The 57671-nt window shown below is 70.4% G+C and carries 48 protein-coding genes, 1 tRNA gene and 1 pseudogene (1 of these 50 running past the window's edge); 29 read left to right on the top strand and 21 right to left on the bottom strand.

The window, feature by feature from the left end; all coding sequences use genetic code 11:
* Positions 1-257 carry part of the coding region annotated (locus OM076_RS37155) for a glycoside hydrolase family 3 C-terminal domain-containing protein (protein WP_270045237.1) on the top strand (this coding region is incomplete at its 5' end). 1284 nt of the annotated region lie to the left of the window's left edge, so 257 of the 1541 annotated nt are shown.
* Complete coding sequence (locus tag OM076_RS37150; RefSeq protein ID WP_270045236.1) at positions 248-1108, top strand: LysR family transcriptional regulator; 861 nt, start codon at positions 248-250, stop codon at positions 1106-1108. The genes OM076_RS37155 and OM076_RS37150, both read left to right, overlap by 10 nt.
* Here OM076_RS37150 and trxA read toward each other — a convergent pair.
* The 3 genes from trxA to OM076_RS37135 all read right to left on the bottom strand — a co-directional run bounded on the left by trxA (position 1064) and on the right by OM076_RS37135 (position 3087).
* Entirely contained in the window at positions 1064-1402 is a 339-nt protein-coding gene (trxA, locus tag OM076_RS37145; protein ID WP_270045235.1) for a thioredoxin, read from the bottom strand. The genes OM076_RS37150 and trxA overlap by 45 nt on opposite strands.
* A 62-nt stretch (positions 1403-1464) precedes the next feature.
* Positions 1465-2172: a metal-dependent transcriptional regulator gene (locus tag OM076_RS37140; RefSeq protein WP_270045234.1), complete on the bottom strand. Its 708-nt coding sequence runs from the start codon at positions 2170-2172 to the stop codon at positions 1465-1467.
* 18 nt (positions 2173-2190) lie between these two features.
* Positions 2191-3087, bottom strand: coding sequence for a LysR family transcriptional regulator (locus OM076_RS37135; RefSeq protein ID WP_270045233.1), 897 nt, complete (start codon positions 3085-3087; stop codon positions 2191-2193).
* 186 nt (positions 3088-3273) lie between these two features.
* On the opposite strand from OM076_RS37135, the gene OM076_RS37130 reads away from it, so the two are divergent.
* Positions 3274-4218 carry an ATP-dependent DNA ligase gene (locus OM076_RS37130; protein WP_270045232.1) on the top strand — a complete coding sequence of 315 codons (945 nt, stop codon included), beginning with the start codon at positions 3274-3276 and terminating at the stop codon, positions 4216-4218.
* Here the strand turns inward: OM076_RS37130 and OM076_RS37125 are convergent.
* The 3 genes from OM076_RS37125 to OM076_RS37115 form a co-directional block, all read right to left on the bottom strand.
* On the bottom strand, positions 4215-4706 hold the full coding sequence (locus tag OM076_RS37125; protein WP_270045231.1) for a hypothetical protein: 492 nt from the start codon (positions 4704-4706) through the stop codon (positions 4215-4217). The genes OM076_RS37130 and OM076_RS37125 overlap by 4 nt on opposite strands.
* A gap of 86 nt (positions 4707-4792) precedes the next feature.
* Positions 4793-6007, bottom strand: coding sequence for an alpha/beta hydrolase (locus tag OM076_RS37120; RefSeq protein WP_270045230.1), 1215 nt, complete (start codon positions 6005-6007; stop codon positions 4793-4795).
* Positions 6008-6104: 97 nt separating this feature from the next.
* Entirely contained in the window at positions 6105-6413 is a 309-nt protein-coding gene (locus OM076_RS37115; protein WP_270045229.1) for a winged helix-turn-helix transcriptional regulator, read from the bottom strand.
* Between the two features lie 77 nt (positions 6414-6490).
* Here OM076_RS37115 and OM076_RS37110 point away from each other — a divergent pair, with 77 nt between their 5' ends.
* Positions 6491-7492 carry a glycerate kinase family protein gene (locus OM076_RS37110; protein ID WP_270045228.1) on the top strand — a complete coding sequence of 334 codons (1002 nt, stop codon included), beginning with the start codon at positions 6491-6493 and terminating at the stop codon, positions 7490-7492.
* On the opposite strand, the gene OM076_RS37105 is transcribed toward OM076_RS37110, so the two are convergent.
* Entirely contained in the window at positions 7489-8091 is a 603-nt protein-coding gene (locus tag OM076_RS37105; protein WP_270045227.1) for a TetR family transcriptional regulator, read from the bottom strand. The genes OM076_RS37110 and OM076_RS37105 overlap by 4 nt on opposite strands.
* Before the next feature lie 89 nt (positions 8092-8180).
* On the opposite strand from OM076_RS37105, the gene OM076_RS37100 reads away from it, so the two are divergent.
* The gene (locus OM076_RS37100; RefSeq protein WP_270045226.1) at positions 8181-10229 is read left to right on the top strand and encodes an MMPL family transporter; all 2049 of its coding nucleotides are present in this window, start codon (positions 8181-8183) and stop codon (positions 10227-10229) included.
* 440 nt (positions 10230-10669) lie between these two features.
* Here the strand turns inward: OM076_RS37100 and OM076_RS37095 are convergent, their stop codons facing one another.
* From OM076_RS37095 to OM076_RS37085, 3 genes are read right to left on the bottom strand one after another with little or no spacing between them, the layout of a single operon-like run.
* A complete protein-coding gene (locus OM076_RS37095; protein WP_270045225.1) occupies positions 10670-11440 on the bottom strand; it encodes an ABC transporter permease in 771 nt (256 codons plus the stop codon).
* Positions 11437-12216 carry an ABC transporter permease gene (locus OM076_RS37090; RefSeq protein ID WP_270045224.1) on the bottom strand — a complete coding sequence of 260 codons (780 nt, stop codon included), beginning with the start codon at positions 12214-12216 and terminating at the stop codon, positions 11437-11439. Before OM076_RS37090 ends, OM076_RS37095 begins: the two co-directional genes overlap by 4 nt.
* On the bottom strand, positions 12213-13196 hold the full coding sequence (locus OM076_RS37085; protein WP_270045223.1) for an ATP-binding cassette domain-containing protein: 984 nt from the start codon (positions 13194-13196) through the stop codon (positions 12213-12215). The genes OM076_RS37090 and OM076_RS37085 overlap by 4 nt, the downstream gene beginning before the upstream one ends.
* 62 nt (positions 13197-13258) lie before the next feature.
* Between OM076_RS37085 and OM076_RS37080 the strand changes: the two genes are divergently transcribed.
* On the top strand, positions 13259-13690 hold the full coding sequence (locus OM076_RS37080) for a MarR family winged helix-turn-helix transcriptional regulator (protein ID WP_270045222.1): 432 nt from the start codon (positions 13259-13261) through the stop codon (positions 13688-13690).
* On the opposite strand, the gene OM076_RS37075 is transcribed toward OM076_RS37080, so the two are convergent.
* On the bottom strand, positions 13668-14549 hold the full coding sequence (locus tag OM076_RS37075) for a polysaccharide deacetylase family protein (RefSeq protein ID WP_270045221.1): 882 nt from the start codon (positions 14547-14549) through the stop codon (positions 13668-13670). The two genes, OM076_RS37080 and OM076_RS37075, sit on opposite strands and share 23 nt — an antisense overlap.
* Before the next feature lie 28 nt (positions 14550-14577).
* Here OM076_RS37075 and OM076_RS37070 point away from each other — a divergent pair, with 28 nt between their 5' ends.
* From OM076_RS37070 to OM076_RS37060, 3 genes are all read left to right on the top strand, one after another.
* Positions 14578-15543, top strand: a complete 966-nt coding sequence (locus OM076_RS37070; protein ID WP_270045220.1) for a hypothetical protein — start codon at positions 14578-14580, stop codon at positions 15541-15543.
* Between the two features lie 32 nt (positions 15544-15575).
* Positions 15576-16673, top strand: a complete 1098-nt coding sequence (locus tag OM076_RS37065) for an NAD(P)H-dependent glycerol-3-phosphate dehydrogenase (RefSeq protein ID WP_270045219.1) — start codon at positions 15576-15578, stop codon at positions 16671-16673.
* A 115-nt stretch (positions 16674-16788) separates the two neighbouring features.
* The gene (locus OM076_RS37060; protein ID WP_270045217.1) at positions 16789-19011 is read left to right on the top strand and encodes a polysaccharide deacetylase family protein; all 2223 of its coding nucleotides are present in this window, start codon (positions 16789-16791) and stop codon (positions 19009-19011) included.
* Here the strand turns inward: OM076_RS37060 and OM076_RS37055 are convergent.
* Both OM076_RS37055 and OM076_RS37050 read right to left on the bottom strand, forming a co-directional pair.
* The gene (locus tag OM076_RS37055) at positions 18986-20395 is read right to left on the bottom strand and encodes a sensor histidine kinase (RefSeq protein WP_270045216.1); all 1410 of its coding nucleotides are present in this window, start codon (positions 20393-20395) and stop codon (positions 18986-18988) included. The genes OM076_RS37060 and OM076_RS37055 overlap by 26 nt on opposite strands.
* Positions 20395-21075: a response regulator transcription factor gene (locus OM076_RS37050; RefSeq protein WP_270045215.1), complete on the bottom strand. Its 681-nt coding sequence runs from the start codon at positions 21073-21075 to the stop codon at positions 20395-20397. The genes OM076_RS37055 and OM076_RS37050 overlap by 1 nt, the downstream gene beginning before the upstream one ends.
* A gap of 97 nt (positions 21076-21172) precedes the next feature.
* Here OM076_RS37050 and OM076_RS37045 point away from each other — a divergent pair, with 97 nt between their 5' ends.
* The 10 genes from OM076_RS37045 (at position 21173) to egtD (ending at position 32497) form a co-directional block, all read left to right on the top strand.
* Positions 21173-22237, top strand: a complete 1065-nt coding sequence (locus OM076_RS37045) for a S1C family serine protease (RefSeq protein ID WP_270045214.1) — start codon at positions 21173-21175, stop codon at positions 22235-22237.
* Entirely contained in the window at positions 22234-23298 is a 1065-nt protein-coding gene (locus OM076_RS37040) for an AAA family ATPase (protein WP_372518127.1), read from the top strand. The genes OM076_RS37045 and OM076_RS37040 overlap by 4 nt, the downstream gene beginning before the upstream one ends.
* Positions 23295-24263, top strand: coding sequence for a VWA domain-containing protein (locus OM076_RS37035; protein ID WP_270045212.1), 969 nt, complete (start codon positions 23295-23297; stop codon positions 24261-24263). Before OM076_RS37040 ends, OM076_RS37035 begins: the two co-directional genes overlap by 4 nt.
* Entirely contained in the window at positions 24260-25258 is a 999-nt protein-coding gene (locus OM076_RS37030) for a DUF58 domain-containing protein (RefSeq protein WP_270045211.1), read from the top strand. The genes OM076_RS37035 and OM076_RS37030 overlap by 4 nt, the downstream gene beginning before the upstream one ends.
* Positions 25255-26229: a VWA domain-containing protein gene (locus OM076_RS37025; RefSeq protein ID WP_270045210.1), complete on the top strand. Its 975-nt coding sequence runs from the start codon at positions 25255-25257 to the stop codon at positions 26227-26229. Before OM076_RS37030 ends, OM076_RS37025 begins: the two co-directional genes overlap by 4 nt.
* An 89-nt stretch (positions 26230-26318) precedes the next feature.
* Positions 26319-28235, top strand: a complete 1917-nt coding sequence (locus tag OM076_RS37020; RefSeq protein WP_270045209.1) for a phospholipase C — start codon at positions 26319-26321, stop codon at positions 28233-28235.
* Positions 28236-29180, top strand: a complete 945-nt coding sequence (locus OM076_RS37015) for an EfeM/EfeO family lipoprotein (RefSeq protein ID WP_270045208.1) — start codon at positions 28236-28238, stop codon at positions 29178-29180.
* On the top strand, positions 29177-30379 hold the full coding sequence (locus OM076_RS37010; RefSeq protein ID WP_270045207.1) for a Dyp-type peroxidase: 1203 nt from the start codon (positions 29177-29179) through the stop codon (positions 30377-30379). The genes OM076_RS37015 and OM076_RS37010 overlap by 4 nt, the downstream gene beginning before the upstream one ends.
* A gap of 70 nt (positions 30380-30449) precedes the next feature.
* Entirely contained in the window at positions 30450-31511 is a 1062-nt protein-coding gene (locus OM076_RS37005) for an SUMF1/EgtB/PvdO family nonheme iron enzyme (RefSeq protein WP_270045206.1), read from the top strand.
* The gene (gene egtD / locus OM076_RS37000) at positions 31508-32497 is read left to right on the top strand and encodes an L-histidine N(alpha)-methyltransferase (RefSeq protein WP_270045205.1); all 990 of its coding nucleotides are present in this window, start codon (positions 31508-31510) and stop codon (positions 32495-32497) included. The genes OM076_RS37005 and egtD overlap by 4 nt, the downstream gene beginning before the upstream one ends.
* Here the strand turns inward: egtD and OM076_RS36995 are convergent.
* Positions 32472-32828: a hypothetical protein gene (locus tag OM076_RS36995; RefSeq protein WP_270045204.1), complete on the bottom strand. Its 357-nt coding sequence runs from the start codon at positions 32826-32828 to the stop codon at positions 32472-32474. The two genes, egtD and OM076_RS36995, sit on opposite strands and share 26 nt — an antisense overlap.
* Before the next feature lie 17 nt (positions 32829-32845).
* Here OM076_RS36995 and OM076_RS36990 point away from each other — a divergent pair, with 17 nt between their 5' ends.
* Positions 32846-35119: a DEAD/DEAH box helicase gene (locus OM076_RS36990; RefSeq protein ID WP_270045203.1), complete on the top strand. Its 2274-nt coding sequence runs from the start codon at positions 32846-32848 to the stop codon at positions 35117-35119.
* On the opposite strand, the gene OM076_RS36985 is transcribed toward OM076_RS36990, so the two are convergent.
* The 3 genes from OM076_RS36985 to OM076_RS36975 all read right to left on the bottom strand — a co-directional run bounded on the left by OM076_RS36985 (position 35088) and on the right by OM076_RS36975 (position 38776).
* Positions 35088-35714, bottom strand: coding sequence for a M15 family metallopeptidase (locus tag OM076_RS36985; protein ID WP_270045202.1), 627 nt, complete (start codon positions 35712-35714; stop codon positions 35088-35090). The genes OM076_RS36990 and OM076_RS36985 overlap by 32 nt on opposite strands.
* 107 nt (positions 35715-35821) lie before the next feature.
* Positions 35822-36658: a M23 family metallopeptidase gene (locus tag OM076_RS36980; protein ID WP_270045201.1), complete on the bottom strand. Its 837-nt coding sequence runs from the start codon at positions 36656-36658 to the stop codon at positions 35822-35824.
* 72 nt (positions 36659-36730) lie between these two features.
* Positions 36731-38776 carry a putative bifunctional diguanylate cyclase/phosphodiesterase gene (locus OM076_RS36975; protein WP_270045200.1) on the bottom strand — a complete coding sequence of 682 codons (2046 nt, stop codon included), beginning with the start codon at positions 38774-38776 and terminating at the stop codon, positions 36731-36733.
* 319 nt (positions 38777-39095) lie between these two features.
* Here OM076_RS36975 and OM076_RS36970 point away from each other — a divergent pair, with 319 nt between their 5' ends.
* The 3 genes from OM076_RS36970 to OM076_RS36960 all read left to right on the top strand — a co-directional run bounded on the left by OM076_RS36970 (position 39096) and on the right by OM076_RS36960 (position 40992).
* Positions 39096-39659, top strand: coding sequence for a DUF5317 domain-containing protein (locus OM076_RS36970; RefSeq protein WP_270045199.1), 564 nt, complete (start codon positions 39096-39098; stop codon positions 39657-39659).
* A gap of 1 nt (position 39660) precedes the next feature.
* Positions 39661-40911, top strand: a complete 1251-nt coding sequence (locus tag OM076_RS36965) for an MFS transporter (protein WP_270045198.1) — start codon at positions 39661-39663, stop codon at positions 40909-40911.
* A gap of 8 nt (positions 40912-40919) precedes the next feature.
* Positions 40920-40992 (top strand) — tRNA-Phe (locus OM076_RS36960).
* A 244-nt stretch (positions 40993-41236) separates the two neighbouring features.
* Here the strand turns inward: OM076_RS36960 and OM076_RS36955 are convergent.
* Positions 41237-42400, bottom strand: coding sequence for a hypothetical protein (locus tag OM076_RS36955; RefSeq protein WP_270045197.1), 1164 nt, complete (start codon positions 42398-42400; stop codon positions 41237-41239).
* A 70-nt stretch (positions 42401-42470) separates the two neighbouring features.
* Complete coding sequence (locus OM076_RS36950) at positions 42471-43352, bottom strand: SurA N-terminal domain-containing protein (RefSeq protein WP_270045196.1); 882 nt, start codon at positions 43350-43352, stop codon at positions 42471-42473.
* A 327-nt stretch (positions 43353-43679) separates the two neighbouring features.
* Between OM076_RS36950 and OM076_RS46520 the strand changes: the two genes are divergently transcribed.
* Both OM076_RS46520 and OM076_RS36940 read left to right on the top strand, forming a co-directional pair.
* Positions 43680-44951 (top strand): ATP-binding protein, encoded by a 1272-nt coding sequence (locus OM076_RS46520; protein ID WP_270045238.1) that lies wholly within the window; start codon positions 43680-43682, stop codon positions 44949-44951.
* 254 nt (positions 44952-45205) lie between these two features.
* A complete protein-coding gene (locus tag OM076_RS36940; protein ID WP_270045195.1) occupies positions 45206-46552 on the top strand; it encodes a hypothetical protein in 1347 nt (448 codons plus the stop codon).
* A gap of 977 nt (positions 46553-47529) precedes the next feature.
* On the opposite strand, the gene OM076_RS36935 is transcribed toward OM076_RS36940, so the two are convergent.
* Positions 47530-51888 (bottom strand): 3-keto-alpha-glucoside-1,2-lyase-like domain-containing protein, encoded by a 4359-nt coding sequence (locus OM076_RS36935; RefSeq protein ID WP_270045194.1) that lies wholly within the window; start codon positions 51886-51888, stop codon positions 47530-47532.
* A 160-nt stretch (positions 51889-52048) separates the two neighbouring features.
* Positions 52049-54100, bottom strand: coding sequence for an MMPL family transporter (locus OM076_RS36930; protein WP_270045193.1), 2052 nt, complete (start codon positions 54098-54100; stop codon positions 52049-52051).
* A 261-nt stretch (positions 54101-54361) separates the two neighbouring features.
* Here OM076_RS36930 and OM076_RS36925 point away from each other — a divergent pair, with 261 nt between their 5' ends.
* The 4 genes and pseudogenes from OM076_RS36925 to OM076_RS36910 all read left to right on the top strand — a co-directional run.
* Positions 54362-55144 (top strand): thermonuclease family protein, encoded by a 783-nt coding sequence (locus tag OM076_RS36925; protein ID WP_270045192.1) that lies wholly within the window; start codon positions 54362-54364, stop codon positions 55142-55144.
* A 165-nt stretch (positions 55145-55309) separates the two neighbouring features.
* On the top strand, positions 55310-55735 hold the full coding sequence (locus tag OM076_RS36920; RefSeq protein ID WP_270045191.1) for a DUF7144 family membrane protein: 426 nt from the start codon (positions 55310-55312) through the stop codon (positions 55733-55735).
* Positions 55736-55778: 43 nt separating this feature from the next.
* On the top strand, positions 55779-56324 hold the full coding sequence (locus OM076_RS36915) for a hypothetical protein (protein WP_270045190.1): 546 nt from the start codon (positions 55779-55781) through the stop codon (positions 56322-56324).
* A 216-nt stretch (positions 56325-56540) separates the two neighbouring features.
* Positions 56541-57671: pseudogene (locus OM076_RS36910) on the top strand (hypothetical protein); the annotation flags it as partial.

The raw sequence follows: 57671 nt of genomic DNA, 5'->3' as shown, positions 1-57671 counted from the left end.
CGGGCACGCGCCGCGGCCGCGAGGTGATCCAGGTCTACGCCTCCCGCCCGGACAGCGCGATCGACCGGCCACCCCGCTGGCTGGTGGGCTTCGCCGTGATCGACGCGGATGCGGGCGAGGAGATCGTCATCGACATCCCGCTCAGCCCGCGCGCGTTCCAGCACTGGGACGAGGGCTGGGAGACCGAGCCGGGCGAGTTCGTACTCCAGGCGGGCCGCTCGGTCGCCGATCTGCGCGTGTCCAGCACATGGAGCTGAGACAGCTCGAGTACTTCGCGGCGGTCGCGCGCCATAAGCACTTCACGCGCGCCGCTGAAGCGCTCTACGTCACGCAGCCGGCGCTCTCGCAGCAGATCCGGCGCCTGGAGGCCGAGCTCGGCCTGACGCTGTTGCGGCGGACGTCACGCGGGGTCGAGCTGACCGCGGCGGGGGCGGACCTGCTCGTACATGCCGAGGCGGTCCTCGCCGAAGTGGCCAAGGCCAAGGCGGACATGGATCGCCACACCGGCGTCACACGCGGGGTCGTCAGGGTCGCCGCCACCGCGGCCGACGCACCCCGGCTGCCCGAGGCGCTCGCGGACTTCCACTGCGACCACCCGAACATCCAGATCGGTTTGCGCCAGGGCTCCGCCGCGGAAGTGATCGCCCTCGTTCAGGCGGGAGCGGTGGACGTCGCCGTCCTCGCTCTCACCGAGGAGCCCGCGGGCGTCAGCACCCACGCGCTGCCAGACGAGCCGCTGCGCGTGGCCGTCCCAGTGGACGACGAGCTCAACGGCGCGACGGTCACGCTCGACGCGCTGCGCGGGCGCCCGTTCATCCTCGCCGAGCCGGGCACGGCGCTGCGCGACACGGTCATGGCCGCGGCGCAGGCGGCGGGCTTCAGCCCGCTCCCGTTGTTCGAGGTCGGCGACCCGCTGACCGTGCGCTTCCTGGTGCGGGCGGGGCTGGGGCTCAGCCTCGTGCCCGCCAGCTGGCTCGAGCGGCCGGGGCCGATCGTCGGCGCGGCGGATCTGAGCGACCCGCCACGCCACCGGCTCCAGCTGCTCACGCCGGCTGCTGGGACCTCACCGGCCGGCCGGCTCCTGCACGAGCGCCTGCTCGAGCTCTAGCTCGAGGCGCTTGCGGGGCCGCGAGCCGACGAGCGTCTGGATCGGCTGGCCGTTCTGGAAGAGCATGAACGTCGGCATCGAGAGGACGCTGTACTGCGCGGCGACGGACTGGTTGTCGTCGACGTCGAGCTTGACGATCCGGAGGTCGTCGCGGTCGGCGGCGATCTCGTCGAGGATCGGGTTCATCGCGCGGCACGGCGGGCACCACGCGGCGGTGAAGTCGACAAGGACGGGCTTGTCGGACTCGAGCACCTCGGCGGTGAAGGTGGCATCGGTGACGGAATCAATACGCATAGCAAGCACTTTGGCCCGCAACCGCCCGCGGTCCAAGTCGCATCGCTGATGACGGCTATTAGCTATCGGCCGTAACGCTCTTTGCCGAGCACGAGCTGCTTCGGCAAGGCGACCCGCGGCGGCGGGGAGGGATCGGCGAGCACGGAGACCGTCTCGGCCACCGAGCGGGTCAGCGACGCGCTGTCGCCGTCGAAGTCGACCGTGATGTGGTCCTCGTCGACGCTGGCGACCGTCCCCTTGCGCCCGGGCTCGAAACCCTCGCGCTTGAAGAGGTGCAGCAGGTCCTCCGCCTCGCTCTCGAAGCGCAGGATCTGGACCTTCGCCCCTTCTTCGGTGTCCCCGAGCGGGACGCCCTCGATGCGGGTGCCGGGCTCGATCGGGTGGCCGTGCGGGCAGGTCTTGGCGTCTCCGATCGCGTCCATCATGCGCGCTTCCAGGTTCGGCGACATCGCATGCTCGAGCCGTTCGGCCTCCTCGTGGACGTCATCCCACGGGATCTTCAGCACGTCGGTCAGGAACCGCTCGATCAGCCGGTGCCGGCGGACGACCACCTGCGCGTGCTCGAGCCCGTCGGGGGTGAAGGAGATCGACTTGTCGGCCCCGCGGGTGATGTAGCCGTCGCGCTCGAGGCGGCCCACCATCTCGTGCACGGTCGGCGCGGAGAGCTGCATCGCGCGCGCCACATTGGCGCCGGTCATGGGGAGCCCGGCCTCGTGCAGCCAGAAGATCGTCTGGAGGTATTCCTCTTCGGCTACCGTCGCATCGGCCATGCGTTGATCGTATCTGCCTCAGGCCAGCGCCTCGACGCGACGCTCCGCCAGCTTCATGAACTCGCGCGTGGCCGGGGACAGATGGGCGTTGCGGCGGGTGATGAACGCGTAGGTCGCGTACATCGGCGGGTCCATCGCGGCCGGATGCAGCCGGCGCGCGTACCCGCGGGCCTTGAGCACCGACGCCGTGCCGATCGTGTCGCCGAGGCCGCGCGCGGCGAGATCCAGCGCGGCCGTCAGATACTCGACCTCGATCATCGGCTCGACCGTCACGCCCGCCTGCTGCGCGCGCTCGCGGATGACGCGGCGGGTGGGGTCGACCTGGCGCCAGCGGGCGTCGGCGAGGATCAGCGGCGCCTCGGCGAGCATCTCGATCGTGATCGGCCGCTCGACACGCTTCGGGTCGGCGGAGAGGTAGAGCATCCCCTCGCGCGCCGCGACCCGCACGTCCAGGCCCGCGTCGTCGACCGGGAGGACGATCAGGCCGGCCTCGAGCTCGCCGTCGCGGACAGCGTCGGCGACCTCGGCGGAGTTCTGGCCGATCACGCGGATCCGGACCCCGGGATGCTTGACCGCGAAATCCTGGACGAGCCCGCCGGTCAGGTAATGGTGGGCGCTGGAGAACGTGCCGAACGCGACCGTCCCGCCGGTCATCTCGCGCACCTCGCGGACGGACTCCCTGGCCTCCTCGGCCTCGGCGAGCGTGCGCTCGGCGTGGGGCTGCAGGAGCCGCCCGGCCTCGGTCAGCTCGAGCCCGCGACCGGCGCGGACGAAGAGCGGGACGCCGAGCTCGGCCTCCAAACGCCGCACCTGCTCGGACAGGCTCGGCTGCGCCATCAGCAGCGAATGCGCGGCCGCCGAGAACGACCCGTGGCGGGCCGCGGCGAGGAAATAGGTGAGCTGTTGCAACGTCAAGGCTTTGCCTATCGACCCTGGAGTCAACCAAGCCTAAAACAATGTGCCACAAGCGTCGATACTAGGAGCATGCTGATCATCGCTCTCATCGCCGCACTGGGTGTGGGAGTTGCGTTCGCAGCCGAGGATCGTCCCGGCTTCGACGAGCGCCGCCCGCTCTCCTAGTGCCCTAGTGTGGGCTGCGCCATGGCGCTGCCCCTCTCACCACCATTGCTTCCCCAGCTCGCCCGGCCGGCCAAGAACCTACCGGTCGGCAACGGCTGGGTGTACGAGCCCAAATGGGACGGTTTCCGCGCTCTCGCTTTCGTCGACGGCGCGGACGTCTATCTGCAGTCGCGCAGCGGGAAGCCGCTGCGCCGCTACTTTCCCGAGCTGACCTTCCCGGAGGGGCGTTACGTCCTCGACGGGGAGATCGTGCTCTTCGACGCCGACGGCAAGCAGGACTTCGACGCCCTCGGCCAGCGCATCCACCCCGCCGAGTCGCGGATCAACATGCTCGCGGAGCAGACGCCGACGCGCTTCATCGCGTTCGATCTGCTCGCCTTCGGGGATGACTCCCTGCTCGAGCTGCCCCAGTCCGAGCGCCGCGCGCGCCTGGAGGGGATGATCGCCGCCCCGGTCGACCTCACCCCGTGCACCGAGGACCCCGAAGGCACCCAGCCGTGGCTGCAGGGCGCCGAGGGCGTGATCGCCAAGCGCCAGGACGCGCCGTACCGGCCCGGCGAGCGCGTCGGGATGTCCAAGATCAAGCGCGTCCGCACGATCGACGCGGTCGTGATGGGCTGGCGCCCGGGCAAGGAGGAGGGCACGGTCGGCTCGCTCATCCTCGGCCTGCACGACGCCGACGGCAAGCTGCGCGTGGTCGGCCACACCTCCGGCCTGAAGGCCAAGGAGAAGCGCGAGCTGCCCGCCAAGCTGGCCCCCTACGAGACCGGCGAGCGCGGGATGGGCGACCCCTCGCGCTGGAACAACGAGCGCGAGCTCGAGTGGATCGACATGCGCCCGGAGCTCGTCGTCGAGGTCACCTTCGACCACACCTCCAACGACCGCATCCGCCACGGCACCAAGATCCTCCGCTGGCGCGACGACAAGCAGCCCTCGGAGTGCTCGATGGAGCAGCTGAAAAGCTAGTCGCGGCAGGCGGCGCGGTGCAGGAGGATCCGCTTCTTCGCGCCGACCAGGTCGGCGCGGAACGGCAGCGGGCACGCCCGCAGCGAGAACAGCGTCTTCGCCTTCAGGTCGAGCGACAACCGGGTGAAGGCCGCGACCGACTCCGGGACCTTGACCCGCAGCTTGGCCGTGTAGCGGCCCGAGGCCTGCGAGAAGACGCCGTCGAGCACCGAGTCGCCGACCGTGAACGTCAGGCCCTTGGCGGTCACCGCGGGCGCGACCGGCATTTCCTGCCCGGCGACGGTCATCGTCCCCGTGCCCGCCTTGGCCCCGTCGGCGATCCCCACGTTGGTGATCCCGACGCCGCGCGGGAAGTAGAAGACGATCTCGCTCACATCCGCGACATCGCTGGTGAGCGTGAGCTTCACGTGCACCGCGTCGCTCGGCGCCCGGTTGGGCGCGACGCTCGCCACGAGCGAGGCGGCAGGCGCAGGGGGACCGGAGACCATGGCGCGCACCCTAACCCGCCCCGCGCCCTGCCCAAGTTGCCAACTTGAAACCTAAAGAGGGTCTGACCCCATTTATGTAAAGGGGGTCAGACCCCCTTTAGATTCGCGTCGAAGAAGGCGATGACGCGGCGTTCGTACTCGGCGGGTTGGGCGCGGATGCCGCCCATGTGGCCGGCGCCGGGGATCTGCCAGAGCGTGGACGAGGGTCCGGCCGCGCGATGGAAGACCGGATTGAGCTCGATCTCGCCGCCTTGGCCGCGGCCGGAGTACATGAGCAGGAGCGGGCGCGGGGCGAGCTTCGTGACGAGGGTCTTGAGGTTGGGCGGCGGGGCGTGGTTGGAGAACGTCGCGGTGGCGAGGGTCTCGACCGCCTTGAACACGGAGGGAACCCACTTCGCGTTTCCGGGCGTTTCGAGGGCTTCGCGGAGCGAGCGGATGCCGGCGCCCTCGGACGCGACCGCCTTCAGGCCCGGGGTGGTGGCCGCTGCTTCGATCATCAACTCGCCACCGACGGAGAGGCCGATGCCGCCGATGCGGTCACGGTCGACGTCGGGCCGGTGCTGCAGGTAGGCGATCGCGGCCTGCAGGTCGCGCCCCCCACCCCAGCCCCACGAGTTCGGGTCTCCCTCGCTCGCACCCTCGCCGCGGCGATCGAACAGGAGCACGCCGTAGCCGTGGCGGACGAGCATCCGGGTGTGCGGCTGCGGGCCCTTGCGACCCGGGAAGGCGATCACCGCGGCGCCGTTGCGCGACGGGACGTACCAGCCCCGCAGCCTGAGTCCGTCGCCGGTCGTGAGCGTGACGTTCTCGTGGGCAGCTCCCAGTTGTGGCGCCGGAACGGCGTCGCGCGCGACGTGCACGGTGATGTACGACATGCCGACGGGCAGCACGGCGAAGGCGAAGACGACGAGGCCCGCGGCGCCGAGGAGCGCCCGGCGCACGAAGCGATGCCCGTCCTTCCGGCGCGTGCGCCAGAGCGTGCTCGCGCCGACCCCCAGGAGCAGCACCCCGGCGCCGATCGACGCGAAGCCCGTGAAGTCGTCGCCGCCGGCCGCGTAGTGGACCGCCTCGCCACCCGCGGCCAGCCCGAGCACGCCGAGCACCAGTGCCAGCGCTCCCTGTCGACCCCCGCGCAGCCGCGGGAACCCCCACGCGGCGAACGCCAGGAACGCAAGCGGGACCAGCCCGCTCACGAGATGGTCTGACGCTGAGGTGCCCGCCTGGGGCTGGAGGAAGCTGTCGTCGATCACGTGCAGCGCGATCACGGCGACGCCGAGGAAGAAGAGCCGGGGTACGAGCATCGCTCCAGGCTCCCGGTGCGGGGGACCGGGTTCCGTGCGGGCGGCAGGCGTCCGCCGGGTCCGCTTCCGCGGCGCGGACGGTGCGGCTAACCCGCCGTCAGGCGGCTTCGGGGCGGTGCTGGAGCGCCCAGCCGGAGAGCGGCGTCAGCGCGGCGAAGAGCGCGCTGCCGGCCGGGGAGAGGTCGTACTCCACGCGGGCGGGGACGGCGGCGTAGACGCGGCGAGTGATCAGCCCCGCCTCCTCGAGGCGCCGCAGCGTGGCGGCGAGCATGCGGCGGGAGATGCCGTCGATCCTGCGCAGGAGCTCGTTGAAGCGGCGGGTGCCGCCGGAGAGCTCGGCGAGGATGGCGACACTCCACTTCGACGACAGCACGCCCACGGCGGCCTGAACCCCGGCAATCTCCACGCCACCAACATGTCCGGTCGGCGCGGCGTGTGTCAGTGCGTTGTCGTCGGGCGCACGGCCTGCCACGATCCCGCGCCATGGCTGTTCCCGAGCGCCCCGTCCTCGTCGCCCCCGACTCGTTCAAGGGGACGTTCAGCGCCGCGCAGGTCGCGGGCGCGATCGGCCGCGGGCTCGAACGCGGCGGGTTGATGCCGCCCGACCTCTGCCCGGTCGCCGACGGCGGCGAGGGAACCCTCGACGCGCTCCTGCCCCAGCTCGGCGGGGAGCTGCGCGCGCACACGGTGACCGGGCCGCTCGGCGCGCCCGTCAAGACCGGCTACGGCCTGATCGAGGACGGTGGCACGGCGATCGTCGAGATGGCGATGGCCAGCGGCCTCGGCCTGATGCCCGAGCAGGACGCCTGGAACGCCAGCACCTACGGCACCGGCGAGCTGATCGCGGCCGCGGCGCAAGCGGGCGCGGCGGTGATCCTCGTCGCCGTCGGCGGGTCCGCGACGACCGACGGCGGCGCAGGGGCGATCGCGGCGATCGAAGCGGCCGGCGGCATCGGCCGCGCGAAGATCGTCGTGCTCTGCGACGTCCGCACGCCGTTCGAGGACGCGCCCAAGGTCTTCGGCCCGCAGAAGGGCGCCGACACGCAAATGATCGCGCGGCTCGAAGCCCGGCTCGGCGAACTCGCGCAGACCCTCCCGAAGGACCCGCGCGGCGTGCCGATGACCGGCTGCGCCGGCGGCCTCAGCGGCGGCCTGTGGGCGAAGTACGGCGCGACGCTCGAGGCGGGCGCGCCGTTCGTCCTCGACGCGCTCGACTTCGACGACCGGATGCGGGCGGCGCGCGCCGTCGTCACCGGCGAGGGCAAGCTCGACGAGCAGACGCTGCAAGGCAAGCTCGTGGGCGAGATCGGCACCCGCACCCGCCAGGCGGGCGTCCCGCTGCACGCGATCGTCGGCACCGATCGCCTCGACGGCTTCGGCAAGCGCATGATCGACCTCCAGATGGTGCAGGAGGCGACGAACCTCGAGGAGCTCGAGCAGGCCGGCGAGCGCCTCGGCGCGGCGCTGCGCAGCGGCGAAGCCTAGGCTCGCGCCTGGAGCGCGGCGACGCCGCCGCGCAGGAAGACCAGCGTCTCGTCGAACAGCGCCATCGACTTCGTCTTGTCGCCGGCGCCGTCGTGCTCGATCGCCTTGAACGCGGCGACCGCCGCGGCCGCGACCAGCCGCGGCTGCAGGGCGTCCGGCGGCTGCCCGAGGTCTCGCGCGATGCCCACGCGGAGGATCTCCTCCAGCCCTGCGATCAGGTGCTGCTGATGCGCGGCGAGCTGCGGCTCGTCGAGGCACATCCGCCGGCGCAGCTGCTCGTCCGGGCTCTCGTCGTGGTGCGCCGGCATCGAGAGCTCCAGCCAGCGGCGCAGCGCGTCGATCGCGGTCTCGCCGTCCGGCCGTGACTCGACGGTCTCCTTCAGCGAGCCGAACAGCCCGTCGAAGTCGTAGAAGACGACGGCTTCCTTCGAGGGGAAGTAGGCGAAGAACGTGCGCGGCGCGATGTCCGCCGCCGCGGCGATGTCGGCCACCGTCGTCGCCTGGAAGCCCCGCTCGCGGAACAGGGCGAAGGCGGACTCGACAATCTGCTCGCGCGTCCGCTGCTTCTTGCGTTCGCGATGGCCGGCGATGGCTTTCACCACTCGGATTCTATTCTCAGCGCAACAACTCATCAAGCGCATTTCTGCACTCATTGCATTTTCGCAGCAAGTGTGATTCCGTGTAGTGCATGGCCCACGCACTCGGACGTCTCGCCGCCTCGGCCGCGGGGCATTGGAAACGCTCCCTCGCGATCGTCGCCGCGATCCTCGTCGTCATCGGCGGGGCGTCCGCGCTCGGCGGTGGCGCGTTCGTCGACAGCTTCAGCACTCCTGGCACGGAGTCCCAGAAGGCGATCGACCTGCTCACGCAGCGGTTCCCGGCGCAGTCCGGCGACACCGCCACGCTCGTCTTCGCCACCGGCAAGGGCACGCTGAAGGACAACCCGGCGATCGCCCAGACGGCGGCAACGGTCAAGCGCCAGCCCCACGTCACCGGCGTTTCGCCGCTGCAACTGAGCGCGAATCAGCGCATCGGCTTCCTCACGGTCCAGTACGACAAGCCCGCGCAGGACCTGCAGCGCGCCCCCGGCGAGCGGCTCGCCGACGTCTCGAGCATCGGCGAGAAGGCCGGGCTCGAGGTCTCACGACGCGGCCCGATCGTCGACCAGGCGGAGCAGTTGGCCGCCCCCGTGGGCGAGCTGATCGGCCTCGCGGTGGCGATCATCGTCCTCACGCTCGTCTTCCGCAGCATCGCCGCGATGCTGCTGACGCTGATCGCGAGCCTGATCGCGCTGGCCGGCGGCATCCTCCTGCTGCGCTTCGGCGCGGCGTTCACGGACTTCCCCAGCTTCGCGCCCACGCTGGGCGTGATGCTCGGCCTCGGCGCCGGCATCGACTACGCGCTGCTGATCGTCGGCCGCTACCGGGAGCAACTCGCGGCGGGTGACTCCGTCGCCCACTCCGCCCGGGTCGCCAACAGCACGGCTGGGACGAGCGTCGTCGCCGCCGGCGCGATCGTCGTCGTCGCCATCGCGGGCCTGCTGGCCACCGGCATCCCGTTCGTCGGGCGGATGGGCGTCGGCTCGGCGATCGTCGTCGCGTCCGTCGCGGTCGGCGCGGTCACGGTCCTGCCCACGCTGATGGGCGCGTTCGCCCGCCGGCTGAAGCCCAAGAACCCCGAGAGCGTCGCGCCCAGCCGCGCGTTCGGCAACTGGGCGACCCGGATCACCAAGCGCCCGAAGACCGCCGCGATCGCCGGCACGCTGGTCCTCGTCGCGCTCGCCACCCCGGTGCTCGGCCTGCGCCTCGGCATGCCCGACGACGGCAACGACGCCAAGGGCACGACCACCCGCATCGCCTACGACCGCCTCGCCGAAGGCTTCGGCGTCGGCTTCAACGGCCCGCTGGTCCTCGCGACCGACAACATGGACGCGCTCCAGCAGACCAAGGCCGCCGCGGAGAAGACCCCGGGCGTCGCGTTCGTCTCGGACCCGGTGATCTCGCCCAAGCACGACGCCGCGACCTTCACGGTGATCCCCAAGACCTCCCCGCAGGACCCGAAGACGAGCGACCTCGTCACCAATCTGCGCGACACGCTCCCCAACCGCGTCTACGTCGGCGGCGCGGTCGCGACGCTCGACGACATGGCGGCCAAGATCGCCAGCCGGCTGCCGATCTTCATCGCGCTCGTCATCGGCCTGAGCATCGTGCTGCTGATGGCGGTCTTCCGCAGCATCTGGGTCCCGCTCGTCTCCGCGGCGTTCAATCTGCTCTCGATCGGCGCCGCCTACGGCGTGGTCGTCCTGGTCTTCCAGACCGGCATGGACGTCCCGATCGTCAGCTTCGTCCCGCTCTTCATGTTCGCGATCCTGTTCGGGCTGAGCATGGACTACAACGTCTTCCTGCAGTCGCGGATCCGCGAGGAGTACCTCAAGGGCGCGACGCCGGAGGAGTCCGTCACCCGCGCCCTCGGCCGCGTCGGCCGGATCATCCTCGCCGCCGGCGCGATCATGACCGCGGTCTTCCTCGGCTTCGTCGGCGACCCGGACGTCGTCGTCAAGACCATCGGCCTGGGCCTCGCGAGCGCGATCCTGATCGACGTCCTGATCGTCCGGATGATCGTCGCCCCCGCCGTGATGACCCTGCTGGGCGACCGTGCCTGGGCCCTCCCGGCCTGGCTCGATCGAGCGCTGCCCAAGATCTCGCTCGAGGGCGAACCGGAGGCGCTCCCCGCCTAGAGAGCGTTCGCCGCGCGCCAGCCATGACGCTTGGTTGATGAACGTCAACTGCGCCGGGTGGGGAGGGGGCGGCTTCGTGGTGCCACCCGTCCCGGGCTACCGTGAGTCCAGCTTGGTGGCCGGCCTCCCCACCTTGGTAGGTGGGCGAGACTGACCGTCAAGGTAGGGGCCACGGAGACAGAAAGTGCGTTCTCACGCGCGCCGATCACCCCGGATGCCGCGGTCTGCGAGGGGTAGTTCGTTTTGGTTCACCCCCTGTGAACCAAAACGAAACACCCCCTCGAACGCGCCAGCTCGACCAGTGCGAACCTGATCGAAACCCACGACTCGATCCTCAAACGCGCACTGTCGACCACGAGCAGCGCAGCGGACTCACGGCCGAACGGGACGGGTGGCTCGCCACTCCCCTCCCCCACCCGACGCAGTTGACTTTCAAGCACCTAGCCGGCGGTCTCCGCCTTGCGCAGGCCGGTGATGCCCCAGGCGGTGAATGCGAGCGCCATCACGATGGCGATCCCGTAGACGAGCAGGAGGTCCACCGGCTGCCCGGAGATCAGATCGCGCCCGCCCTCGATCAGCGTGGTGAACGGGTTGAACCTCGCCACGCCGTGGATCCAGCCTTCCAGCAGCGCCAGCGGCACGTAGACCGGCGCGAGGAAGAGGATGATGAACACCGGCATCTGCATCACCGGTCCGGCCTGGATCGTGCGCAGCCGCATCGCCACCCCGGCGGCCCACATCGACGCCGTCAGGTTGACGATCAGCGCGAGCACGATCAGGCCGAACACGTCGACCCCGTCGCCACCGATCTGCATGCCGGTGGCGGCGGCGACGATGAACAGCAGCACACCCACGGTGACCGCCCGCACGAGCGCGGCGATGGCGTAGCCGGCGAGGATGCCGAGGCGGTTGGGCGCGGCGAGCATCATCCGCCGCGCGAAGCCGCTCTCGTAGTCGGACGCGATGCCGAAGCCGGTGAACACACCGCCGAAGGCCGAGGCCTGCAGCAGCACGAAGACGAACTGGAACGCGGTGTAGCCCGACGGGAAGTCGAAGCCCGGCACGTTGCCCACCGACGAGAGCCCGCCCGCGAAGGCGACGAAGAAGAACAGCGGGAAGATCAGCGACGGCAGCAGCAGTTGCGGGTTGGTGACGATCTTCTTCAGGCCGCGGTATGCGACCCCGCCGGCGACGTCGAAGAAGCGCCTCATGTCCGCGCCAGCCGCGTCCGCAGGGCCGAGGCCGAACCGACCACGCCGATGACCGCGATCACCGCCGCGAAGCCGAAGCCCATCGCCAGCTCCTTGCCCTGCCAGCCGAAGATGATCAGCGAGCGCAGGCCTTCGAACAGGTACGAGATCGGGTTGTAGGTGGCGATCGTGCGAAACCAGTCCTGCTCGATGACGTTGCGCGGCAGCGAGCTCGACGACAGGAACAGGAAGACGAAGAAGAGCGGGAAGACGCCCTGGACCGCCTCGCCCGAGCCGGTGCGCAGACCGACGAAGGAGCCGATCGACGCGAACGCCAGCGCGATCAGCAGCGCGAGCACCAGCAGCACGAGCACGCCGAGGAAACCGGCTTCGATGTGCAGCCCGGCGATGAACCCCACCGTCAGATAGATCAGCGACGAGCACAGTGCCACGACCATCACCCCCGAGAGGTTCCCGAGCAGCAGCGCGGCCCGCTGCATCGGGGTCAAGGCCAAGCGATTGAGGAAGCCGGTCTCGATGTCACGGGCGACCGCGCTGCCCGCGTTGATCGAGGCGAACAGCGACCCCTGGATGAACGGGAACGCGATCGCGAAGTCGAGATAGCTGTCGACCGGCGGGAATCCCGGGATGTTGGTCGCCTGCGCCAGCCCGCCGACGTTGATGCCCATCAGGATCAGCGGGAAGACGATCGGCGGGATCACCATCGCCGGCTGGCGGAGCGTCTGGAGGATCGAGCGGCGCGCGATCTCCCCCGCCTGTTGCAGCAGCAGCCTCACGCCGTGACCTCGGCGGGTACGGGCGAGTCCTCGGCGGCCAGCTTGCGGCCGGTCTTGGCCAGGAACACGTCGTCCAGCGAAGGCTGGTGGAGCTGCAGGTCCGCGACGCGCAGGTCCGCGCCGTCGAGCGCCCGCACGACCGCGACGAGGTCCTCGCCGCTCTGCAGGCGCACCGCCGCCGCACCCGGCGGGGCGGGAACGACCGACCCGAACTGGCTGAGCACCTGCGCCACCGCGTCGCGATCGGCGCGATCGGCCGGCACGGCCTCCACCGACGGGCGGCCGATCTCGGCCTTCAGCACCTCCGGCGTGCCCTCGGCGACGATGTGCCCGGCGTCGATGATCCCGACGCGGTCGGCGAGCACGTCGGCCTCCTCGAGGTACTGGGTCGTGAGGAAGACGGTGACGCCGTCCTCGCGCGCGAGACGCGATACCTCGGCCCACAGGTCGGCGCGCGAGGAAGGATCGAGCCCGGTGGTCGGCTCGTCGAGGAAGAGGACGCGCGGGGAGTGCACGAGCGCGAGCGCGAGGTCCAGCCGGCGCTTCATGCCGCCGGAGTAGCCGCCCACCTTGCGATCGGCGGCGTCGGAGAGCCCGACCCGCTCGATCAGCTCGTCGCCGCGGGCGCGCCGCTGGGCCTTGGGCAGACCCTGGAGCGAGGTCTGCAGGCGCATGTGATCGCGCCCCGTGAGCAGCGGGTCGAGTGCCGCCTCCTGCAGCGCGGCGCCGATCGCGGCGCGCACCGCGGGGCCTTCGCGCAGGATGTCGTGCCCCGCCACGCGCGCCGTGCCGGCGGTCGGCGGCAGCAGCGTGGTCAGCATCAGGACGGTCGTCGACTTACCGGCGCCGTTCGGGCCAAGAAATCCATAGATCTCACCTGGCGCCACCTGCAAGTGGATTCCGTCGACGGCCTTGGGACCGTTCTTGAATTCGCGGACAAGACCCTCGACCTCGATCCCAGCACTGGCAGCTAGCGACATATCGCTAAGGGTACATAGATATTTTGGCATGTCAAATATCTATGTAGTGCTACATTGGACCTATGGCAAAGGTCGCAGTCCCCTCCTCACGGCAGCAGGAGGCGTGGCGGCTGATGCTCGAGCTGTTCTTCGCGCACCGCGGGCAGATGCTCTCGATCGCGCAGGAGTTCGGGCTCGCCCCGCAGCAGGCGTTCGCGCTCCAGCGTCTGCAGCCGGATGAGCCGATGAAGCTCTCCGACCTCGCCTCGGCACTGCACTGCGACAACTCGAGCGTGACCGGCATCGCCGACCGGCTCGAGAAGGCCGGCCTCGCCGAGCGCCAAGCCCACCCGACCGACCGGCGCGTCAAGACCCTCGCGCTGACCGAGCGCGGCAAGGTCATCCGCGGCCTCTACAAGGACCGGATCGGCACCGCGCCCGAGACGCTGCAGAACCTCACCGACGAGGACGCCGCGATCCTCGTCGAGATCCTCACCCGGGCGAAGACGACTTAAGCCGCGCGAGCAGCGTCGTCGCGGTGTCGGAGGCGTTGACCCGCACCCGCTTGAGCGCGAACAGGTCGTCGCGCCCGCGCGCCACGCCCTCGTCGACCGTCGTCGCCGCCCGGTAGCCCGCGGCCTTCGTCGCCGCCTCCACCCGCGCGTCGTACTTCCCCGCCGGGTAGGCGATGAAGTCGGCGGGCACGCCGAAGCGCTTTTGCAGCTCGCGCCGCGAATCGACCAGCTCGCGCTTGAGCGAAGCGTCGTCGAGCGTCGTCAGGTCCGGGTGCGTCAGCGTGTGCGAGTCCACCTCCCAGCCGGCCGCGATCATCGACTTGATCTGCTTGGTCGTCAGCCCGCCCTGGCCGAGCACGTTGAGCTGGAGGTTCAGGACGCCGGGCCAACCGAGTGCGCGCAGGACCGGCTTCGCGTGGGTGTAGTGCGAGAGGTAGCCGTCGTCGAAGGAGACCACGACCGGGTGCTTGGGCAGCGGCCCGCCGTGCTTCCACGCGTCGTAGGCCTGCTGGAGCGTGATCGCCTGGAACTTCGCGGCCCGCAGCGCCCGCATCTCGTCCGCGAAGACGTGCCGGTCCACCCACAGCTCGGCGTTCGGCACCCCCGCCGGCGCCTTGGAGATCACGTGGTACATCAGGATCGGCACCGGCATCCGGCGCGCGGCGGCGCCGCGCACCTCGCCGGGGAGCGGGGTCGGCGTCGCCTTGGCCGTGGGTGACTTCGCCTTCTTGGTCTTCGTCGCGGTGGCGGTGGGAGCGGCGGCCTCCGGCGTCGAGGATCCACGCGAGCCCGTCACGACGACGACGGCCGCGATCACGGCCGCTAACGCCGTCAAGGCGAGAAAGCGCTTGATCCACATGCCCGTTTGACACTAGTGTCCGCGACGGATGGCGGAGCACGAGAGTGTCCAGCCGGCCCAGGCGCCCGCGGCGCCCGTCGTCGCCACCCCGGGGCCCGCCTCACCCGCTCTCGGCCTCGGTCTCGGGCCGCCCGCCTCGTTCGGGCAGTGGGATCCCGCCGCCCGGGCACGCTACGCGGGCGCGCTGCAGGCCGGCTACGGCAATCAGCACGTCGCCCGCATGGCCACGGTGGCGCGGACACCGCCCGTCGAGCTGAACCCCGGCAACCTCGAGGTGCCGACAGAGATCGGCCAGGAGTACGCGGTCGACGCCGAGGTCGAGGAGATGTGCGCGCGCGTCGTGCGCGGCGAGCTGAGCGCGGCCGAAGCGGAGGCCCAGCTCGCGCAATCGGCCGCGGCGCGCGCGGCCGCCGCCGAGGGCGCGGCCGCCGGTCAGGGCGCCGCCGGAGCGATCCAGACGGTCGCCCGCGCACTGGCCAACATCGGCAAGAGCGGCCCCGCGATGGTCGGCGTCTTCGGCGCGTACGTGACCATCAAGGCCACCCTCGCCACGCTCGAGGACGCCGCCGAGGAGCGCCGGGTGGGCGACGCGATCGTCGCCGCCACCGACGGCTACGTCGCCGGCTTCATGGCCGGCGTCGGTTGGAACATGGCGGGCGGCGACCCGGCGTGGTTCGCCGACGGGCAGGCGAAGGGCACCGCGGCCAAGGACGCGCTGGTGGCCAAGGCGAAGGCCGATCCGGTCCTGGCGAAGTACGACATCGGCCCGGACGAGGTGCTAGTGCAGATCCGCGACAAGCGCGAAGCGTTCCACTCGGAGCTCTACGCCTCGGTCAAGCCGCAGATCGCCTCGCTGTACCTGAAGAAGTGGCGCGAGAACCTCGGCTGGGCGACGAAGACGTTCACCAACGAGGAGGAGGGCGGCGAGCGGCGGATCCGGACCCGCGCCGGCATGCCCGACACCGGCCAGCTCCCCGAGCCGAAACTCCAGTAACGACTCCACCACCTGCGGGGTAGAGTCCCGCGATGCCCCCGCGGCCCCAGTTGACCATCCCCTCGCCCGGAGGACGGCGCGCGGTCGTGCTCGGCGCCGGCTCGTTCGGCACCGCGGTGGCCGTCCTGCTCGCCCGCGGCGGCTTTCGCACGACGCTCCAGACCCGCTCGACCGAGCAGGCCGAGCGCCTGGAGACCGAGCGCGAGAACGCCGCCTACCTGCCCGAGGTGCAGTTCCCGCGCGAGCTGCGCGTCGAGCCGATGTCGGCCGGGCTCTCACGCGCGGACTACGTCTTCCTCGGCGTGCCCTCGCGCGGGCTCTCGCAGGTGATCGGCAACCTGCAGGCGACCGGGCTGCCCGCCCGGACGCCCGTGATCTCGATGGCGAAGGGCCTCGTCCCGCCGGACGGGCTCGCGCCCACGACGCTGCTCAACCAGGCCTTCGGCGTGGATCGCGTGGCCTGCCTCGGCGGCCCGGCGCACGCGCGCGAGATGGTCACCGAGGGCGCGGGCCTCGTCGCCGCGTCCTCCAACGTCAAGCTCGCCGCCGCGATCGCCAACGTCTTCATGCGCGCGGGCGTGGTCTGCGAACAGTCCAACGACCCCGTCGGCGTCGAGCTCTCCGGCGTCGCCAAGAACGCCGCGTCACTGGCGGCCGGCGCGACCGCCGGCCAGGGACTGAACGCCGCGGGCGCCGCCGCCGGCCACATCTTCGCCGAGGTCTGGCGCTACGCGGAGCGTCAGGGCGGCAAGCCGGAGTCGATGATCGGCCTCGCCGGCACCGGCGACCTCGTCGGCACCGCCCTCGCCCCCCAGTCGCGCAACCGCCGCGCGGGCGAGCTGCTCGGCCAGGGCGTTCCCGCCTCGGAGATCCCCGCCCGCATCGGCCAGGCCGTCGAAGCGCTGGACATGGTCCCGCTCCTCGCCACGGCCCTGCGCCGCGCCCACGTCGAGGCGCCGGTCACCACCGCCCTGCACGGTCTGATCTCCGGCGAGCTCCCGCTCGACGAGTGGGTCGCCCGCGTCCGCGCGACCGTCCCCCCGCCGGCGGTGCGCGACAGCGCGTTTCGCCGCGCCGTCGCCCGCATGCGACGCCACCAGGTCACCGAGTCGCTCAAGCGGCCCGATTAACCCGACCGGCCCTCGTAAGGATCCCGAACGAACCCGGCGCTTGCGCTGCGATTTTCGCTGCAGTAGGTTAATTCGTAAAGGTAGATACCTTTACGAATTAGGGAGAGAGGTCTAGATGAGGGCTTCGCGCTTTGCGCTAGCTGCTGGGCTGTTCCTGCTGGTCCCGGCGTCACCCGCGTTCGCGGCGCCTGACCTGACGGTCTCCGCGACGCACGCCGCGCCGACGTTCCTGCGCACGACCGCGCCCAACACGACGGTGTACGCCGGAACGCTCATGCTGACCGTCACCAACGGCGGCGCGGACCCCACCGACGGCACCCCGGTGACCGTGACCGAGCGGCTCCCCACCGGGCTCGGATCACTGATCAACAACCCCGGCTTCGGTGCCGGCCCGACCACCGCTTCAGGCACGGGCTGGACGTGTACCGGGACGACGACGAGCACCTGCACGCGCAGCGACGCGCTCGCCGCCGGCGCGTCCTATCCGCCGATCACCGTCAACGTCACAGTCGCCAACAACGCCGCCGCATCACTCGCCAACGCCCCCACGGTCAACGGCGGCGGCGACGCCTCGCTCGCGACCGGCGCGGACACCATCCCGACCGCGGTCGACGCCTGCCCGAACGGCTTCGCCGCCGGCCAGAACGTCACGTTCGGCCCGCCCACGCCCGTGATCGACTCCGGCGTCGTCAACCCCGAGCGCGCCGACGGCTGCTCACTGCTGGACATCATCTGGAACGCCGCCCCGGCCGACCACGCCTCCTTCGTCGCCCACGTCGACGACGCGACGACCGCTTTCGGCCTCACCGCCCCACAGCGCACCGCCGTCCACGACGCCGCGAACCAGTCGGCGATCGGCACCGCGAGCGATCACCAGATCGACAACGCCTGCACGGCCGGGCGGATCGCGCTGACCTTCGACGACGGCCCCTCGCTCTACCGCCCGCACACGATGCAGAACATGCGCGACCGCTACTCGCCGGCCGTGCTCTTCGACGTCGCGGTCCGCTCGGAGGCCAACCTCGACATCGCGAAGTTCGAGCGCGACGAAGGCCACGTGGTGCTCAGCCATACCTACGACCACCCGCACCTCAATGCGCTCTCCCCGGCGCTGCAGGTGGCGGAGATGGCGAAGGCCGAGGACACGTTCAACCGCCTCGGCATCCCGATCACGTTCCGCGCGATGCGCCCGCCGTTCTTCGAGGCCAACGCCGCCACGCTGGCCAACCTCGCCGCGATGGGCTACACGTCGAACACCGCCCGGATCGAGACCACCGACTACGACCCGGCCAACACGCTGGCCGCGACCCGCGACGCGATCGTCAACCAGCTGCGCGCCGGCGCGATCATCCTGCTCCACGACGGGCCGATCGACACGCCCGCGGGCCTGAACTCCAGCGACGCGTCGGTCCAGATCATCGACGCCGCGCGCGCCCGCGGGTTCTGCATGGGCACGCTCGACCGCAAGGGCAACGTCGTCGCCACCCGCTACGTCCCGCGTACGACGCCGATCCCGCCGATCACCAACGCCGTGCCGTACGTGCCGCTGGCCTACCCGGGCACGCCGCCCTCGCCCTGGAAGCTCGTGCCGCAGCCGCTGAAGATAATGGTCGCCCACACGCAGCTCAACCGCGGCGGGACCGGCACGATCACGCTGACCGCGTCCAATGTCTCCGACGAGCCGACCGACGGCAGCACGATCACGCTGTCAGACCGCGTTCCCACGGGACTCACCGTCACGAGCATCGCCGGCACCGGATGGACCTGCACCGGCACGACCACCCGCAACTGCACGCGGGTGGACATCCTGCCGCCGCACAGCTCCTTCCCGCCGGTGACGATCAACGTGAGCGTCTCGGCCACGGCGAACTTCGTGCTGGCCAACGCGCCCACGCTGACCGGCCACGGCGGGAACGTGTGGGTCGACACGGTCTCGGACCCGATCAGCGTCGGCGTGGGAGCACCCGGCGACGTCGGCGGCAGCGTCCCGGCGACGCTGGCCCTGACGCTCGGCGGGCCGGCCACGTTCGCCCCGTTCACGCCGGGCATCAGCAAGAGCTACACGGCCTCGACGACCGCCAACGTGACGACGACCGCGGCCGACGCGACGCTCACCGTCGCCGACCTCAGCACCGATCACCCCGGGTACCTGATCAACGGGGCGTTCGTCCTGCCGCAGCCGCTGCAGGGCCTGGGCGTGGTCAAGACCTACACCGGCCCGGTGAGCAATGACGCGGTGCCGGTGACGTTCACCCAGCCGATCGCGGCGACCGACGCGCTGCGCACCGGCGCCTACGCGAAGACGCTGACGTTCACCTTGTCAACGACGAATCCATAGCGGCCGGCACCGTCGCCGGCAGCTCGAGCACGAACTCCGCGCCGCCACCGGAAGCGTTGGCGGCGCGGACGCTCCCGCCGTGCTGTTCGGCGACCTGCCGGACGATCGCCAGCCCGAGCCCGGAACCCGGGCGCCCGCGCGAGGACGCGCCGCGGTAGAAGCGGTCGAAGAGGTGCGGGAGATCCTCGGGGTCGACGCCGGTGCCGTGGTCGCGCACCCGCAGGCCGTGGACGTCCGCGACCACCTCGACGACGCCGCCCTCCGGCGAGTGCTTGGCGGCGTTGTCGAGCAGGTTGTTGACCGCGCGCGTGAGGCGTTCACGGGTGCCCTCGACCACGGCCGGCGACAGGACCGCCTCGAAGTGGACCTTCGGCGCGTGCCGGCGCGCGCGCGTCAGCGACTCGTTGACCAGGTGGTCGAGCCGGACGTCCTCGGTCTCTGAGCGCGGCTCGTCGCCGCGGGCGAGCTCGATCAGGTCGGCGACGAGCATCCCGAGCTCGGTCGTCTGCTCCTCGACGTCCTCGAGCAGCTGCGCCCGCTCGTCCGCCGGCAGCGCCTCGGATTCCGCCAGCACCTCGATGTTGGTGCGCAGGCTGGTGATCGGCGTCCGCAGCTCGTGCGAGGCGTCGGCGACCAGCTGCCGCTGGGCCGCGACCGAGCGCTCGAGCGTGTCCAGCATCGCGTTGAAGTGCTGCGCGAGCTCGCCGATCTCGTCGTGGGTCTCGACGTGGATGCGCCGGCCGAGGTCCTCGGTGGCGGCGATGTGGCGCGCGGCCTCGGTGACCTGGGCGATCGGCGCGACGACGTTGCGCGACACCAGGCGGCCGAGCAGGACCGCCAGGGCGACGCCGCCGAGGATCACGAGCGACAGGATCAGCTGCAGGCGGTCGAGCACCGCGTCGGCGCCCTCCAGCGAGCGGGCGTATTGCACCGCGCCGATCGGGTGGCCGAGCGCGGAGAACCCGCTCGGGGCGCGGGTGGTGAGCATGCGGATGTGCGTTCCGCTGACGTCGGCGTCACTGAAGAAGTCCGGCCCGACGCCGGCCGCCACGTCGCGCGCGCGCCCGTCGACCGGCAGCGGCGCGCTCTCGGGCCCGATCTGCCCGAGGACGTTGCCGTCGGTGTCCAGCACCTGGACGAAGGGGGTGGGGCCGCCGCGGCGCGCCGGGAGCGTCCCGACCCGCGGCGGTCCTTCGCCGCGCCCGCCGCCCCGGCCGGGGAAGAGCCCGAACGTGCTCTGGTCCTGCAACTGCCCGTCGACCTCGGAGATCAGCTGGTCGCGCACGGCGACGTACGCGACCGCGGCCGAGAGCGCCACCGCGACGGCCACCGCGAGCGCGACCGCGATCGTCATCCGGCGCCGCAGGGGCAGCGAGCGGAGCATCAGTCCCGGAGCACGTAGCCCACGCCGCGGACGGTGTGCAGGAGGCGCGGCTCGCCGCCCTCCTCCGTCTTGCGGCGCAGGTAGCCCATGTAGACGCCGAGCGAGTTCGAGCTCGACCCGAAGTCATAGCCCCACACCCGCTCGAAGATCTGCGACCGCGTCAGCACCTGCTTCGGGTGCTCCAGGAACAGGGCCAGCAGCTGGAACTCGGTGCGCGAGAGCTCGAGCTTGCGCGTGCCGCGCTTGGCCTCCCAGGCGCCGCGGTCGAGCGTGAGGTCGGCGTAGCGCAGGAGGCTGCCGTCCTCTTCCTCAGGCGCCTCGGCGCGCCGCAGCAGCGCCCGCAGGCGCGCCTTGAGCTCCTTCAGCGCGAAGGGCTTGACCAGGTAGTCGTCGGCGCCCGCGTCCAGGCCGGCGACGCGATCGTCGACGGCGTCGCGGGCGGTGAGCATCAGCACCGGGGTGCGATCGCCGGCGTCGCGCAGGCGCCGGCAGACCTGTAGCCCGTCGATCCCCGGCATGGCGACGTCGAGCACGACCGCGTCGTGGCGCGAGTCGGCCAGGTGATCCAACGCTTCACGACCATCGGCCGCGAGCGTGATCTCATACCCGTCCAGGCGCAGCGCGCGATCCAGCGCGGCCCGCACCGCGGGCTCGTCGTCAACGATCAGCACGCGCGTCATTCAGCTCATCCTCAGCATCGGTAGAGAAGGTAAGAATCACAGAAGACGGGCGCGTCTTTAAGCAGCGATCAAAGACGCGCGCTCTTATGCGAGGGCTATGCGCTCACTCGTCATGTTCTTCGGCGGCGCCGTTGCGATGGCGCTCGTGGTCGGCGCGCTCGCCGTCGCGGGCGTGATCGACGACGATCCGGCACCGATCGTCCAGGCATCTCCGCCTTCTCCGCCCGCGACGCAGCCGAACCAATCCCGGCCCAAATCCACGGGCGGGAGCGAGTCGATCAGCGACATCTACAAGCGGGTGTCGTCCGGCGTGGTCTTCATCCAGGCGGGCCAGAGCGCGACCGGCTCGGGCTTCGTCTACGACGACCAGGGCCACATCGTCACCAACGACCACGTGGTCGAGGAGGCCAATTCCTTCAGCGTCCGCATCGGCGCCGACACCAAGCCGATCCCCGCCCAGCTCGTGGGCAAGGACCCGTCGTCGGACCTCGCGGTGCTCAAGGTCGACCCGGGCGCGGTCAAGAACGGCCTCAAGCCGATCGAGCTCGGGGACTCCAAGGCGCTCGAGCCCGGCGATCAGACGATCGCCATCGGGTCGCCGTTCGGCCTGGAGGGCACGGTGACCTCCGGCATCGTCTCCTCGCTCGGGCGGACGATCACGGCGCCCAACGACTATCCGATCGCCGACGCGATCCAGACCGACGCCGCGATCAACCCCGGCAACTCCGGCGGCCCGCTGCTGGACGGCAACGGCCGCGTGATCGGCGTCAACTCGCAGATCAAGTCCGGGAGCGGCTCCAACTCCGGCGTCGGCTTCGCCGTGCCGGTCTCGAGCGTCAAGTTCGTCGTGCCGCAGATCATGAACGGCGGCAAGGTCGTGCGCGCCTACCTCGGCGTGCGCAACGGCGATACGCCGGATCTGTCGGGCGCGGTCGTGGGCGGTGTGGTCACGGGCGGGCCGGCGGACAAGGCCGGGCTGCAGACCGGCGACAAGATCACCTCGATCGACGGGCGTCAGATCACGTCCTCGGACGACGTTTCTTCAGCGGTTGCGGCACGCAAGCCCGGGGAACAGGCAAAAGTGACGGTGGAGCGCGCGGGCAACCGGCGTACCCTGACCGTTGACCTCGGAACGCGTCCAGACACACCGGCGGGCGGATGACCTACGGAATTAATGACCCCAGGAGACCAGACGTGACCCCAGAGGACCGGCGGCTCCACGCCCTGGACCGGCCCGTAGAGCCGAATCCGTCCCGCGCCGCCCACGACGACCTGGAGAACGCGCTCTTCGAGATCAAGCGGGTGATCGTCGGTCAGGAAGCGATGCTCGAGCGGGTGCTCGTCGCGCTGCTCGCCGGTGGCCACGTGCTGCTCGAGGGCGTTCCCGGCCTGGCGAAGACGCTGACCGTCAAGACCGTGTCCGACGTGCTCGGCGGCACGTTCCGGCGCCTGCAGTTCACGCCCGACCTCGTGCCCGCGGACCTCGTCGGCACGCGCATCTTCCATCCCGACACGGGCAAGTTCGACGTCGAGCTGGGCCCGGTGTTCTGCAACTTCCTGCTCGCGGACGAGATCAACCGCGCCCCCGCGAAGGTGCAGTCCGCGCTGCTTGAGGTCATGCAGGAGCGCCAGGTGACGATCGGCCACGAGACGCACCGCGTCCCGGCGCCGTTCCTCGTGCTCGCCACGCAGAACCCGATCGAGTCCGAGGGCACCTACCCGCTGCCCGAGGCCCAGGTCGACCGTTTCATGTTCAAGCTCGTGGTCGACTACCCGTCGCACCGTGACGAGGTCGCCGTCGTCGAGCGCTCGCTGGAGACCGGCACCGTGGCGCGCGAGGTCCTCTCGGCCGAGCATCTCGCCGACCATCAGCGGGCGGCGGGCACGGTCTACGTCGACCGGCGGGTGATGGAGTACGCCGTGGCGCTGACCACGGCGACCAGAGATCCCGGCGACGAGAACTGGGTCGAGTTCGGCGCCTCGCCGCGCGGCTCGATCAACCTCATCCACGCGGGCCGCGCGCTGGCGCTGCTGCGCGGTCGCGACTACATGCTGCCGGTCGACGTGCGCGACCTCGCGCGCGACGTCCTGCGCCACCGCATCGTCCTCACCTACGAGGCGCTGGCGGCGGGGGTGGACTCCGACCGGGTCCTCGATGACGTCCTGGAGCGCGTGCCGATGCCGCGCATCGAGCTCGCGCAGGAGCGTCCGTACGCCACGTGACGTTCCAAGCGCCCCTTCTGCTGGGACTGCTGGCGGTCATCCCGCTGGTGGCGGTGGTCTACGCGCTCTCGCAACGGCGGGCGCGCAAGTTCGCGGTCCGCTACACGAACGTCGATCTCCTGATCGCGGTCGCGGGGCGCTCGTGGGCGCGCCATATCCCCGCCGTCCTGGCGCTGCTGGCGCTGGCGGCGCTGCTGATCGCGCTCGCGCGGCCGCAGCGGACCGTCGCCGCTGAGCGCCGCGAGGCCACGGTCATGCTCGTGTTCGACACGTCGGGCTCGATGACGGCCACCGACGTCCTGCCCTCGCGGCTGGCGGCGGCGCAGGCGGCGGGCATCGCGTTCGTCGACTCGGTGCCGGACGAGTTCCGGATCGGCGTCGTGGGCTTCGGCTCGGCCGCCCAGCAGCTCGCCGAGCCGACGACCGACCACGCGCAGGTGAAGGCGACGATCGGGGCGCTGCAGGTCGCGGGCGCGACGGCGATGGGCGACGCGCTGAAGCTGGCGATCAACTCGGCGCGGGTGCCGATCCCGGACGGGCTCGGCGGCGAGCGGCGGCTGCCGGCGGCGATCGTGCTGCTCGGCGACGGCGCCTCGACCCGCGGCGCGGACCCGATCACGGTCGTCCAGGACACCAAGAAGTACAAGATCCCGGTCTACACCGTGGCGCTGGGCTCGCAGAACGGCACGCTCACCCACACCGACCCGAACACGGGCGCGATCACGAGCACGGAGAAGGTCCCGCCCGACCTCTTGACGCTGCAGGACGTCGCGCGCGACACGGGCGGGCAGTTCTTTGCCACCGCTGACGCCAAGCGCCTGGCCGCCGTGTACCGCAACCTGGGCACGCGGCTGACCAAGGTCAAGGAGAAGCGCCAGGTCACGTCGGCCTTCGCGGGCGGCGCGATCGTGCTCCTGCTCGCCGGCGCCGGCTTTGGCCTGATGCGCGGCGGGAGATTGCCATGAGTGGCCGCCCGCGCCTTGTCCCGCCCGCGCCCGAGCGCTCGCCGGACAAGCCCGGACCGGGTCCTGTCCCGCCCCAGGTCCTGCGCTCGCTGGACCTGGCGGTGATGAAGCGGATCGAGTCGCTCGTCCCCGGTGAGCACCTGACGCCGCAGACGGGTCAGGGGACCGAGCTGGCGATGATCCGCCCGTACTTCCCGGGCGACGACGTGCGCCACATCGACTGGATGGCGACGGCGCGCCTGAACGAGCCCCACGTGCGCGTCCACGTGGGTGAGCGGGCGCTGACGACGTGGCTGGTGCTCGACGTGAGCGCGTCGATGGTGTTCGGCACCGCCGACCGGCGCAAGACCGACGTCGCCGAGGGCGTCGCGCTGGCCGTCGGGCACGTGGCCTCGCGGCGCGGGAACCGGCTCGGCGTGCTGGCCTTCGGCGGTGGCCAGCCGCGGATCATGCGCCCGCGCCAGGGCCGCCTGGGCCTGCTGGCGCTCCTGGCCGAGCTGCGTCACGAGCCCGAGCCCGAAGGCGCCGGAGCGACGTCGCTGGGCGCCGCCCTCGCCAGCGCCGCGACGCTCGGGCGCCAGCGCGGCCTGGTCGTGATCGTCTCCGACTTCCGCGGCGAACGCGACTGGGAAGGCCCGCTCCAGGCGCTGCGGGCCCGCCACGGCGTGATGGCGGTCGAGATCGTCGACCCGCGCGAGCAGCAGCTCGTGAACGCGGGCGACCTGTGGCTGATCGACCCCGAGACGGGCCGGCAGGTCCACGTCGACACGCGCAAGCGCCGGATCCGCGACAGGTTCGCCGCCGCCGCGGCGGCTGAGCGCGAAGAGGTCCGCTCCGCCTTGCGCCGGACCGGCGCCGACCACGTCGAGCTGTCCACCGGCGGCGACTGGCTGCGCATCTTCGCTTCGCACCTGCGTCGCGGCGAGATGGCGATGCGCACCGGCGCGCCCGCCCGCGCCGCGGTGGCCAACCGGATGAGGACGGCGCGCGGATGAGCTTCGCCGAACCGGTCCTGCTCGCCGGGTTCATCCTCGTGCCGCTGGCGATGCTCGCCTACGGCTCGCTGCAGCGGCGCCGCAGGCGGGACTCGGCCTCGTGGGCCAACCCCGCGCTCGTGCCGGGCCTGACGACCGCGCGACCCGGCTGGCGGCGCCATCTTCCGCCGTTCCTGCTGCTGCTCGCCCTGTGTGCGCTCGTCCTCGCCCTCGCCCGTCCCCAACGCACGGTGGCCGCGCCCCAGCGGGCGGCGAACATCGTGATGGTCACGGACATCTCCGGCTCGATGAACGCGACCGACGTCCAGCCCAACCGGATCGACGCCGCCGTCTCCGCGGCCAAGACGCTGACGCAGAAGGTCCCGCCGACGTTCCGGCTCGGGCTGATCACGTTCTCGGACTTCGCCGAGCAGCGCGTCGCCCCGACCACGGATCGCTCGCAGATCCGCGGCGCACTGGACCAGCTCGTGGCCGAGGGCGGCACCGCCATGGGCGACGGGCTCGAGCGCGGGCTGTTCGCGGCGCGTACGCCGGTCCCGAACGCGGACGGCAGCGGCGTCCGGCGCCTCCCGTCGGTGATCGTCCTGCTCAGCGACGGCAAGAACACGTCGGGCACGCGCGAGCCGCTGGACGTCGCCCGCGAGGCCGGGCGCGCCCGCATCCCGATCTACGCGATCGCGCTCGGGACCCCCGGTGGCGCGGTCGAGCTGCGGGACTCCTTCGGCTTCCTCCAGCGCGTCCAGGTCCCGCCGGACACCGAGACGCTCAAGGAGATCGCCCGCCTCTCCGGCGGCAAGTCCTACACGGCGACCGAGACCGACAAGGTCAAGGAGATCTACGCCAACCTCGGCACGCGGCTCTCGTCCAAGAGCGAGAAGCACGAGATCACCGCGATCTTCGCGGGTGGCGCGATCGCGTTCCTCGTCGCCGCCGGCAGCCTCTCACTGGTCTGGTTCGGCCGCCTCATCTGACTTGACAGCCACCCTCGCGGGTGGTTCGTTTGTCCAGGCGGCCGAGCGGGTCTGGAGACGTGCCGCAGCGAAGGAGGGGACGCAACGTGGTGAACTCGAGAGCACTGCGACGCTCGCTGTTCGGTGGAGCCGCGGGGCTGGTCATCGCGGCGGGCGCGCTCGCCGTCGCGAGCGCAGACTCCAAGGTCCCGCCGCCGGCGAACACCCCGATCGAGCACGTGGTGGTCATCTTCGGCGAGAACCAGTCCTTCGACCACTACTTCGGCACCTATCCCGTCGCCGAGAACCAGCATCCCGGCCAGCCGCTGTGGAACGGCAGCATCGGCAAGCAGACCGTCGACGGGCTCACGCCGGACCTGATCAACAACAACCCGAACTCGCAGAAGCCGCGCCGCCTCGATCGCTCCGAGGCCGTCACGTGCGACTTCAACCACAACTACGACGCCGAACAGCGCGCCTTCAACGGCGGCGCGATGAACCGCTTCCCCGAGAACACGGACACCGGCAACTGCTCCGACAAGCGGATCGTCATGTCCTACTACGACGGCAACACGGTCACCGCGATGTGGAACTACGCCCAGCACTTCGCGATGAGCGACCGCCACTTCGGCACCACGTTCGGCCCGTCGACGATCGGCGCGATCAACCTGATCAGCGGGAACACGCACGGCGTCAGCCCCGTGGGCGCGGCCTCCGGCCTGACCGGGACGATGATCGCCAACTCGCAGCCGCTGTTCGACGACTGCGCGGGCTCGGCGACCGCGTCCTTCAGCGGCAAGAACATCGGCAACCTGATGAACACCGCCGGCGTGACGTGGGGCTGGTTCGCGGGCGGCTTCAAGCCGACGTCGCGCAACGGCGCGATCGCGGTCTGCGCCGGCACGCACACCAACGCCGCCGGAGCAGCGGTCCCCGACTACCTCCCGCACCACGCCCCGTTCCAGTACTACCTCTCGACGTCGAACCAGCACCATCTGCCTCCGACCGGCCCCATCGGCACGACGGACCAGGCCAACCACCTGTACGACCTCACCGACTTCGCCGACGCGCTGGAGGCGGGCAACCTGCCGCAGGTCTCGTTCCTGAAGGCGGTCAGCGCCGAGGACGGGCACCCGGGTTACTCCGGTCCGCTCGACGAGCAGCGGTTCATCGTGCGGGTGCTCAACGGGCTGCAGTCGTCGCCCGAGTGGGACTCGACCGCGGTCTTCCTCGCCTACGACGACTCCGACGGCTGGTACGACCACGCCCACATCACGCCGCTCCAGGGCTCGGACATCGCGGCCGACAGCCTCGGCGGGGCGAGCAAGTGCGGACCCCAGCCGGTCCCCGCCGGCGACTATCGCGGGCGCTGCGGCCCGGGCCCGCGGCTGCCGCTGCTCGTCGTCTCGCCATGGGCCAAGCAGAACTTCATCGATCACAAGCAGACCGAGCAGACCTCGATCCTGAAGTTCATCGAGGACAACTGGAGCCTCGGGCGCATCGGCGATCAGTCCTTCGACGAGCGGGCGCCGACGCTGGACGAGATGTTCGACTTCGACCCGGCGCACGCGCGGGCGCCGAAGCTGATCCTGGATGAGCGCACCGGCAACCCGGCCGGAGCGCCGGTCGTTCCGACCCCGTCGGCGACCGCGACGCCGGTGCCGACGACCAGCCCCGCGCCGACCGCCACGGCGACCGCCACCGCGACGCCGAAGCCCTCGCCCACGCCGGCGGCCGCCAAGGTCGCGGTCAAGCTGAGCTGCAAGACGAGCGGCGGCGGCAAGCGGATCACCGTCTCCTGCACCGGCTCCGGCAAGGACGTGACCCGCAAGACGACGCTGCGCTTCGAGATCCTCGCCAACAAGAAGGTCGTGGCGAGCGCGAAGGGGAGCCTCGCCAAGAAGAAGGTCAAGCTCGTCATCAAGGCCAAGAAGACACTCAAGAAGGGCAGCTACACGCTGCGGATCTCGATCTCGCAGAGCGGCCGCACGGCCGTGACGCAGACGAAGTCCTTCCGCTTGAAGTAGATGCGCCGCGCGCTGCTGGTCGCCGTCCTTTGCCTCACCGGTTGTGGGGGTGGCCGGCAGGCGCCGGTGAGTGAGCACCCGATCGCGCCGCCCGCGACGCGCGAGATCGAGGTGACCAAGATCGCCGGGACCGACCGCTCGCCACGGGAGGTGGCGGACGCCGCGGCCGGCGTGCCGGTCAACGGCAACCCGCGCGGTGAGAACTCGCTCGTCCCGGAGTCCGCCTTCGACGGCCCGATCGCCGCCTACCGCCGCTACAGCGCCCGCCAGGCGGCGGCGATGGCGGCGCGGGTGACGGCGTTGCGCCAGGCGCTGGCGGCGGGTGACCGGGCGGCCGCACGGCGCGCGTGGGTGCAGGTCTACGAGCGCTACCTGCTGATCGGCGCGGCGTACGGCGCCCTCGGGGATCTCGATTCCGCCATCACCGGCGACCGCCTCGCGCTCGAGCGCGGGTTGTGGCGAGACGAGCCGCTGCCCGCGCTGCGCCCGGTCGCCGCGCGGCTCGCCCGCCACGTGCGCCAACTCCGCCGGACCGTCCCGAAGGTCGAGATCACACCGCTGGACTACGTGATCCGGGCGCACGAGATCCTCGAGGACGCGCAACGCGACATGCTCAGCGGCGTCGCGGCGCCGTACAGCGGCGCGGGCGTGCGCGCCACCGCCGCCTCGGTGGACGCTACGGACGCGGTCGTGGCGACGCTGCGGCCGCTGCTCGCCGGCCACGGCGCGATCGCCTCGGTCGAGGCCGGCCTGCTCAACCTGCACCGCGAGCTCGATTCGATCCAGCGTGCCCACGGCGGCGAGTGGCCGGCGCTCGACGAGCTCAGCCGCAGCGAGCGCCAGCACCTCAACGGGCGCCTCGGCGCCGGGCTGGAGATCCTCGCCGGCGTCCCGCACGCTCTCGAGACGCAATATCCGCCGGCAATCCCGGAGCTGCGGCCGTGAAGCTCGACCGACGCCGCTTCCTCGCCCGTTCCGCGCTCGCGCTCGGCGCGGTCGGCGCCGGCGGGGCGGTCGCGGCGACCGCCGCCGACGCGCCCGCCGAACCGAAGGGGCCGGATGCGCTGAACGAGCGGGTGCCGTTCGACGGTCCACATCAGGCCGGGGTGCTGACCGAGCCACGCGATGCGGTCGTGCTCGCCTCGCTGGACGCGATCGCGGCCGATCAGGCCATCCTCGCCGCGTCGCTCGCGACGCTCAGCGGGCGAGCGCGCGAGCTGTCGCAGGGCTGGCGGATGCCGGTGCGCGAGCCCGACGACCCGCCGCTGGACTCAGGTGCGCTCGGCACCGAGATCGCCCCGGACGGGCTCACGGTCACGATCGGCTTCGGCCACTCGCTCTTCGACGACCGCTACGGCCTCACGGCGCCGCCGAAGCTCACGCGGATGACGGCGTTCGACGGCGACCGGCTCGATCCCGGGCTGACCCACGGCGACGTGGTCGTGCTGATCAGCGCGCACCACATGGACACCGCGTCGCACGCGCTGCGGGAACTGCTGCGCCCGACGCGGGACGCGCTCGCGCTGCGCTGGTGGATCGACGGCTTCCAGGGCGCCGATCGCGGCCCGGACAAGCGCAGCGCCCGCCGCAACCTGTTCGGCTTCCGCGACGGGACCGGGAATCCGGACACATCCGACGACGCGCTGATGCAGAAGCTGGTCTGGACCCCCGGCGGCGGGACCTACATGGCGGTGCGCTTGATCCGGATGCACCTCGAGTTCTGGGACCGCGTCGGCTTGCGCGAGCAGGAGACGATGATCGGCCGCCGCCGCGACACGGGCGCGCCGCTGGGCGGCCACAGCGAGTTCGAGGACCCGCGGCTGGACCTCGATCCCGGCGGCAAGCGGATCGCGCTCGACGCCCACATCCGGCTCGCCAACCCGCGCACGGCCGAGACCGCGGACCAGCGCCTGCTGCGCCGCGCCTGGAACTACCAGCGCGGGTTCGACCGGGCGGGCCAGCTCGACCAGGGGCTGATCTTCGTCGCCTTCAACCAGGACCTTCAGCGGCAGTTCGTCGCCGTCCAGAACCGGCTCGCGGGCGAGCCGATGACCGACTACATCACCCCCGTCGGCGGTGGGTATTTCTACGTCCCGCGCGGTTCGCGGGGCGCCGACGATTGGGTGGGATCGAGCCTGATTTAGGTCATCCGCTGGCCGGAACCACTCGTAATGTTTCACGAGCCAACGAGACGGGACGAGTATGTTCAGACCAGTGGTAGCTGAGTTGCACGGCGTGATGGAGGAGGTACGCGAGCGGACGTTCGAGCTCGTCTCCCACCTCGACGAAGCGCAGCTGACGACGGTGTTGGCGCCGATCATGAGCCCGCTGTCATGGGATCTGGGCCACGTCGCCGCGTACGAGGACCTGTGGTTGAACCACCGGGCCGCGGGCCGCGAATTGCTGCGTGATGACCTCGCCGCGCTCTACGACGCGTTCGAGACGCCCCGCAAGGTGCGCGGTGACCTGGAGTTCCTGCGCGGCGCCGAACTGCTCGAGTACATGGCGGCGGTGCGCCAACGTGCGCTCGAGGCGCCGGTCGGCGACGGCGATCTGCACGAGCTCGTGATCCGCCACGAGCTCCAGCACACCGAGACGATGCTGCAGGCGATGACGCTCGCCGGCATCCTGCCGCCGTCATTCGGCGGACCCGCGTCGGTGTCCGGAACCGGACTCGAGTTCGTGGACGTCGCCGAGGGCGCGTTCGAGATGGGCGCCGGGCCGTCCGGCTTCGCCTACGACAACGAGCGCCCGCGTCACGGCGAGTGGACCGATCGCTTCAGCATCGGCCGCACGCCGATCACCAACGCGACCTGGCTCGCGTTCGCCGAGGGCGGCGGCTATGAACGCCGCGAGTGGTGGTCCGACGAGGGTTGGGCCTGGAAGCAGCAGTACGACATCACCCACCACGCCACGGCCGAGGCCGGGGATCCGGACGCTCCCGTCGTCCACGTCTCCTGGTTCGAGGCCGACGCCTTCGCCCGCGCCCACGAGGCGCGCCTCCCGACCGAGGTCGAGTGGGAGAAGGCGGCGACCTGGGACCAGCTTGAGGGTGTCGGGGAAGTCTGGGAATGGACCGTGAGCTACTTCACGGGCTATCCGGGTTTCATCGCCTACCCGTACCGGGAGTATTCGGAAGTGTTCTTCGGCGACCACTATCGGGTCCTGCGCGGCGGTTCGTGCGCGACCCATCCCCGGGTCGCCTCCCTGCAGTTCCGCAACTGGGACCTCCCCGAACGCCGGCAGCTCTTCGCCGGAGTCAGGATCGCGCGATGAATACCGCTCTAGGAGACATCGAGATCGTCTCCCGCCTCGGTGCCGACGAGCGCACGCTGGCGTTCGATGTCTTGGACGGCCTCACCCGCCCGTTCAAGGAGATCCCGCCGAAGCACTTCTACGACACCGAGGGTTCGCGGCTCTTCGAGCAGATCATGAGCCTGCCCGAGTACTACCCGACGCGCACCGAGCGGGCGATCCTCGAGGCCAACGCCGCGGCGCTGATCGAGGAGACCCACGCGGCGGAGCTGGTGGAGCTGGGCAGCGGCGTGCCGACCAAGACACTGCTGCTGCTGGACGCCATGCGTGACGCCGAGACGCTCGATCGCTACGTCCCGTTCGACGTCTCCGAGGTCGTCCTGCTCGAGAGCGCGAAGCTGCTCGTGGAGCGCTACCCCGGCATCCGCGTGTTCGGCGTCGTGGGTGACTTCGAGCGCCACCTGGACGCGCTGCCGGAGGCCGAAGGCCCGCGCGTGATCGTCTTCCTCGGCGGCACGATCGGCAACTTCCTCCCGGGGACGCGGCGGCGCTTCCTGCAGTCGCTGGCGGCGGAGCTGCGCCCGGAGGACCGGATCCTGCTCGGGACCGACCTGGTCAAGGACCCCGCGGTGCTCGAGGCGGCCTACAACGACGCCGCGGGCGTGACCGCGGCGTTCAATCGCAACATCCTCGCGGTGCTCAACCGCGAGCTGGACGCGGACTTCGATCTCGACGCGTTCGAGCACGTGGCGTTCTACGACCGCGAGCAGGAGTGGATCGAGATGCGCCTGCGGGCGGTGCGGCCGATGGACGTCCACGTGCGCAAGCTCGGCCTGGATGTGCACTTCGCCAACCGCGAGGAGCTGCGGACCGAGATCAGCGCCAAGTTCACCCGCGAGCGGCTCGAGGCCGACCTGCACGCGGCGGGCCTGGTGCTGGATCGGTTCATGACCGACGAGGACGAGCTGTTCGCGCTCTCGCTCATCGGCGCTGCGCCAACTCGCTGATCACGGCGTCATAGAGCAGCTCGTCGCCGTCCTCGGCCACACGGATGTGCCGGCCGCGGACGTCGAGTTCGAGCGGGCTCACCCAGACGGCGCCGAGCGGGGCGTCGGCCAAGGACGGGCCGACGCCGATGCACTCCTCGGGGGTGAGGTTCAGGGCGCGCATGACGAACGGGATCCCCTGGAGCTCGCCCTCGAGCTCGACGGCGTCCTCGCCGGCGAGCGCGAAGACGACGACCTCGGCGCGTTCGCACGCCTCGAACGCCCGCTCGGACAGACGACTTCCCGCATCGACCGCATCCGGGTCGTAGAAGACGCAGCGGAGCTTGGCCACCGCGTCATCCTAGGCGTGTGGCGATCGTGCGTGACATCGAGCCGTGGGACGAGCTGTTGGCGGCCGGGCGGACGGACGAGCGGCTCGTGCGCCAGGCGATGCAGCACGAGCGGTTCCCGGAAATGGTGGAGCTGCCGGACGAGCTGCACCCGGACGTGTTGGCGGCGTTGGGGCGGCGCGGCGTCGACTCGCTCTGGAGCCACCAGGCCGAGGCGCTGGAGGCGGCGTTCGAGCAGACGACGATCGTCACCACGGGCACCGCGTCGGGGAAGTCGCTGTGCTTCCAGCTGCCGACGCTGAACACGATCGCCTCCGCTCCGGCCGCCCGGGCACTGTTCCTGTATCCGTCCAAGGCGCTGGCCCAGGACCAGGCGCGCGCGCTGCACGCGTTCGGCCTGAAGTCCGCCCGCCCGGCGATCTATGACGGCGACACGCCGCGGGAGCTGCGGGCGGAGCTGCGACGCAAGGCGAACCTGATCCTCACCAACCCGGACATGCTGCACGTCGGCATCCTCCCGAACCACCAGGCGTGGGCGCACTTCCTCGGGCATCTCGAGGTGGTCGTGATCGACGAGGCGCACGTCTACCGCGGGGTCTTCGGGTCGCACGTCGCCAACGTGCTCCGGCGCTTGCGGCGGCTGTGCGAGCTCTATGGCTCCACGCCCCGGTTCCTGCTGGCCTCGGCGACCGTGGCGAACCCCGGCGAGCTGGCGACGCGCCTGACCGGGCTCGACGACGTGCGCGTGATCTCGCGCGACGGCTCGCCCGGGACCAAGCGCACGATCGCGATGTGGAATCCCCCGGTGACCGACGAGGCGTCCCAGGCCCGGCGCTCGCCGCTGGCCGAGGCGGCGGACCTGCTCGCGTCGCTGGTGATCGAGGGCGCGCGGACGATCGTCTTCATGAAGTCGCGCAAGGCGGTCGAGCTGATGGCGCGCTTCGCCACGCTGGAGCTCGAGCGCCAGGGCCACCCGCAGCTGGCGGCGCGGATCGCGCCGTACCGCGCGGGCTACACCGCGCAGCAGCGGCGGGAGCTCGAGGGGCGGCTGGTCTCCGGCGAGCTGCTCGGCATCGTCGCCACGGATGCGTTGGAGCTGGGCATCGACATCGGCGCGCTGGATGCCGCGATCTGCGTCACGTTCCCGGGGACGGTCGCGTCGCTGCGGCAGATGTGGGGGCGGGCGGGGCGACGGGGACGTGGGCTCGCGGTCTACGTCGCGGGCGCGGACGCGCTGGACCAGTTCTTCTGCCGCCATCCCGACGAGTTCCTGGAGCGGCCCGTCGAGGCGGCGATCCTGGACCACGAGAACGAGCAGCTCTATGCCGCGCACCTGCTGTGCGCGGCGCACGAGGCGCCTTTGTCGGCCGAAGACGCGTCGGTGCTCGGTCCGCGCTGGCGGGAGCTCGCGTCCGTGCTCGTCGGCGCCGGCGACCTGCGCGAGCGCCCGGACGGCGCGTTCGTCCCGCGCCGCCCGGAGGAGTACGCGGCGGGGGAGTTCTCCCTGCGCAGCGCGTCCCGCGACGGCGTCGCGATCATCAACCTCGACGACGGCGAGGTGATCGGCGACGTCGATGCCGGCCCGGCGCCGTCGACCGTCCACCAGGGCGCCATCTACCTGCACGGCGGGCGCCAGTTCGAGGTCGACGCGTTCCAGTACGCCGACCGGCGCGCGCTGGTCCGCCCCTTCGACGGCAACTGGTACACGCAGGCCAAGCGCGAGACCGACACCCACATCGAGCGGGTCCTGGAGGAGCGCACGGCGCTCGGCGTCCAGGTCCGCTTCGGCACCGTCGTCGTCACCGAGCAGGTGCTCGCCTACCAGCGCCGGCGGGTGGCCGACGGCGAGCCGATCGACCTGATCGGCCTCGACCTCCCGCGCACCTCCTTCGCCACCCAGGCGCTCTGGTACACGCTCGACGACGACGACCTCGGCACGCTGCACGCGGCCGAGCACTCGCAGATCGCGGTGCTCCCGCTGCTGGCGATGTGCGACCGCTGGGACATCGGCGGGCTCTCGACCAACTGGCACCCGCAGACCGGGTCGCCGACGATCTTCATCTACGACGGCCACCCGGGCGGGATCGGGATCGCCCGCCGCGGGTTCGAGGCGTTCGAGCGGCTCGTGGGTGACGCGCACCGGCTGGTCAGCGAGTGTCGTTGTGAATCGGGCTGCCCGTCGTGCGTGCAGTCACCCAAGTGCGGCAACTTGAACGAGCCGCTCTCGAAGGACGGCTGCGCGGCGTTGATGGGTGCGATGCTCAACGCGCGCCGAGGAACTCGTCCAGCGTGACGCCGCTCGCGGCGACCTCCCGCGCGAGGCGGACGCCCACGTAGCGCAGGTGCCACGGCTCGTACTCGTAGCCGGTGATCGCCTCGGCGCCCTTCGGGTAGCGGACGATGAAACCGTAGTCGGGCGCGTGGGCGGCGATCCAGCGCGCTTCGCGCGTGCCGGCGAAGCAGGCCTCGGCCTGGCAGCGCCCGTCGGCGCCTGAGACGTCGATCGCGAGCCCCGTCTCGTGCTCGCTGTGCCGGGGGCGCGCGACCACCCGGTCGGCCTGCTGGCGTCCGTCGCGCGCCACCTGGTCGGCGTACAGGCTGCGCTGCGTCGCTTCCGAGCGGTAGCCGGAGACGCCCGCGAGCGGCACGCCGTCCGCGCTCGCGGCCGCGAACAGGCGCCGCAGCGGGCCGGCGACGTCGTCGCGCACCTGGCGCTTCTCGGCGAAGCCGGTGAACGTGAAGCGCACGTTCGGGACGACCAGCCGGCGCGGCTGAAAGCCACGCGGGAGCGCGATCCGCGGCGTCACGAGGGTCGCGACCGAGTTCGGGTCGCGGAAATCGGGGCCGTGTGCCGGCGCGAGGGCGCCGAGCAGCGGCAGCGCGCACACCAGCGCGCACCGTGTGATGGAGAACAGGAGAGCCTCGCGATGTCGGACGGATGCCGGTCGCCCGGGGCGGCGACCCGACCGTCAGATGTCGCGGGACCTCCCGCGCGTTACGCGGCCCAGGCCTGAAGCTCGGGGAGCGGGTCGATCGGCGTGCTCGCCTTGCTCGCCCACCAGCCGTTGACCCAGATCTCGAAGTGCAGGTGCGGGCCGCTGGCGTCGCCGGTGGCGCCGACCAGGCCGATCCGCTGGCCGGCGGTGACCGCTTGGCCCTTGGTGACGGCGGTCGAGCCCTCCTGGAAGTGCATGAAGGCGTAATAGCGGCCGTCGGCGCCGGCGATCACCACGTAGTAGCCCGCGCCCTTCGCCTGGTAGGCGGTCCAGTGGACGGTGCCCGCGATCGGCGTGACGACCGGGGTGCCTTCGGCGGCGACGATGTCCTGACCCTGGTGGGTGTGGCCGGGGCGGCCGACGCCGAAGCGGGCGTCAGGGCCGCCGAAGTTGAACGGGCCCTGGACGGGGAAGATCTTCGACGCCGTCGAGGTGAGCGTGGCGGGGACCGGCGTGGGCGTGGGAGCGGGGGGCGTGACGACGCTGAGCGGCGTCCGGTAGTAGCGGGTCACGCCGGCGCCGGTCACGACGAGGCGGGCGGTGTACTTCCCCGCCGCGACGGCGGCGGTCCAGTCGCCGCGCACCGATCCGCTCTCCCCCACGCGCCCGAGCCGCACCCGCACCGCGGACTTGTCGGCGGCGATCACGTCGACGCGGACGCGCGCGCCGGCCGTGGCGCGCAGGGCGAAGGTCACCTTCGCTCCGGGCGCGACGCTCGCGGGGGTCGCGGTGAAGCGCTGCGCCGTCGGGCCCGCGAGCATCCCGCCGCTGCCGTTCGCGGCCGCGGTCGCGGGGAAGCTCAGCAGGGCGGCGAGGAGCAATGCGACGCGGTGCACGCCCCTAATGTCGGCAAATCGCCGACTTCTGTAAATCGTTGCAGGAGATCGTGCGCGGGCGCCGACGGCGCTTTAGAGCGCGAGGCCGCGAACGACCCGCAGCGCGGGCGGCGGGACGTCGCGCCCGGTGCCGCGCTCGCGGATCAGCCGCGTGGCCGCCTCGGCGGGCAGCGGCCGTGAGAGGTAGTAGCCCTGGGCGAAGTCGCACCCGAGCGTCTCGAGCTGGCGCCAGGCGTCCTCGGACTCCACGCCCTCGGCGACGACCTTGAGGCCGAGGTTGTGCGCGAGGTCGATCGTGGAGCGCACGATCGCGGCGTCCGACGCGTCGACGGCCATCTCCATCACGAAGGACTTGTCGATCTTGATCACGTCGACGGGGAGGCGCTTGAGGTTGGCCAGGCTCGAATAGCCGGTGCCGAAGTCGTCGACGGAGAGCGTCAGCCCGATCTGGCTCAGGCGGGTCAGCGTCGCCTCCGCGCGGGCCGGGTCGGTCATGAGCATCGATTCGGTGATCTCGAGCTCGAGCTGCTCGGCCTCGACGTCCCAGCGCGCCAGCAGACGCGGGATCTCGACCGCGAGCTGCGTGTCGAGGAACGAGCGGGCGGAGAGGTTGACGGCGACCGAGAGCTCCAGGCCGGAGTCGTTCCACGTGCGGACCTGGCGGATCGCGGCGTCCAGGACGAACGACGTGAGCGGCGTGATCAGCCCGGTCTGCTCGGCGATCGGGACGAACTCGCTCGGCCCGACGATCCCGAACTCCGGGTGATCCCAGCGCGCGAGCGCCTCCACACCCATGATCCGGCCCGTGCGCAGGTCGGCCTTGGGCTGGTAGTAGAGCTGGATCTGCCCCTCGTTGATCGCGACGCGCATCCCGCCCGCGAGCGCGAGGCGGCGCGGCGAATGGCGGTCCAGTTCAGCCTCGAAGACGGCGAACCCGCGACCGGACTGCTTGGCCGAGTACATGGCGATGTCGGCGCGCTGCTGGAGCGTCTCGTTGTCCTCGCCGTGTAGCGGATGCAGGGCGAGGCCGACGCTGGCGTCGATCTCCAGCCGCATCCCCTCGAGCACGAACGGCTCGCGCAGGTGGGCGAGCAGATTCTGTGCGACGGTGGTCCCGTCCTCGGTCGTGTCGACGCGCGGGAGCAGGATGCCGAACTCGTCGCCGCCGAGACGGGCGACCGTGTCGGAGTCGCGCAACGCGACCCGGAGCCGGCGCGAGACCTCCTGCAGCAGCAGATCGCCCATGTGATGCCCGAGCGTGTCGTTGATCTCCTTGAAGTGGTCGAGATCCATGATCATGACCACGGCCGCGTCGCCATCGCGGCGACTGCGGCTGACCGCCTGGTCGATCCGGTCGCGGAAGAGCTCGCGGTTCGGCAGGCCGGTGAGGGCGTCGTGCAACGCCTGGTGCTGCTTGGCGATCGCGTCGCGACCGCCCCGGTGTACCGCGTAGAGCGGCAGGAAGAGCAGCGCGATCGCGGGCAGGAAGAAGTCCGCCGCCAGCAGGACGACCGGCGCCAGACCGAGCAGCAGGCCGCCGGTGGCGACCTGGTTGAAGATGTCGTCGATCAGGTAGCGGAGCACCCTGGTCCGCTGCACGAGGGCGATCACGGTCGCGACCAGCGTCGAGTTGACGACGAAGAACGCGGCGATCGCGAGCATCACGCCCGCGAGGTCGCTCGGCTCCAGGTGCGGGCCGTCCGGGCGCGGCATCCCGGTCGTGGCCTTCAAGACCATCGCGGCGGCGGCGACCGAGATCGCGTACTGCGCGACGTTGAAGGCGACCTTCTGGGCCGCCTTGCGGCGGAAGGCGTCGACGATCAGGTTCGCGGCGACGAGCGCGATCAGCGCCGCCAGCGGGCCGGCGGCAAGGAGCGCGGCGAACGCGAAGCACGTCGAGGTGGTGATCTCCCCCTCGGCCCCGCGGGTGAAGACCTTCAGCGGGAGGAAATCACCGATGAAGGCGCAGAGCGCGAAGATCGCGATCTCGGGGGTGAGGGCAAGCGAGAATTCGCCCACGCCGTCGATGACGATTCCCAACGCGCAGACGGCGCCGACAGCGATGACGGCGGAGACATACGAGTTGAGAGGGTCGAGTTTGGCGGCGCGGGCGAACATTTCCTCAGGGTCTACAAAAGGCGAGGGTGCCCGTTCCGGACACCCTCGGCACTACCACTTGCGGCCGTTACGGACCTGCATACCGGCTAGCCCCACTTGAAGCTCGCGCCGAGCCCCTCGAGGAACACCGCAACGACGCCCGCGACCAGCGCGAGACGGTAAAGGCGTGCCTTGTACATGGTTGTTGACCTCCGTGTCATGGCTCCCCCCTTGAGAGCCGTTCCACTCCGGGTTGTCGTCTGCCCCCTGGGCGAAGTTGAGCAATTCGACGTTTGTTGGAGTGCTGCCCTCGGCGCGACCGGCCGATTCAAAGGGAGCCATGATCATCGGACTCATCTATCTCGCCATCCTCGCGAGCGTCCCGCTCGCACGCGGGCACCTCACCGCACTCGCGGATCTGCCACTGCGCCGGTCCGGCCTCGCGGTCGCCGCAATCGCGCTCCAGGTCCTGATCATCTCGGTGATCCCGGGCGGCCATCAGACGTTCCACACCAGCGTCCACATGCTCTCGTACGTGTTGCTCGGTGCATTCGCGTTCTGCAATCGGCATATCGCGGGCGTGGCTATAGCCGCAATCGGCGGCGCGCTTAATTTCACCGCCATCGCGGCCAACGGCGGCGTCATGCCGGCCAACCCGGACACCCTCGCCTCCTTCCAGGGCGCCGACACCCACGGCGAGTTCGCCAACTCCCAGATCCTCGCCCACCCGAAGCTCCTCTTCCTGGGCGACACCATCGCGACCCCGTCCTCGTTGCCGATCCACACCGTCTTCAGCATCGGCGACCTCGTCCTGATGCTCGGCGTCGCCGTGCTCGTCCACACCGCGTGTGGCTCCAAGCTGGTCCCGCGGCGCATGCGCCGCACCGCCGTCGCCGCGGCCTGACATGTTGAGGAGCGCGCTCGCGAGCTCCGCGGCGCGGCGGTTCTTCGTCGCGCACGCCCAGTCGTCCCTCGGGACCGGCCTCGCGCTGCTCGCACTCCCCCTGCTCGCGCTGGACCGCTTCGGCTCGCCGATGGCGATCTCCGCCGTGCTGCTCCCCGAGTTGCTGCCCGCGGTCGTCCTCGGCCCCCTGGTCGGTGCCCTGATCGACCGCGTCGGGTGGCGCCGCTGCGCGTGGGTGGCCGAGGCCTTGCGCTGCGCCGGCTTCTCCGTGGTGATGATCGCCGGATCGCTGCCGGTGATGATGGTCGGCGCGCTGCTCGCCGGCATCGGCTCCGCGATGTTCTCGCCCGCCGCCTTGGCCGGTCTGACCCGGGTGGCGGGCGTCCAGCGCCGCGCGGCGACCCTGGCGCTGTTCGGCGCGCTCGATGACGCCGGCACGACCGTCGGACCGGCGCTCGGTGGCTTGCTCCTGACGTTGGTGGCGCCGGGCGCGCTGCTGGGCATCAACGCGGTGACGTACGCCGTGTCGGCGCTGATCATCGCTTCGCTGCCGCCGGTCGCCGCCTCGTCGGATGAGGCCTCTGCCGAGCGCCGCCGCCACCCGCGGTCGTTGTTGGCCGACGCCCGCGCGGGTATGCGCGAGGTCGCCGCCCGCCCCGAAGTCCGCGTCCTGCTCTGGTCCTCCGCCGGCGTTGTGTTGTGCATCGGCGTGACGTCGGTCGGCGAGGTCATCCTCGCCCGCGACGAGTTGGGGCTCGGCGGCACCGGGCTCGCGGCGATGATCACCGCCGGCGGGATCGGCATGGTCCTGGGCTCCTTGAGCGCCCGCTTCACCGGCGCCGGCCCGTGGCGCTGGCGTCAGGTGTACCTGCTCGGCGTCTTCGCGATGGCGCTCGAGCTCGTCGCGTGCAGCGTCCTGCGCTCGCCGGTGCTCGTCGTGCTCGCCCTCGCGGTGGGCGGATTCGGCAACGGCGCCGCGCTCGTCCACGACCGCCTGCTCCTCGCCTCCTCCGCCCCTGAGTCCTTGCACGGCCGCCTCTTCTCCCTACAGCGGATGTGCGTGGCGGGTGCGTTCGCCACCTCCTTCGTGGGTGCCGGAGCGCTGATCACCGCCCTCGGCGTCCGCTCCACGCTGCTCGTCGCAGGCGTCGGCCTCGGCCTCGTCGCCTTCGCCGCATCCTTCCGTCTGCGCAAGGCCTGGCCGACCCCGCCGCCCGCCACCGGCCCATCGCTCGCCGACGCGCTAGCCTAAGCGCCCGCGGCGAGATAGCTCAGTTGGTAGAGCACACGACTGAAAATCGTGGTGTCCCCGGTTCGAGTCCGGGTCTCGCCATCGGCGACACGGCGTGATTCTCGGCTCCCCGGCCCCACCGCCCGAAATCCGCCGGCGTCCCGAAAGCGTCCCGCCGACTCCGGCAGGTCGGCAGGGCCACCAACGACATGACCGACGACTCGAAGCCCAGCAGCAGACGCGCTCCAGCCGAATCGAAGTCCGTTGCCACGTCACGGTCCCGGTCACCAGCACAGCCCGCGAGCAATTGAGCTGGGCCGTTAAGGAGCAACCGTGCTCGCCGGGCTCACTGCCCGATCGGCACGAGCTCCTTGCCCTCGTCCTTCTCGACGGGCTCGAGTTCGGTTTCGGTAACCGTCTCGGTCGCGGTCGGCTGCACGACCGGGAGCTGCTGCGGCACGACCGCCGCCGGGCCGGCCTGCGCGAGTGTGAGGAGCTGGCTCGCCGTCCGCCATTCGTAGAAGATCTCGACACTGAGGTGCCCGATGCCGAACGGCACATCTCGCTCGCGCTTGACGAACTTGGTCTTGAGCGTCTCGCCCTTCATCTTGATCGGGGTCTGGGCGCTCTTGGCCTTGTTCTTGGCGCCCCGCACGAGGAGCTTGTTCGACACCCAGAGGTCGATGTTGGTGTCACCTGACGGGCCTGGGAACATCAGGTCGGGGACGATCGAGACGTCGTCCTGGGTCGCCGGCGCGACGTCGCCCGCGAGCAACTTCTGCTTGAGCACGAGCCGCGCCCGCTTCAGCAGCGCCCTCCAGTTCACGGGGACTTCGGACTCGATGGCCTTCTCCCTCGGCTTGCCCGACGACTTCGAGATCGCGACGTTCGGCGGGAGCGTGGCGTCGAGGTCGGACTGACGGCGTTCCATCATGTGCCTGAGCGACAGGAAGTGCATCGCGAACTGCTTGCCCGCCTCGGACTGTGTGAGGTCATGGTGCACGTCGTGGGTGACGGTCTTCTCGGCGCCGACGTTGCGCTGTCCGTCCCACTCCTCCCACGCGGATGTCCCGACCAGATCGTCGCTGAACGAGTACGCGAGCGGCTCCGACCCGTCCCACGCGGTGATCAGGTTCACGATGTCCTGCCGGTTGAGGGTCGCGGCGTGCGCGGGCCCGCCTTTGGGGCTGTTGGGTTTCGCCCACTCGTCGAGGTCGTAGCCCCGCTTGTCCGGCTCGCCGGGGAACTGGAACCGGAAGTCTGGGTGATGCCCGCCGCTGGCGGACTCCGTCGTGGTGCCCGTGACGGGGTCGCGCTGCAGCGTCCCCGAGCGACCGGTGCGGGCCCTCGCCGCGGCGAGCATGCGGGCGACGGCCTGGTTGCCCGCGCTCTGCTGCATGCCGAGCAACCAGGGCGCGCTCGCGTCGCTGCGGTCTTCGCGCTCCGACGGCTGCGTGTCTCGCTGCGGCCGACGTTCGCGGTCCGGCTCGTCCTCGCGTCCACGGAGCATTGCGCGATCATCGCCAGCCATGTTGACTCTGTCAAGATTCTGGCGGCAGGCGGCGCTGATGCGAAGCCGATTACCGGGGCGTGGGCGTGGCCTGCGGATCGGCGGGCGGCGTGGACTGCTCGCTGACCTGCGGCGCCGCCGGCGTCGGCTTGGGTTTGACGCCGTTGCATTGTTCGACTTTGAGGTCGGTCAAGCATTCGGTGTGCGGGCGGGAGCGGTCGGTGATGCTCTTCAGCGCGGCGGCGAGGACTGGCTGTTGCTTGGTACTGAGGACCTGCTGGGCGATCTGGTCGCGGACCTGCTCGAACTCGGGGGCGGTGGAGCCCTTGGGCATGGTCTTGACCTGCTCGTCGTAGAGCTTGCGCAGTTCGGCGTCAGACGGGGCAGCGATCGCTTTGGTGTAGTGCTGCTGCAGCTTCTGGGCGATCAGGCCGCTGCGGACCTGGTCGAGCAGCTCCGCTTCGGTCCGCCCGCTGGTCTTGAGGTACTTGTCGTAGTCGGCGGCCTTGGGGAACGCCTGCTTCTTTTGCTCGGTGAACGCTTTGGCGGTCTCGGCGTCTGTGACGGTGATGCCGAGATCGTCGGCTTCGGCGCGCAGCCACGCCGCCTGAATGAGGCTGGTGAGCGCCTGCTCGGAGACCTGCGTGTCGACTTTCGCGCACTGCTTGCGGAGCGCTTCGGCGGCGGGGATCGGTTGCTTGGCGGCGCGCAGCTGCTGGGTCTGCGCGGCGACGCATTTGGCGTAGTCGGGGCCGTCGAGGGTGAGCGGCTGCTGTTGGCTTGAAAGGACCGCCTTGCGGGCGCTGGCGAGCTGAGCGGGCGTGATCGTCTCGTCGTGGAAGCTGACGAGCGCGTCACCCTCGTCGGAGGGAACGAACGACAAGGCGACGGCCAGCACGGCGGAGACGCCGAGCCAGATCGCGATCAAGGAGAAGAGGAGTCGAGCGGACATCGATCACATGGTGCTGGCGACGAGGTCACGGATGCCCGCTCCTCGCTCACCGCCACTCTACGGGTTCCCCCAAACCGCCGGGACGTCGCTAAGCCGAGGGCTTCCGAAAGGTCGGCCTCACGTTACCGCGAGCACCTCTTCGACCTGCGTGCTCAGGGTTGGACGCGCCCATCGGGCACTGAACGGCATCTCATTACGCAAATCCATCGAGTCCGGGTCTCGCCACTCCGAAAGCCGCGCAGCAGCGCGGTTTTCTTGTCTCTGGTGTCGTCGCCGGAATTCGAGAGGTACACTCGCGACGACTGATCTCTGCCCTAGGAGGTCGAGATTTCAGAAGATCGGCAGCATCCGGCGCTCACGCCTCGCGAACTCGAGGTGCTGAAGCTTCGGTCGACCGGCGCGCCGGTCAAGCAAGTGGCGAGCGAGCTCGGCATCACGACGCACGCGGTGCACAAGTACTCGACGGGGGCGTACCGGAAGCTGGGGGTGGCCAACATCGGGACCGCCGTCACGGCGGCTCGGCGCCTCAACCTGATCCCAGCCGTGAGCCCCCAGCCTGCGACTGTGGCCGACCAGCAGATCTTCGACAGCCTGCCCGCCGCGATCTATGCCAAGGATCTGGCCGGCCGCTACACGCTCTGCAACCGGGTTGCCGCGGCACGAGTCGGCCTCACCGCTGTCGAGATGCTGGGTAAGACCGTCGAGGACATCCTGGACTTCGCGGTGGCCAAGCAGGTTCGAGCGGCCGACGAACGCGCTCTGAAGGACGGCAAGGCGGACTTCAGCGTCATCATCGAGGGACATACCTACCTGGACCGCAAGCGCGCGTTGTACACCGAAGACGGCGAGGTACGCGGTGTGTGCGGAGTGTCGGTGGACGTTACGGACACACCCGATCCAGGGAAGCAGTACGCCATGGTGCTGGACGTGCTCTCGTCCCTCATCCGTACCACCGATCCGACGCTTCCGGAAGTCTCCTCCTTCCTCGACGCGCAGATACGGGAGCTTTGGCAAGAGGCCGGCGACGGCTCGGTCGACCTGGCAATCAGCCGGGAGCATTTCATTCGCACGAGTACCGACCGCTCCCGGGCGCGCTCGATGCTGGAGTTTCTCGTCAACTCCCGCCACTCCGATCCCGCACCGGCGACCTGGAATGCGGCCGTCCGCGAGGTGGCCGACGTACTGCGTTCCGAACGAAAGGCGGGAGTGCATGTCGTCGCTCACCTCCATCTCTTCGAGGGCGTCGTCTTCGCGAGCCGGCAGCGGATGAGTGCGACAGTGATGAACCTGGCGTTGAACGCGATGGACGCGATGCCGGACGGTGGCAAGCTATCCATCGCCACCTACGAGACGGACACGCACTCCTGTCTCGCTGTGCAGGATTCGGGCGTTGGGATCCTGCCGCAGGTGATGCAACACATCTTCGAGCCGGGCTTCACCACCAAGGGCGAGCGCGCCACCGGTCTCGGCCTCTTCGCCGTCAAACGCTTCGCGGACGACGCCCATGGGCAGACCAGCGTGGAATCGGCCCCGAGCGTAGGGACGAAGATCACTGTCTGCCTTCCACTGTTGCGCGAATCAGTCGTCACCGGACAGTAGACTGAACACGTCTTCGGCGTTCACTACCGAAACCGGTAGCAGGGACGTAGCGGAACCTCTACCTTGATATGTAGATGATTCTCCACCAGGAATTTGGGACGAACTAAACCATCGATGCGCTGACTTACACTCAGCCTCTCGGATACGGTCTCTCACAGTCCGCTGAAGAGTCCCGGAGCTCTAGCCGGCGCGACGGTCCTATTGCACGAGTGAAGGGATTTCACTCCATGAGGCACAAGCCTTTTGTCGCGGCCATGACGACCGCGATGGCGCTCACCGCCAGTCCCGCATTCGCCCTCCCGGGCGACCCGGGCGTCAACGACCTCAGCCCCTACCGCCTGAACGCCCGGACGCTGGAACCGGGCTGCTTCCAGGGCGAGCGCGGCCTGCCGCAGAACCTCTCGGACCACATCGACATCGGCCTGCTGGATGCCGGCACGATCGGTGAGGATCTGCACGTCAGCGTAGACGACGACGCGGATGCGTCCGTCGACCAGGTGCTCGTGGCCGACATGGTTGGCTACAAGATCTACAACACGTTCGACACCGGCACCGTCAACAGTGACGCCGACGTCGACCCGGGCCAGACCGCGACCGGTATGAACGGCTTCACGGCGCAGGGCACGACCAGTACGTTCGACACGATCGTCTGCGTCTCCGACCACGGCACCGGTGATAACGAGCCGTACGCCCAGGAGGCGGGCGGCATGGTCTCGGCCAAGAACCGCCCGATCCTGACGCCCAAGGTGACGGCGTTCGGCGTAAGCGCGATCGCCAACCTGCACACCTACCGCATCGGCTTCGGCTACGACACGACGCAGTGGTACACGGCTCCGACGTTCGACGGCCACTCGGCCTTCGCCACCGTTACCGACCCGAACGCGTTCTCGTCGCCCACGTTCGACGGCGACCTGCCCGCCTTCGTGTCGCTCTTCCCACGTCCGGATGGCGACTATGACACCCGTCGTGTCAACGATGTGGACAAGCCGGGCGAGGAGTGGTCGTTCTTCAACCTCACCCCGTTCGACGGCCAGTCCTTCCTGTTCGGCGAGCGCGGGGACCTCACTGCCTGGGCCGATGACCCGGTCACACGCAGTGACAAGCGCAATCTCATCACCGACATGACGCAGGGCGACTTCCCGATCTCGTGGACGCTTCGCCCGTCGCTCGCCGCCCCGAGCAGCAAGCGCAAGGTCACCTGGACCCTGGCGGACTACTTCGCCTGGAACAAGTCGTGGCAGGACTATTACAAGGGCGGCAAGCTGCCGGCCCTGCCGCTGGCACCGGGCACCAACTCGCCGGCTCCCGATCCCAGCATCACCGTTGTCGTGAACCCGCCGCTGACGCAGCCGGCTCCGACCCCCGCCAACCCGACCCCGCCCCCGGTCGCCGTCGCCCCCGTCGCCGCTGCGCCTGTCGCCGCCGGCCAGGTGGCTGCCGCTCCGGTCGTCGCCAAGCCGATCACCACTGCTCCCGCCGCCAAGAAGGTCGTGACGGCCAAGCAGAAGAAGGCGTTCGCCAAGTGTGTCAAGACTGCTAACAAGAAGCAGGGCAAGACCCGCACGAAGGCCCGCGCCAAGTGCGCCAAGATGCCCCACTAGGGCACCTCGCTAGGGCCTCCGGGCTCAAGCCGAGCGGGGCTGGCTTCGATCCTCGTCCACCCTCGGAGGGTGGCCCCGCTCAAAGTGACAGCTGACTTGAGAGTCAGCACTACTTCATAGAGCACAACGGACCCTGTGCTGCATGAAGCCTCCCACGAGCATCAAGGTCCTGACCTCGCTCGTGCGGTTGACGCCAGAAGCCCTCGCTCCCCGCCCTCCGACCCCAGGGCATCCTCAACGGGAGCGGGGGCTTCGAGCGGTCCAGCCTTCACCCAGGTCAAGGGCTCGTGGTTGTCACAGAATGCGGATCTGCGCACTCGGCTGCACGCGGAGAGTGCTCGACGCCGAAGCTGGTGTCGACGTATGCGCTGAGACGTTCGCACCGGCGTTTCGCCGCGGGACCACCACGATCACCGTCGGCTACGCGCAACAGACCGAACCGACCGACGTGCCCTTCCCGCCAGCCGATCCAGATAACGCGTAGGTCGGAACGGCCACCGTACCCGTCGGCTGAATAGGGCGAGTCCAGCTGGATCCTGGATCGGATCACGACGCACGGCAGCCCGGCAATGCGTCGCTCCTCGACGAGATGACGCTTTGATGACGCGTGTACGGAACCCCCACCCGGCCGGACGATGTGCACCACCCCGCCCGGCGTTCACCGGGCGCGGAAGCGACTTCCCACGCCGGACCCTCGGAGGTTTGAAACTGCCCTCGAGCAGGATGCTGTTGAGCATGATCGCGACCGCCGCCGCGCAACTGCCCTTCGAGCGGCCGTGCGCGTACCGGGGCCCCGAGATCTCCGGTGTGCCTGACCTCAGTGCGTTGAACATCCACGACCCGGCTCTCGCGCGGGGACGCACCGCTGCCGTCAAACCTCCACACGCAACGGCGCTCGCCTCACGATCACGCGCTATACGAGGCCGAACCTGCACTCGGCACCGGCCGCCCGCGTGGGGCGGCCGGTGCCGGGAGGCTCACGGGGTCGTCGTCGACAGCGTGAACGTCAGGGTCTTGCTGTAGCTGCCGGTGCGCAGCGGCTGGTTGGCGCCGATGTGCTGGCGCAGCGTGATCGTCACCGGGTCACCCGACACCGGGGCTGCCCACGCGGCCTTGGAGAACGCGACCTGCAGCGGCTCCGAGAGCGTGTAGGTCCCGTTGGCCAGATATGCCGGGGCAGGGGCCACGGTCAGCGCGGCGTCGCCCGCCGTGCTGGTGATCTCGGCGCTGGTGGCCGCCTCGTACGTCTTGTCGAGGTTGGGCGTGAACGACCCGAAGGAGGCCGATGCGCCCAGCTTCAGCGCGAGGGTCGCCGGGACGTTGCCGCCGACCGTCGTGCCCGCATCCACGCTCGTGTTGAGCGCGCCGACGCGCACGTTGCGGAAGAAGACGTCGTCGCCGGAGCCGTGCATCTGCAGGCCGATGCGGCCGAGCCCGAGCGCCTTGTCCGGGTCGACCCAGTCGTTGATCTTCACGCCGTTGAGGAACACCGTGATCCGGTCCGCCCTGACCTGGATCTCGTACGCGTTCCACTGCCCGGCCGGCTTGAGCGCGGCGTCGCGGGCGGCGGCGTCCGCCGCCTGCTTGCCGTAGATCGAGCCGGTGGTGTGTGCCGGGTCGTCGGTCGGGTCGACCTGGATCTCCTCACCGTCGGTGATGGAGGTCTGATCGGTGCCCGTGCCCTTGTCGGGGAAGCCGACGAAGATGCCGGAGTTGTCGTCGCCGGGCATCATCCACTCGAGCTTGAGCGAGTACGGGGCCTTGTAGTCCTTCTTCGTGTACATCAGGCCGAACCCGCCGACGGACTTGATCGTGCAGTCCTGGCGGACGAAGCGACCGCTGCCGGCGTACTGCCAGTCGACCAGCGACGCGTCGGTGCCGTCGAACAGCGCCGTGTAGCCCGCCTCGGGGATGAACGGGGTCGCACACGGCGGCGAGGCCGGCAGCTCGGGCGGCGCACCCACGGTGAACGCCTCGAACGTGCCGGTCTCGGCACCCGTGCCGTTGTAGGCGGCCACGCCGACGCTCGGCGCGCCGATCCCGCCGATGTCGAAACCGTCGCCGACCTCGGTCCAGGTCGTGCCGTCATCGAGCGAGTAGCGGCCGCGCAGCTGGCCGTCACGCGCGTACATCTGCAGCGTGATCGCCTTCTGGGCGTTGGCGGGCAGGGCAGGGCCGTTCTGGTAGCCGCTGTTGCGGCCCAGTTCGGTCGTCCACTCGCCACCGGGGCGGCGCATGACCACGAGCTTGCCCCACGCGGAGTTGCCGCTGTAGGCGACAAGGCCGGCCTGCAGGTAGTCGTCGGTGCCGTCGATCGAGACCTTGGACGTGATCGCCCAGCTGCCGTTGGTCGGACCCGGCTGGAGCACGATGTTCTTCGCGCTCACGTCGGTGCCGGTGATGTCCCCGCTGGCCGCCTTGATCTGCAGCTTGCCGCCGGCGAGCGAGTAGCCCGTCGCGTCCTCGTTGAGGACCGTCGTCCAGCGGCACTTGTCCAGCGTGGTGCCGTCGAACGTGTCGTTGGCGGCGACGGTCCCGCACTGGATCGGCTCGTTCTGCTTGAAGTCCAGGTAGTCGACGTTGACGTTGGCCTCGTCACCCGTGTCGTACTTGAGCTGGATCGCGTTGTTGCCGGCCTTGACGGTGATCTTGTCGTTCAGCGTCCGGTAGTTCGGCCACGCGCCCGTGTCCGGGAAGGAGACCTTCTTCTGGAACACACCGTTGACGTACAGGCTCAGGCGCTTGGTGCCCTGGAACGGGTTCGGCCCGTTCGCGTAGCCCCACGTAACATCCGCCACGCCGTCGGCGAGCGCGTTGATCTGCAGCGTGGTGCTGGCGCCCAGGTTCTGGTAGCCGCCGACGTAGCCCAGGCCGCTGTAGCCCGGGTGCTCGGTCTGCGCGTTGGCGCCGCCGGCCAGCGTGCCCGACTCGGCCTCGTAGCGCGTGGTGCCCGCCGGGGCGAGCCGCAGCGAGTCCAGGTTGACGTTGCCGTCGTCGGTCGTGCCGTACTTGAACTCGATCGTGTTCGCGCCGCCGTTGAGCGCGACCGTGTCGAGGTAGTAGCCCCAGGTCTTCCACGTGCCGGTCGAGGGCAGCGTGATCGTGCGGCTCGTGCCGTTGACGATCAGCGTGAGCTTCTTCGGGCCCTGGAACGGGTTCGGGCCGTTGGCGTAGTGCAGCGCAAAGCGGTAGTCGCCCGCCTTGGCCGTGTTGACGTCGATCTTCACGGACGACGACCCGGCGGTCTGGATGCCGGACACGAAGCCGCTGCCGGTGTATCCGGCGTGCTCGGTGTCGAACTTCGCGCCACCCAGCAGGGTGGCCTCCTCGAGCTCATAGGCCCCGTCGCCGACCGGCGCGACGTAGCCCGGGAGCTTGTTGAGCGTGTACCACGCCTCGGTGTTCCACAGCTCCTCGCCGGTGTTCGACGCAAACGGGCGCTGCGAGCGCACGTGCACGACGCGGCCCGGCTTGAGGCCGTCGAGGTGGACGGTGACCGTCAGCTTGTCGGCGGAGATGCTGGCGTCCTTGACGGTCAGGGACTCCTCGTCGACCTTCGGGCCGCCGTACTGCGACGTCGGCACGTAGCGCCACTGGTCGAACTTGTAGGCGTCCTTGAGGCGCGCGATCGCGGTGTCGCCGACCGGCTGCGTGTAGGTGAGCTTGAAGCCGCCGTCGACGAGGCTCATGGTCGCGAAGTCGAAGACGTTCTTGCCGTTGGGGGTGAGCTTCTGGAAGCCGAAGCGGAGCTTGTTGTCCTCGCCCCAGTTGCCGCCCTCGCCGATGCCGCCGACGTAGATCGCGCCATCGGGGCCGATGATCGTGCGGTTGACACCGGCCTCGAGGCCGGCCGAGTGGCGGAAGACGGCGCCCTGGTACTCACCCTCGACCTTCTCGAGGAAGCCGCGCTGCAGGCCGCCGTAGGTCACGTCGCCCCACATCATCTGGCCCTTGAACGGACCGTCCTTGACCAGGACCGGGTTCGAGGGCGAGTTCGCGATCTCGTTCTGGGGCATCCACAGGACGGGTTGCGTGACCGGCTTGTCGTCGAGCGGGCCGTGTGGGTTGGTGTAGTGGTTGAAGAAGCGGTCCTGCTTGATCTGGACCATCTTCGAGGCCGGCAGCCAGGCACCCTGGTTGTCGTTGACGAAGATGTCGTTGTCGGGGCCGAAGCCGACGCCGTTGGGCGTGCGCAGGCCGCCCGCGACGATCGAGACCTGCCACGTCGAGCGGCTGACCTTGATGAACGTGCCCGGGTTCGTGCCCGGCTGCGGGTCGGTGGTCGCCCCGCCGTTGTTGATGGCGTTGGAGCGGGCGATGTAGAAGTAGTCGTCGTCGTGGATCAGGCCGAACGCGAACTCATGGAAGTTGCCGCCGTTGGGCCACGTCGCGAGCTGCTTCTTCTCCATCAGGCCGTCGCCGTTGGTGTCGGGCGAGAGCTCGGTGAGCTGGCCGCGCTCGGAGACGTAGTACTTGTCGCCGATGACCTGGATGCCCATCGGGTTGCGCAGCTTGTCGGCGACCACCTTGTAGGTGACCTGGGAGGCGTTCGTGGCGCCCGTGACGTGGTCGAGGAGGTAGACCACGCCCGAGTCCGGGTTCGGCACCCAGCCGCCCGAGCTGACGTCGCCCGAGGTGGTCATGACCATGCGGCCGTCGGGCAGGAAGTCCATGCCTGAGACGTGCGGCTCGAAGCCGGGCGGGCGGAGGTTCGTGAGGTCGTAGTCCGGGTTGACCGCGTCCAGGCGCAGGCCGTCGCCGGCCGTGTCCGTCGCGCCTTCGCAGTACTTCGAACCCGGCGCGGTGACGCGCACGACACCCGCCTCGGTGGAGAGCACGGAGGTCGGGACGACCACGTAGGCGCTTGCGCCCGGAGCCTTCCATTCGAGCTTGAGGACCTGGCCGCCGCCGGCCTCGATGTAATCGATGCGCAGGTCGTGGTAGCCCGCGGTCAGCGTGACGGTGCCCTCCTTGGAGGTGTCGCCATGCAGGCCGTCGTGGTCGATGACGACCGCGCCGTCGATGCTCAGCTTCGAACCGTCATCGCTCGTGATGCGGAACGCGTAGCTGCCGGCCGTCGCGGCGTTCAGGTTCGCCAGGACGGTTGACTGGAAGTTGTCGTTGGCGCCGAACTCGGCTTCGGTCGTCCAGTTGATGTTCGGCATCAACTTGTCGACGTTGGGCGTCTGCGCGCTCTTGAGCGTGCACGTCTTCGTCGGCCCGTTGGCGAATTGATAGGTGCGCAGGGTGACGCCGGGCTCCTGCGGCGGCAGCCCCTGTGCGGAAGCCGAACCGGCGAACGCGCCGGTCGCGACGACTACTGCGACGCCGAGCATGCCGATGCGGCTACTCAGGCGACGACGAACCAATCCGGACAACAGCGACTCCTCCTACACCGACGTCAGTTCCCATGAGAAGTTACTTGGGGATTGGACGCAATTCCACTCGCTTTTGTCGCGAGAGCGACCAAAAGCGCTCGTGACACGAGTAAGCGGTCTAGGACATTCGTCTGCTGTGGCGCCAGAATTCTCCAGGCCACCAGTTCCAGCGACCGAACAGGGTCATCGTCGCGGGCAGCAGCAGGCCGCGCACCACCGTGACGTCGAGAAGGATGGCGACCGTCATCCCGACGCCGATCTCCCTGACCTCGGCCAGCTCACCGAGCGCGAAGCCTCCGAACACGACGCCGATCGAGATCGCGGCCGCCGTGACGACCGGTCCCGAGGCCGCGATGCCGTTCAGCACGGCCCGATCGTTGTCGCCGCACCGGTCCCACTCCTCCTTGATGCGGGCGAGCAGGAACACCTCGTAGTCCATCGAGAGCCCGAACAGGAACATGAACAGCAGCAGCGGCGTCGTGATGTCGAGCGGGCCCGAGAGCAGCAACGCCACCACGCCGAGCGCGGCCCCGAGCGTGAGCAGGTTCAGCACGATCGCCTTCAGTGCGATCAGCACGGAGCGCGTGAGGGCGAACAGCAGCAGCGCCGTCGGCAGGCCGACGACCAGCAGGGCCAGCGGCAGCCGCTGCGCCGTGGAGTCCTTGGCGTCCACGAGCTCGGCGGCCGCGCCGCCCACAAGCACCTCCACCGAGGAGTCGAGGCCCCGGATCGCGCGGACCAGCTGCTGCGCGCGCTCGCCGGAGTCGGGGCCCGCGGCGTCGACCTCGATCCCGGTGACCGACGGCGGCAGGTCATCCCGGATCATTCCGTCCTTCGCGTTGGGCAGCTTGCGCATCTTTTCGATCAGCCCGGTGACGGCCGGATCGGTCTGCGCCGCCGCGATCAGCACCTGGATCGGATCGACGGGACCTGCGGTGAAGTCGCGCTCCACCGCCTCGAGCACCAGCCGCTCCTGGGCGTCCGCGGGCAACGAGCGCGCGTCGGCGTCGGCCACCTGGAGGCCGAGCGCCGGGATCGACAGCGCGAGCAGCGCGGCGATGACGGTGAGCGCCACCGCCGCTGGACGGCGTTGCGCGAACGCGGCGAGCCGTGCGAGGAGCCCGGGCGCGCTGGAGCGATCGCGCCGCCAGACCCAGGTGCGTGTGCCCGGCGACGGGATGCGGTGATGCGCGACGGCGAGCAACGCGGGCATGAGCGTGAGACCGGCGATCGTCGCCGTGCCGACCGCGAGCACGCCGCCCAGAGCCATCGCCGACAGCAGCGGGTCGGCGAAGACGTACAGCCCAGCGAGGGCGATCGCGACGGCGAGGCCGGACACGAGCACCGCACGGCCCGCGCCGGCGATCGTCCGCCCCAGCACGTCGGAAACCGGCGCGTGCGGGGTCGCGGTGCGCTCCTCGCGGAAGCGCGCGAGGACCAGCAGGCTGTAATCGACGGATAGCCCGAGCCCGAGCAACGTGACGACGTTCACGGCGAACTCGCTGATCGCCACCACGCTCGCCAGCGCGTTGAGCGCAAGCAGTGAGCCCGTGATCGTCGCCAGCGCCGCGAGCAGCGGGATCGCACCGGCGAGCAGCCCGCCGCCGAACAGCACCAGGACGACGGCGAGGACGACGAACGCGATCGCCTCCCCGCGCACCGCGTCCCGCGTGGCCTGCTCGGCGAACGTGCGCTCGGCCAACAGTTTGCCGCCGACGAGCACCTCGGGCGCGTCGATCGTGCGCAGCTTCGCGGCGACCTTGTCGGCCACGACGAGCGCCGCGTCGTCGTCGAGCTTCGGGTCGAGCTCGATGACCGCGAGCGAGCTTTGCTTGTCACCCGCGATCAGCCCGCCCGCCGTGTAGGCGTCACGGACCTCGTGGACCCCGGGCACCGTCCGCAGCTCGTTCATGACATCGGTCGCGCTCTTCACCAGCGCAGGCGTGTAGAAGTCCGCCCCGCCGATCACGGCCACGACCGTTTCACCGTCGGGAGCGAGCTCATCCAGGCGCTCCTGGACGCGCGCCGACTGCCCGTGCGCCCCATCCACGGATTCCGTGCGGTCGAAGACGCCGGCGCCGAAAACGCCGCCAGCGAGCGCGACCACGGCCCAGACGCCGAGGATCACCAACCGCCGGCGGGCTCCCGCACGCCCCAGCCATTCGAGCATCGCGAGATCGTAGATGGCGTCCCGAAGCGCGCGGAGATCTGCTCTGCGCTCTCTTCTCTGAGCGTCCTGTTCGACGTGATCCAGCCATTCCCGACCTTCTCGGAGGCGTTTCTGCACGCGTTGTGTGACCTCGAGGCGCAGATCGCAGTCCACGCTGGACCAGCCGCGTAGCGCGTTCCCGCCCGTTCTGCGCTTGAGGGACTGCGACGAACCGCCGATACCAGTTGCGTCGTGCACAACGAGGTCAGCAGGAGCCGAAGCGTGACCCGGATCGTCGGCACGCTGTCGCGGCGCGCGCGAATGTGGACGGCGCTGGTGATCGTGTTGCTGATCGGCGTGGTCGCTGTGCCGCCGGCACCGGCCCAGGACCGCGACTGCGGACACTTCGCGACCCAGGCTGCGGCCCAGGCGTACTTCGTCGCGCTCGGCGGCCCAACGGATGACCCGGATCGGCTCGACGCGGATTCCGATGGCATCGCCTGCGAGGCGCTCCCATGCCCGTGCAGCGCAAATCCCGGCAGCGCGCCGGCGCCGACTCCCACATCGACGCCGACCGCAACGCCCACGCCTACGCCTACGCCGCAGGCACCTGCCGCGAAACGCTCCGCCCGGATCGTCCGCGTCATCGACGGCGACACGCTGCGCGTGCGCCTCTCGTCAGGGCGACAGATCACGGTGCGCCTGATCGGCATCGACACGCCCGAGACCAAGCGCCCGGGCGTGGCTGTCGAGTGCGGCGGGACGGCGGCCAGCGCCTACATGCACCGAATCGCATTCCGCCGCGGCCGCGGCCGGCAGGTCACGCTCGTCAACGACCCCAGTCAGGACGCGACCGACCGATACGGGCGAACCCTGGCCTATGTCGACGCGAGTGAGAAGGGTGACCTCAGCCGGCTGATGCTTCGCGCGGGCTGGGCGTCGGTGTACGTGTACGCGAACCCGTTCGGACGTCTCGCGCGCTACGAGAGCGCAGCCGGCCAAGCCGCGGCCCGGCGCGCCGGCGCATGGGACCGCTGCGACGGGGACTTCCATCGCCCGGCGTGACCGGACGGCACCGGTCGCGCCCCTCTGAGATCGCTGCCACCGACGGACCCGACGATCTACCAGTGGCAGCCTTAGCCACACCGTGACTCATCCCCCTCGGATGGTGTCGGCTCATCCCGGAGGGCTCGAGGTTCCCGTCGAATTCATCGAACGGGAGGGTTGGACATGGCCAAGCAGGCGACGCGTGCCCCGGATCGCTACGCGAACCGCAACGCGCCACCGCCGATCGGTCACGGATGGGTGGCGTTCGCGGGCTCCTACCTCATGCTCGCGGGGCTCCTCAATCTGATCTGGGGCGTGACCGCGCTCTCCAAGAAGGACTATTTCCAGGAGAGCGGCCTGCTCTGGACCTCGCTCGACACGTGGGGCGGGCTCGCGGTCATCGTCGCCGCCGTCCAGCTCGTCGCCGGCGGCCTGCTGTTCGCCCGCAAGCTGGGTGGGGTGCTGATGGCGATCGTGCTCGCGATGGTCGGGATCCTCATGAACTTCCTCTCCATCGGCGCCTACCCCGTGTGGTCGGTGATCGCGATGTCGTGCAACGCCCTCGTGCTGTGGGCCGTGACGGTCCACTCCGACCAGTTCGAGACCTGAGGACCACACAGGGCGTCGACGATGTCCGCGGTAGGCTCGGCGCATGGCAGTGCCCGAGCCGCTCGCCGGCGCCGCGTTCGCCGGCCAGTTGGAGACGTGGCAGCGCGAGGCGATCCACAGCGCGACGATCGTCCTGACCGACGAGACGCTGCAGTCGATCCGGATGCTCGAGCCGGAACTCGCCAACTACGAGGACTTGCCGTTCACGGCCTTCCTTCCCCCGTGGAGAAGCTGGCGCGCCTACTCCTACCGGTTCCTGTTGGACCTCGCGCTCTGCGTCTTCGAGATGGGGCGGCGTCTCACGCAACCCCGATGGGACTACCCGCGCTGCACCGGCGAAGAGATCGCCCTCTGGATCATCCTCTGCCAAGCCGAGGTCAACGCCGAGCTGGCCGGCCACGAACTCGACCCCGAAGACCTGATCGACCTGATGTTCGAAGACGGCGACTTCCTCGCCTACTACTCAGAGATCCCGGAAGACGAGATGCGCGAACTCGCCGCCAAGCACGACGTCCCGCTCGAACCTGAGAACTGGTTCGAGCCGTTTCGAAAAGACCGCCCGATCCACCCGTTCTTGACCGACGCCTGAGCATCGACAACCCGAACCCTCGTCGCTCCGAAAGTAGGTGTGACGAACAGTGAGGGAATTGGAGGTCTGTGCGCTGACAAACCGTCCGCCTCCGCTGACAGCAGCGGCACGGCCAGGCGCGCGCCTCGACGCCGACATGGCGCGTCCCGGTAGCGCTGCGGCCCGGCTCGCATTACGGTCGGTCAGTCCGGAGGGCAAGTAAAAGGGACTGTCTCGATGTCTGATGTGTCGCGCCGAGGACGCCGCATCCTCGCCATATCCGCCGTTGCCGCGTGTGCGGCGATCGTCGCGTCATCTGGGGCCGCCGCGCGCCCCGATTCCGCGGTCAAGGACTGGGACGGCGACGGCGCAGTGGCGCCGGCCGACTGCCGGCCGCTCGATCCCGCCGTGTATCCGGGGGCGCCTGACAAGCCGGATCTCGCGTTCGAGGACACCAACTGCGACGGCATCGACGGCGACCTCAACAAGGCGATCTTCGTCGACGGTGGCGGCGGCCTGGACACGCGCTCCGGGACCAGGGATTTCCCGAAGAAGACGATCACCAACGCACTCGCGGCCGCCAAGGCAGCCGGCAAGGATGTCTACGTCGCCGCGGGCACCTACGCCGAGTCGCTCGCGCTGGAGCCCAACCTCGGGATCTACGGCGGATACACCCCGAACTTCGCCGCACGCAGCACCACGGAGCCGACCACGATCAACGGTGGACCGCAGGCCGCGATGGCCGACGGCGACGCCGGCGTCGTGCTGCAGCTGCTGACCTTCCAGGGCGCCGCCGCGGGACCCGGAGGCAGTTCGTACGGCCTCCGGATCGTCAACAACGCCAAGGTCGCCGTGCAGCGGGTGACCGCGATCGGAGGCACCGCGGGCGCGGGCGGCGTCGGGACCACCGGCACGATCGGCGCGACCGGGGGCAACGGCACGGTCGGCAACAGCAGCGGCTGCGGCACGTCCCAGGCTGCGGCCACGGGCGGCGGCAGCGGCGGCGGATCCAACGGCGGCGGCGGCGGTGCCGGCGGCACGTCCGCGGGCGGCGGTAGCAACGGCGTGACCGGCTCCGGGGCGGGCGGCGGCTTCCGCGGCGCAGGCGGCGGCGGAGCCAATGGCGGTGGCAACCAGACCGGCGGCAACGGCGGGACCGGCCAGCCCGGCGGGCCCGGCTCGGCCGGCCCCAACGCCCCCACCGCGACGTTCACCCCCGAGCTCGCCGGCGCGGGCGGCTGGGCCGGTACCAACGGCACGCTCGGCACGGCCGGCACGGGCGCGTCCGGCGGCGGTGGCGGCGGTGGTGGCGGCGCTGCCTTCAACGGCATCTACAACGCCCCCGGCGGCAGCGGCGGCTCGGGCGGC

This window comes from Solirubrobacter ginsenosidimutans, from assembly GCF_027587205.1.
This window is presented reverse-complemented; position numbering and strand designations above follow the sequence as displayed.

Bases quoted from the DNA above. Each gene is read 5' to 3' on its own strand.
- OM076_RS37065 (WP_270045219.1), top strand. From the start codon at position 15,576: ATGCCCCCGCGGCCCCAGTTGACCATCCCCTCGCCCGGAGGACGGCGC.
- OM076_RS37120 (WP_270045230.1), bottom strand. From the start codon at position 6,007: ATGCTCGTACCCCGGCTCTTCTTCCTCGGCGTCGCCGTGATCGCGCTG.
- OM076_RS36955 (WP_270045197.1), bottom strand. From the start codon at position 42,400: ATGCTCCGTGGACGCGAGGACGAGCCGGACCGCGAACGTCGGCCGCAG.
- OM076_RS36935 (WP_270045194.1), bottom strand. From the start codon at position 51,888: ATGCTCGGCGTCGCAGTAGTCGTCGCGACCGGCGCGTTCGCCGGTTCG.
- OM076_RS37080 (WP_270045222.1), top strand. From the start codon at position 13,259: ATGGCAAAGGTCGCAGTCCCCTCCTCACGGCAGCAGGAGGCGTGGCGG.
- OM076_RS36930 (WP_270045193.1), bottom strand. From the start codon at position 54,100: ATGCTCGAATGGCTGGGGCGTGCGGGAGCCCGCCGGCGGTTGGTGATC.
- OM076_RS37050 (WP_270045215.1), bottom strand. From the start codon at position 21,075: ATGACGCGCGTGCTGATCGTTGACGACGAGCCCGCGGTGCGGGCCGCG.
- OM076_RS36950 (WP_270045196.1), bottom strand. From the start codon at position 43,352: ATGTCCGCTCGACTCCTCTTCTCCTTGATCGCGATCTGGCTCGGCGTC.
- trxA (WP_270045235.1), bottom strand. From the start codon at position 1,402: ATGCGTATTGATTCCGTCACCGATGCCACCTTCACCGCCGAGGTGCTC.
- OM076_RS37070 (WP_270045220.1), top strand. From the start codon at position 14,578: ATGGCGGAGCACGAGAGTGTCCAGCCGGCCCAGGCGCCCGCGGCGCCC.
- OM076_RS37045 (WP_270045214.1), top strand. From the start codon at position 21,173: ATGCGCTCACTCGTCATGTTCTTCGGCGGCGCCGTTGCGATGGCGCTC.
- OM076_RS37040 (WP_372518127.1), top strand. From the start codon at position 22,234: ATGACCTACGGAATTAATGACCCCAGGAGACCAGACGTGACCCCAGAG.
- OM076_RS36915 (WP_270045190.1), top strand. From the start codon at position 55,779: ATGGCAGTGCCCGAGCCGCTCGCCGGCGCCGCGTTCGCCGGCCAGTTG.
- egtD (WP_270045205.1), top strand. From the start codon at position 31,508: ATGAATACCGCTCTAGGAGACATCGAGATCGTCTCCCGCCTCGGTGCC.
- OM076_RS37100 (WP_270045226.1), top strand. From the start codon at position 8,181: ATGGCCCACGCACTCGGACGTCTCGCCGCCTCGGCCGCGGGGCATTGG.
- OM076_RS37055 (WP_270045216.1), bottom strand. From the start codon at position 20,395: ATGCTCCGCTCGCTGCCCCTGCGGCGCCGGATGACGATCGCGGTCGCG.
- OM076_RS36975 (WP_270045200.1), bottom strand. From the start codon at position 38,776: ATGTTCGCCCGCGCCGCCAAACTCGACCCTCTCAACTCGTATGTCTCC.
- OM076_RS36965 (WP_270045198.1), top strand. From the start codon at position 39,661: ATGTTGAGGAGCGCGCTCGCGAGCTCCGCGGCGCGGCGGTTCTTCGTC.
- OM076_RS37110 (WP_270045228.1), top strand. From the start codon at position 6,491: ATGGCTGTTCCCGAGCGCCCCGTCCTCGTCGCCCCCGACTCGTTCAAG.
- OM076_RS37130 (WP_270045232.1), top strand. From the start codon at position 3,274: ATGGCGCTGCCCCTCTCACCACCATTGCTTCCCCAGCTCGCCCGGCCG.
- OM076_RS37140 (WP_270045234.1), bottom strand. From the start codon at position 2,172: ATGGCCGATGCGACGGTAGCCGAAGAGGAATACCTCCAGACGATCTTC.
- OM076_RS37015 (WP_270045208.1), top strand. From the start codon at position 28,236: ATGCGCCGCGCGCTGCTGGTCGCCGTCCTTTGCCTCACCGGTTGTGGG.
- OM076_RS36970 (WP_270045199.1), top strand. From the start codon at position 39,096: ATGATCATCGGACTCATCTATCTCGCCATCCTCGCGAGCGTCCCGCTC.
- OM076_RS37030 (WP_270045211.1), top strand. From the start codon at position 24,260: ATGAGTGGCCGCCCGCGCCTTGTCCCGCCCGCGCCCGAGCGCTCGCCG.
- OM076_RS37060 (WP_270045217.1), top strand. From the start codon at position 16,789: ATGAGGGCTTCGCGCTTTGCGCTAGCTGCTGGGCTGTTCCTGCTGGTC.
- OM076_RS36940 (WP_270045195.1), top strand. From the start codon at position 45,206: ATGACGACCGCGATGGCGCTCACCGCCAGTCCCGCATTCGCCCTCCCG.
- OM076_RS37085 (WP_270045223.1), bottom strand. From the start codon at position 13,196: ATGTCGCTAGCTGCCAGTGCTGGGATCGAGGTCGAGGGTCTTGTCCGC.
- OM076_RS37095 (WP_270045225.1), bottom strand. From the start codon at position 11,440: ATGAGGCGCTTCTTCGACGTCGCCGGCGGGGTCGCATACCGCGGCCTG.
- OM076_RS37150 (WP_270045236.1), top strand. From the start codon at position 248: ATGGAGCTGAGACAGCTCGAGTACTTCGCGGCGGTCGCGCGCCATAAG.
- OM076_RS37125 (WP_270045231.1), bottom strand. From the start codon at position 4,706: ATGGTCTCCGGTCCCCCTGCGCCTGCCGCCTCGCTCGTGGCGAGCGTC.
- OM076_RS36920 (WP_270045191.1), top strand. From the start codon at position 55,310: ATGGCCAAGCAGGCGACGCGTGCCCCGGATCGCTACGCGAACCGCAAC.
- OM076_RS37075 (WP_270045221.1), bottom strand. From the start codon at position 14,549: ATGTGGATCAAGCGCTTTCTCGCCTTGACGGCGTTAGCGGCCGTGATC.
- OM076_RS37025 (WP_270045210.1), top strand. From the start codon at position 25,255: ATGAGCTTCGCCGAACCGGTCCTGCTCGCCGGGTTCATCCTCGTGCCG.